The following is a 57671-nucleotide window of genomic DNA, read 5'->3' as shown; positions in this document are numbered from 1 at the left end:
CCTATGGCGATGAATTTGACAAGGCAAGAGCCGAATTGCTGGTCATAGAAGATGACGTGTATTCCCTGCCCTCACGCCTGAAGAAATTACTCAGCAAACGCACGGATGTCATGCTGTTCAGCCATCACGATCCCGACCCGCGCAAGGTCGAGGCCATGCTCAACAAGACCATGCCTGAAATTGCACCAGATACCCCGATGCCACCCGGGGTGACTTTCAAGGTGCTAGACCATTATCTGTTCGTGGATTACATCCACTTTGCGATCCTGGCATCCGAGGACAAGGGCATCATAGAGCAAATCAACAAAGCCATCAGGAAGGGGCAGCAAGATGGCTCACTGCCGGCTGTCAATATACCGAAGAAATAAATCAGCTGCGGTTTAAGCAGCGAGTATGTGCTGCATGGGTTGCCACACCATCTGGCTATCGAGCCTGTTCATGCAGTCATGATGCCCCAAAGGACATTCCCTTTGCTTGCACGGCGCGCACGCCAGGCGCAGTGACAATGAATGGGCGATATCAGAAAATGGTGGTGCATGATCGGGATCAGTCGGACCATAGATGGCGATGACGGGCCGGTTGAATGCCGAGGCAATGTGCAACAAACCAGAGTCATTTGACACCATGACATTGCTGGCGGCGATCAGTGCCAGCGCCTGATCCAGTCTGGTCTTACCGGCAAACTGATGTACTTCGGGACAGGCTGCCTCAATTTGCTGGCAAACTTCGATATCCTTGGGGGAGCCCAGCAAAACAATTTGTGCATCAGGATGCGCTTGCAGGATGGTTTTTGCCAGTTCTGCAAAGTGACCAACAGGCCAGCGCTTGGCATTGCCAAATTCTGCACCCGGAGCAAAGCAGATCAAGAGCTGCTGCGCCGACAAACCCATCTCCTGCAAGACGATGCCTGTCTGTGCAGTCGTCATTTGCAAGCATGGCTTGGGAAAATTCTGTGCAAGATCAGCTACAGGTGCACCTGCCAGTGCGGCATAAAACGCCACCATGGCGCGCGGCACGGGCTTGCTGTCATGGTGCATGACGTTAATCAGGCCGTAACGGCTTTCGCCCTTGTAACCTATCCGCTTTTTGATACCTGCCATCCAGGGCAGCAATGCAAATTTCAGGGTATTCGGTAAAACATAAGCGGCTGCATAGCCACGTTGACGCAAGATTTTTGCATAGCGCCAGCGCTCACGCAATTGCAGTGAACCATGCTTGAAAGGAGTTTCCAGCACCGTATCCACTTCCACCATGGCACGCAAAACCGGCGCTACCCAGGCGGGTGCCAGCACATCGATCGCAGCTTGTGGATGGTCGCGTTTCAGCAACTGCAGCAAAGGCTGGGCCATGACGGCATCGCCTATCCAGTTAGGCGCAATGACGAGGATGCGGTTTGCTGGATTTTGTACAACGACACTCATCTTGGCGTGCGCCCCATGAGGAAGAACTCATCATTCGGGCGCATGGAAATTACATTTGCCATGCGATTCGATAATCCAAAGAATGCGGTAATGGCTGCGATATCCCAGATATCTTCATCATCAAAACCATGGCTATACAACAGGGCATAGTCTGTCTCATTGACGCTTTGCGAATCCAGGCAAACCTTGATGGCAAAATCCAGCATGGCGCTTTGACGTGGTGTGATATCCGCCTTCAAATGATTAACGGCAACCTGGTCAGCCACCAGAGTATTTTTGGCATAGATGCGCAGAATAGCACCATGGGCCACCACACAATACAGGCAATTATTCTTGGCGCTGGTGGCAGTGACGATCATTTCTCGTTCTGCCTTGCTCAGATTGCCTGTGGTTTTCAGCATCAGGGCATCATGATAGGCAAAGAAGGCACGGAATTCATCTGGCCTGTGCGCCAGCGTCAGGAATACATTCGGCACAAAACCGGCTTTTTCCTGTACCGCCAATACCTTCTCGCGCATATCCTCAGGCAAGTCATTTATTTCTGGAACAGGGAAACGGGAAATCGCGGTAGTCATGGCTTCTCCTTTATCAATCAAGCAGCAAACTGCAAACGATGCAGGTTGGCATAAGTGCCGCCATTATCAAGCAATTCTGCATGCGTACCCATCTCTATGATCTTGCCATCAACCAGCACGGCAATACGACTGGCGCGCTCAATGGTGGATAAGCGATGGGCAATAACGAGCGTGGTACGACCCAGCATCAGCTCATCCAAGGCAGCTTGTACGGCGCGTTCAGACTCACTATCCAGGGCCGAAGTCGCTTCATCCAGAATGAGGATAGGCGCATTTTTGTAGATGGCGCGGGCAATCGCCAGGCGTTGTCTTTGGCCACCTGACAGGCGCATGCCATTGTCACCTATTATGGTATTCAAACCATCTGGTAAATCGCGCACGACATCGCTGAGGTGCGCGGCCTGCACTGCTGCTGCCACGCGTGCGGGATCAGGATTGGAATCGCCATAGGCGATATTCGACACCAGGGTGTCATCAAACAAGACCACATTCTGGCTGACCATGGCGATTTGCTTGCGCAGACTGGACAGGGAAATGTCTTGCAAGGAAATGCCATCAAGCAGGATGTCGCCAGAATCTGGCGTGTAAAAACGTGGCACCAGATTCACCAGCGAAGTCTTGCCACCACCAGACATACCGACCAGGGCGATGGTTTCGCCTGGTGCAATGCTGAGGTTGATGTCTTTCAAGGCTTCCTGCTCTTGTCCTGGATAAGAGAAGCTGGTGTGTGCAAATTCCAGCTTGCCTTGCGCACGGGCTGGCAAGGCTGTGCCGCTATCAGTTTCTGGCGCAGTATCTATCAGGGAAAACACAGATTCTGCCGCGGCCATGCCGCGCTGCATGGGTCCATTCAAGTCAGCCAGACGTTTCAAGGGTGTCAGCAATAACATCATGAGGGCGACAAATTCTATAAAAGTCCCTGCCGTAGTGGCGTCCTGTGCTGCCTGTGACACTGCAAACATGATGACGACAGCCACTGCAATAGCTGCCGCCAGTTGTGTCAGTGGCGTGGTGGATGCCACGGCAATCGTCGTGCGCATGGCATAGCCACGCAATTTTTCGTTCTTGGCTTCAAACCTGTCCTGCTCATATTTCTGACCACCGAAAATGCGTATTACCTGGCTGGCGCGGGTTGCTTCTTCTATGACCTGAGTCAGTTCATTACTGACATCAAGCTGGCTTTGGTTAAGCTTGCGCAAGCGCTTGCTGACGCCACGTACCAGATAAGCCATGACGGGCATCATGACCAGGGCAATGATGGTCAGCTTCCAGTTACTCCACAATAAGGCGGCCAGCAAAACGACGACGGTCAATGAATCACGAAACAGCGTCGTCATAGACACCTTGAGCATCTCAACGATTTGCTGGGCTTCAAACATAATGGTGTTGATGATGCGACCACTGGATTCACTCTGGTAAAAACTGATAGGCACATTCAGGATGCGGTCAAATACCCTGGCACGCAGCTGGTTTAGCAGCCTGGTGGAGATCCAGGTCATGAGGTAACTGGTGGTAAAGGTACAGATACCCCGCAACAAAAAAATCCCGATGATGGCGGTTGGCACCATCCATAAGGCCAGGTTTTTTGCATTGCCATGAAAACCATGATCGAGGATATAGCGCAACACTTTGGGGAACATGACTTCGGTCGAAGCAGTACCCAGCATAGTCAGCAAGGCCCACCATACCCTTGACCGGTAAGGTGTGATGGCCAGCCACAAGCGGCGGAACACATCAATGGTTTCTTTATTGATCAAACTCATAGTATGAAATTCATATCCTGTCTTGGCACAAGCCTGTCAAACTGGCTTGCACATAAATAATCTATCTGCGGCGTGATTAATTTTTTTTGCGTACGCCCGCCAGCGGTATTGCCAGCAAAATCATGAAAGCCATGCCAAACACGCCGTCACGCAATATCGCATTGAACATGCCACCCAGCATCATGGCGATAGTCAGCATCAACAGGGGCATGGCCATTTCCCTGGTATTGAGGTTTTCATGTACAGACATGCGAAAAGCAGTCCAGAACTGTGCAACCCAGATTGCCAGCAAAGCCAGCAAACCTACTACACCCAACTCAGTCAGATATAAAAGATAGTCATTGTGCGGCGTTGTCATGGTGGCACTGCTGAGGCCTTTGGCTTCTTGCTGGTAGAGATGCATCCAGGTAGCGATACCATGCCCGGTCCACGGTTCTTCAGCAATGATGTCACTGGTAATCTTGTAGATTTCCAGACGCATGCCATCTTCATTGACTTTGCGGCCCTGGGAAAAATCGCGCAATTGATGGACGGTACACAGGCCACGCAATTTGAAAATCTCCCATGGACTGGCTTGCACCAGGCGCACTTCACAAGTCGCCGGGGGTGGCAGACTCAAGGCATATTTCCAGGTGCCACCCAGTGCTGCCAGCAAGATCAGCGGCAAAGCCACTGTACGCCATGACCAACCCAGCTTGCGCAAGATCAACACTGCACACAAGATAAAAAACAGCAAGCTGGCCGTCCTGGTCTTAGCCAGCAAGATCAGGGCCGCCGCCACATACACCAGGGCCAGCACACGCCATAAAAGATGATCTTTGTGTCTGCGCAATTCATGCAACATCCAGGCTGCTGCCACCGCCATCAGTATACCCAGCAAGATGGATTTATTGCCTTCATAAATCACATAGCTGCGAAACAGGGTATTGGCAGGCAAAATATGCAGAAAATTCGCCACAAACAAGGTCGATGCCAGGATGGCGCCAGCAAAAAAAACCTGCATGGCACGTCTTTGCCATGGCCCAGCCGTGACGCTCAGGAAGGGCAAGAGAAATAAATAAGTCTGGTAATGCCAAAAGCCTGGCCAGAATTCTTTATGTATTTCATCAGGCACATCCTGCATGGCAGCCAATACGATACTCACCAGGCTAAGTCCCAATATCGGCAATAGCATGGGACTATGCCTGACCCTGTGTATGCGCTTCAGGTAACTGCCAGATACCAGCAAGCTGATATAAAACAGCAATACCCCGCCGTACATGAGGCCTACCGGAAAAAACAGGGTCAGCGGCAAGACTGTCAATATTTGCTGTGGAAGGTTTTGGCGCCAGCCAGTGAGTACCTCGGTTTGTATGGGGGCGCTCACTGCTGGCGGTGCACTTGCTGTATCCATGGAATCAGGCGTATTCAATTTTGACGTTTTTCATGGATAGCCATTCGCCCAGATTCTGCCGCAAGACATCATCCGGGTTCACCCGCCACTGGTCAGACAGATACAGCTCAGCACTGGCATTGGCGTTTTGATAGCGTATCAATACCGGGCAACCATCAGCATTCAAATGTGGCTTCAACATCTCCTGCAGCTTTTTGGTGTCTGCCGTTGATGTCAGGGTCAGACGCAAACCTTGCGAGAACTGTACGCGGGCACGTCCTATGTCCATGACTTTTTCAGCCGAGATACGCAAGCCGCCAGAGAACCTGTCTTCCGACACTTTACCAAGCACGGCCAGAAACTCATCTTCCTTGAACAGGGATTTGAATTCTTCCATCAGTTCGCTATACACCGTCACCTCGACCACGGCAGTGCCGTCATCCAGGCTGACGATGAGCAGCTTGCCGCGCTGTGTCATCTGGGTACGCACACCGGTGATGATGCCGCAGATCAGGCGCAAGTCGCGGGAAGGTTCCAGCTTGGCCAGGGTAGTCTTGATGAACTGGCGTACTTCTGGCGCATAAGAATCAAACAAATGGCCGGACAGATAAAAGCCCAGTGCCAGTTTTTCTTCGGTCAGACGTTTCTTGTCTGTCCAGACGGCTACATCCAGATAATCTGGTGGCGCGATCAAATCGTCGTCGTCGCCAAACAGGCTGACCTGGTTTGCCGCGGCTTCTGCCTGCACCGCTGCTTCCAGTGCAAAATCAACGGTGGCCAGCAAGATGCCACGGTCTTTGCCAAGGCAATCCATGGCACCGGCACGTATCAGTGACTCTACAGTACGGCGATTTACCTGGCGTTTATCGACGCGTTTGCAAAAATCGAATAAATCCTTAAATGGTCCGCCTTCTTTTCTGGCCGTGATGATGCTTTCTATCGCATTCTGACCAGAACCTTTGACAGCACCCATGCCATAGCGTATCTGGCTGGATTTTTTGCCGGCTTCGGCAACTGGCATGAAACGGTATTCAGACTGGTTGATATCTGGCGGCAGCATTTTAAGCTTGCAGATATCGATCGCATCTTCGACCAGAATCTTGACCTTATCAGTATCATCCATGGCCAGCGACATATTGGCAGCCATGAAGGCAGCAGCGTGATGCGCCTTCAGATAAGCGGTGTGATAAGACAGCAAGGCATATGCAGCAGCATGGGATTTATTAAAACCATAGCCCGCGAATTTTTCCATCAAATCGAAAATCTCGTCGGCTTTTTCTTGCGGCAAACCATCCTTGGCAGCACCATCGCGGAAAATCTGGCGATGCTCGGCCATCTCTTCTGCTTTCTTTTTACCCATGGCACGGCGCAGCAAATCCGCACCGCCGAGTGAGTAACCACCGACTACCTGCGCCATCTGCATAACCTGTTCCTGATACACCATGATGCCGTAGGTTTCAGACAAAATACCTTCGGTACGTGGATCAGGATAATCGAAACGTTCACCGTGTTTACGTTTGCAGAAGTCCGGGATCAGATCCATAGGACCCGGGCGGTACAAAGCCACCAGCGCAATAATGTCTTCAAAACGGTCAGGACGCGCATCTTTCAACATGCCTTGCATGCCGCGGCTTTCCAGCTGGAACACAGCCACGGTTTTGGCCTTGGTCAGCAATTCATAAGATGGCCTGTCATCCAGCGGCAATTTGGCCAGATCAAAATCAGCCATGGCCGGGTCCATCATCTTGATATAGCGCACTGCCCTGTCAAGAATGGTCAACGTGGTCAAACCCAAAAAGTCGAACTTGACCAGGCCCACAGCCTCAACGTCGTCCTTGTCGTATTGCGACACCACACCAGAATCACCACCCTGGGTGTAGAGCGGGCAGAAATCTGTGAGCTTGCCTGGTGCAATCAATACACCACCGGCATGCATACCGATATTACGGGTGATACCTTCTACCTGTTGCGCGAGGTCGAGCAGGGTTTTGACTTCTTCTTCGTTTTCCTGACGCTCAGCCAGCAGGGGTTCTTCAACAATCGCCTCGGCAATCGTGACTTGCTTGCCCGGTTTGAAGGGGATCAGTTTGGAGACACCATCGCAAAACATATAGCCAAAATCCAGCACCCGGCCGACGTCGCGTATCGCGCCCTTGGCAGCCATGGTACCAAAAGTAGCAATCTGTGACACCGCTTCTTTACCGTAACGGTCTTTCACGTATTGAATGACCTTGTCGCGACCTTCCTGGCAAAAATCAATATCAAAGTCGGGCATGGATACCCGCTCTGGGTTCAGGAAACGTTCGAACAGCAGGTTGTACTGCAAAGGGTCAAGATCAGTAATCAGCAGTGAATATGCGACGAGCGAACCGGCGCCAGAACCACGGCCCGGCCCTACTGGCACGCCATTATTTTTTGCCCACTGAATAAAGTCAGCAACGATAAGGAAGTAACCCGGAAAACCCATCTTGATGATGGTGTCGGTTTCAAACTTCAAACGTGCCTCGTAACGAGCGCGCTCTTTCTCGCGTTTTTCTTCATTCGGGAAAATTTGATTAAGACGAAACTCAAGACCGCGCCGGGATTCATGCTCCAAAAAGTCATTAATCGTCATGCCCTCAGGCGTAGGGAAATCTGGCAGCTTCGGTTTACCCAGTTCCAGCATCAGGTTACAGCGTTTGGCAATTTCAACTGAATTGCGCAGTGCTGATGGCAAGTCGGCAAACAGCTCTGCCATCTCAGCCTGGGTCTTGAAGCATTGTTGCTCATTGAACCTGCGCACGCGACGGCCATTGGCCAGCATATCGCCTTCAGCAATACAGACGCGCGCTTCGTGGGCAGTGTAATCGTCCTTGCTGATGAATTGCACAGGATGGGTTGCCACCACAGGCAATTTGAGCCTGCCAGCCAGGGCCACGGCAGCGCGCACATGGTTATCCATATTTGCCTGGCCAGCCCTTTGTATTTCTATATAAAAATGATTGGGGAAAATGCTGGCCCAGCGCCTGGCGTTTTGCTCTGCCAGCTCAAGATTGCCATTATCGATAGCAACACCGACATCACCAAAATGCGCGCCAGAGATGGCGATCAGGCCACCGCCCTTGCCTGCTTCAAAAATACTCTGCAACCATTCATAGCGGATTTCTGCACGGCCTTTATGCTGGTTCGTCAGCCAGGCCTGTGCCAGCAATTCGCATAACTGCAGATAGCCAAGCTTGTTCTTGACCAGCAACAGCAACCTGGATGGTTTGTCACGGTCAACATCATTGCTGACCCAGACATCGCAACCAGCGATGGGCTTCATGCCTTTGCCGCGTGCGGCTTTATAAAATTTCACCATGGCGAACAAATTCGCCAGGTCAGTAATCGCCATTGCTGGCTGTTTGTCTTTTACTGCTGCCTTAATGACATCATCAATACGCACCAGGCCATCCACAATCGAATATTCGGAATGGATACGCAGGTGGACGAAACTTGGCTCATAAGCCTGGCTGGGCTGGCTGGCGACAACTTCTGTTGCCACGTCTGGGGAAGTAATTAATTCTGTAGTCATCCCGCTATTCTACCTGCTGAGCAAGATGTGCAGAAGCTTTGCCTTAAGAAGTTTTCAAATAGGCAATTTATATTAAATTAACATTAACTTTCTGATGACGAATTCATCGTCCAGTCAATTAAATCTGTTTTAATTCATCTTAATTCATCTATTACACATGGCTATAAATAAATTTTACTCAACTGAAATTGAATCAGAAAAACAACAAAGCGCAAGACATAAACTGCTCTCCAGGCTGAAGTCTTTGTATTTAAACTATGTTTGAATATCCCTGCTGTGTTACTCTAAATCAATGCATTTTCTGGTTCTGGGGCACATCTTGTTAGCAGAAAAAAAACGCATTATCCGCACAAACTACTGCGGCATTCGTCATAGCAAACGCTTACCCAAGCTTCTCTCCAGACGCTCAGGCTGCGCAGCCCTGCTTTTTTTTCTTTTGCACCAGATGGCAACAGCCAGGCCTGGCGACGAATCCATTTTCCTGGATGACATACCTGTCATCTTGTCTGCATCACGGCTATCACAACCTATTAATGAAACCCCGGTTGCAGTGACTATCATCGACAGACAAATGATCAAGGATAGCGGTGCCTGGGATTTGTCAGAAGTCTTTCGCCTGGTGCCGGGCATGTATGTGGCCTATCATGCCGACCCTTATTTTTCTGCGGACAGCACGGTGGCTTATCATGGCATGGTCACAACGACCACGTCTGACCGCATGCAGGTACTGATAGATGGCAGGTCGGTGTATGCCAGCCTGTTTGGCGGCGTCAACTGGAGTGACCTGCCCATTGTCCTGGATGACATAGAACGCATAGAGGTCATACGCGGGCCAGACTCGGCCAGCTATGGGGCCAACTCCTATTCAGGCGTCATTAATATCATCACCCGCCACCCTGCCGAGACCCAGGGCAAAACACTCTCCATGGCATTTGGCAATGGCCGCAAGGAAGCGATTTTTCGCTATGGTGGCAAGACAGGGGCACTCAGCTACCGGTTGACCGCCAGTCTCAGGGAAGACCAGGGCGAAGATGACCGCATCAAGCGGCCCACGTCGGTCTTCACTTTTTGGAATTTGAATAAATACGATAACAAGACCATACAAAATCTGAACCTGCGCGCAGACTACCAGGTCAATTCTGCCGACACCATGGAATTCCAGTTCGGCTATAACGGCGGGCCACGAGAAGTGGGTGAATACAATAATGTATCCGCCATCAGTCGGCAGGCCGAAAACCATTTTGAAATGCTGCACTGGCGACGGGCACTTGAAGGCGGTGGTGAATTGTCAGTACAAGCATTTCATACGGTAGAAAGAGTGTATGCGCGCCTGAAGGATTCAGATGGTGTCAGCGACGGGGATGCCATATTGCGACGCTACGACCTGGAAGTGCAGCATACTTTTTCACCGTTCCAGAACGCCCGCCTGGTTTGGGGTGGCAGCGTGCGTTATGACCAGACTTATGCACCATATTATCTCGGCGTGGGTGACAACCAGTATTTGTATGGTGACTTCCCTTATCATCTGCGACGTTTTTTTGGCAATCTGGAATGGCGCGCCCGCCCTGACCTGATCTTCAATGTCGGCGGCATGATAGAAAACAATACCTATACCGGCACTGACACCACGCCCAGGTTTGCCGTCAACTGGCATGTCCAGCCTGGCCACACCTTGCGTCTCAGCCATTCACGCGCCACGCGCTCGCCTTCTGTCTACGAAAAAGTGTATGACAGTTACTGGCGTAGTGCAAACCTTTACCCCGGCTTGCCGGAGATGCAAACCGAGAGAGTCAAATCCACGGAACTGGGTTACCTAGGAAAATATGGCAAACTCGATATGGATTTTCGCCTGTTTTATGATGACTATAGCCAGTTGATTGATGTACGCAATAAACGCTCGGCCGCCAATGGCAACTTGAATGCAGGCACAGCCGTCATGCGTGGTTATGAACTGCAATTGAAGGCGCAACTGACGGACAAGACCAGGCTCATCTACGGTCTGTCTGGTGGTGGCGTCAAGAGCAATAATGTAAATGGCGTGGTCTACAGCGACTCCCTGCCCAAATACAGCCATAGCCTGATGCTCAGCCACAAAGCTAACGATCAGTGGAGTGGCAGCCTGGTTGCTTACCAGGTGGCGCAAACCAAATTCAATGCCACAGATTATAATCCTATTGAAAACCGTGGCTATTATATAGATGGCAACCGGCGCGTAGACGGCAGGATCAATTACCAATTCAAAGTTGGCGGCAGATCGGCAGAATGCTCCCTGATAGCGCAAAATCTGGCGGATGCCAGGTATTTTGAATACCGCCACGATAATGAGTTGCCGGGTCGCGCGCTGAGGCTGAATTTCAAATTGGACCTGTAAATCATGTCCTGGCATTCAGTATCGCAACGGCGGTATGCAGTAAAGCTGCTGGGCTTACTGCTGAGCTTGTCAGGTTTGCTGTATGTGCAGACAGCGGTGGCACTGGATAATATTTATATTTTATTGAGTGAAGAAGGCAGCGCCTATACCGAGTTTGCTGTTCAGTTAAATAATTTACTGACACAGGCTGGGACAACAAAAAATGCCGTCAAGGTATTCAATCTGGCCAACTATAAAAGTGAAGACTTACCGCGCACCGCCAATAATCATTTACTGATTGCTGTTGGCACTCCCGCCATGACGGCCATGGCACAAAAGCCGCCAGCCATGGCTGTCCTGAACGTGCTGGTATCGCGGGATAGTTTTCAAAAAATTGCCCGGCAATACAACCGCCATCAAGATCCGCATCATTTTTCTGCCATTTATTTTGACCAGCCCTGGCAAAGGCAATTGAACCTGGTACGCACGGTGCTACCCGGGCGCAACCGTATCGGCATCTTGTTGAGCAAGGATGCCAGTGACATGATGGCAGGCTTACAGACTGCCAGCAAAGATTTGGACTTGCAAATCAATGTGGAAACCGTCAATGATGATTCCGAATTATTGCCAGCACTGCGCCGCTTGCTGAATAACAGCGACAGCTTGCTGGCCCTGCCTGATGCAAGTATTTACAACCGCAATAATATTCCCAGCATATTGCTGACCAGTTATCGGCAAAAAGTCCCCTTGTTCGGCTTTTCAGCCGCTTATGTCAAGGCGGGCGCATTGGCGGCTGTCTTTAGTTCACCCGCCCAAATTGCCCAGCAAGTCGCCGATATCATCCCCAACCTGCCCAACCACGCCTATCTGCCCTCGCCGCAATATCCACGCCACTTCAGCGTCAATATCAATAGCCAGGTCAGCCGCTCGCTCAGCATAGATGTCGAGGATGAAGCCACGCTGACCCGTAAGTTAAGATCAACACTGGAGCGTGTCCAATGAAAAACTGGCCACTGGCTCATCGCATCCTGTTCCTGGCATTAGCGCCGGTATGGGTTATCTCGGCCTTGCTGGTCTTGCTGGTGGTGATCGTTGGCATTACTGAAATTGATGGAGCCATCAAGGCACGCGGCACCGTCATTACCAGGCAACTGGCACCAGCCAGTGAATATGGCGCATTCTCGGGTAATCGCGAAGTGCTGCAAGCGCTGACACAGTCGGTCATGAAAGAAGATGATGCCAAGGCCGTCGTCATCACCGATGCTGACAACAAAGTGCTCGCCGTCAGTGGCAAGCCCAGCAAACTGGGACCCGAGCATGCACTGGCAGCTGACAATAACAAGGTGTTGCATGGCGACTATGAATCCCTGATTTTTGCAGCACCGATTTACCAGGGTAAAGCCGAGGCCGATGCCTTTGACTTGTTTGACCGCAGCCCCATAGACAAGGCTGGCAAGGCCAAACTGCTGGGACGTGTTTACCTGGAACTAAGCACCCACACCAGCCGTCAATCCAAGAATGTCTTTGTCGCTCTCAGCATACTGATAGGTCTGGTCGGTACGGTATGTGCATCCATACTCGCCATGCGCATGAGCCGTGACCTGACACGCCCACTCTCACGCTTGCTCGATGGTGTACACCGCATGGAAAAAGGAGCACTGGATACCCGCATCACTGCCAACTCCGGTGGTGAATTGCAAGAACTGGAAGCGGGTTTCAACCAGATGGCAGAAGAACTGGAAAGCAGCCATAAATCCATGATGGAAGTAAATGCCAATCTGGAAAACCTGGTCATCGCCCGTACCCGCGAACTGGAGTTGCGTAATCATGACCTGGAATTGCTCTCCAGCACAGACAGGCTCACAGGCTTGTTTAACCGTCTGAAGCTGGAAAAAATACTGGAAGAAGAACATCAGCGCAGCCAGCGTTATGGCACGGCATTTTCCCTGGCCATAGTCGATATCGACTTGTTCAAACAAGTCAATGACACCCACGGCCACCAAACCGGTGACCTGGTATTGATCACTATCGCCCGCATTTTGCAAGACCACGTGCGCAGCATGGATGCCGTGGGGCGCTGGGGTGGAGAAGAGTTTTTGGTGATTTTCCGTGAAACCACTATTCACGCAGCCATTGCCACCTCAGAAAAACTGCGTTGCGCCATCGCCAACCATGAATTTGAAATCGTTGGCAAGAAAACTGCCAGCTTTGGCGTGACTGCCTATTACCATCCCGACAATGTCAATGAAATGATGAAACGGGCAGACAATGCCCTGTATCACGCGAAAAAATGTGGCCGCAACCGCGTCGAATCCAGTGAAATGTGAGTAAAGAATCTTGCCAGATCACCCATTCCCCCTGCATTTTCCTCGATAAACCACCTCCCGCCCCCTGGTCAAACCGACATTCCAGCGTCAGTATGAGCAAACTTCACGCCATCCATGCTGCGCTACGGTAAAATACTTGTCATCTCCATCTTATCGACCTTGGCAAAAGGTTAACATAGCGATCATTACCCATGAGCAAAGATATCAAAAATAACGATAATGCAACACCTGCACCAGTTTCCAACTTCCTGCGCGCCATCATCGATAATGACCAGGCTGCTGGTAAATATGCCCGTGATGGCTTGCCCACGGTCATCACCCGCTTCCCGCCTGAACCAAATGGCTATCTGCACATAGGCCATGCCAAATCCATTTGCCTGAACTTTGGCCTGGCACGCGATTACGCTGGCCGTTGCCACCTGCGCTTTGATGACACCAATCCTGAGAAAGAAGATCAGGAATATGTCGATACCATCATGGACAGCGTCAAATGGCTGGGCTTTGACTGGAATAACAAGGGCGAAGAACACCTGCACTATGCCAGTGATTATTTTGAGCGCCTGTATGAAATCGCCGAATACCTGATCGGTGCAGGCCTGGCCTATGTCGACAGCCAAAGCGCTGCCGACATGGCCGCCAACCGTGGTGATTTTTCCAGGCCAGGTGTGAACTCGCCTTTCCGCGACCGTGCACCTGCAGAGTCACTGGACTTGCTGCGCCGTATGAAAGCAGGTGAATTCAAGGATGGCGAACACATCCTGCGCACCAAAATAGACATGGCCTCGCCCAATATGAATTTGCGCGACCCGGCCATCTACCGCATACGCCATGCCCACCATCACCGTACTGGTGACAACTGGTGTATTTACCCTATGTATGACTACACGCATCCGCTGTCTGATGCGATAGAAAACATTACCCATTCGATTTGCACGCTGGAATTTCAGGATCACCGCCCTTTCTATGACTGGATCATAGAACGCGCCGCTGAAGGTGGCTTCTTCAAAAAACCAGTACCGCAACAATATGAATTCGCCCGTCTGAACCTGACCTATGTCGTCACCAGCAAACGCAAGCTGCGCCAACTGGTAGAACAAAACATCGTCACCGGCTGGGACGACCCGCGCATGCCTACCATCGTCGGCATACGCCGCCGTGGCTACACGCCAGAAGCCCTGCAACTGTTCTGCGAACGTATAGGTGTGACCCGCTCTGACGGCTGGATAGACTACAGCACACTGGAAGGCTGCCTGCGCGAAGACCTGGACCCCAAAGCACCACGCGCCACCGCCGTATTGCGTCCGTTGAAGCTCATCATCGACAACTTCCCGGAAGGCGAAAACATCGCCTGCACCGCACCTATCCACCCGCACCACCCTGAGTTGGGCAACCGCGAATTCACGATAGGTAAAGAACTGTGGATAGAACAGGAAGACTTCATGGAAGAGCCCGTCAAAGGCTACTTCCGCCTCTTCCCAGGCAACAAGGTGCGTCTGCGTTATGGCTATGTGGTTGAATGCACAGGCTGCGACAAAGATGAAAACGGCAATGTCATCGCCGTCCATTGCAACTACTTTGCCGACAGCAAATCCGGCACAGAAGGCAGCGCAAACTACAAAGTCAAAGGCAATCTGCACTGGGTCAACGCCGCCGACGCACTGGAAGCTGAAGTCCGCCTGTACGACCGTTTATTCACTGATGCCAACCCGGATGCTGGCGGCAAAGACTTCATGGCCTTGCTGAACCCGAATGCGCTGGAAGTGGTACGCGCCTACGTAGAACCTGGCCTCGCAACGATCACGCCAGATACGCGTCTGCAGTTTGAGCGCCACGGTTACTTCGTCGCTGATCGTGTGGATTCTGTCGTTGGCAAACCGGTGTTTAACCGGGTGACGACTTTGAAGGATAGTTGGGCGAAATAATCGTCTTGTGAGGATTTTATCAAATGGTATTAGCTGCGTCAGCTTGCCCAAGGCGAGATAACGCAGCGTTCAAAATCGCCGTCATTGTTTTTGTTCGCCAAAATCCCTAGCAGCGAAAAACACATATTTTGCCATTCACCAAAGTCAAATTCGCCCTGCGCCAGATATTTCTGGGCCATGACCACAAGGCTGGCAAAGTCGCCAGCATAGAATCAGCCCAGCTTTCCTGTCCAGAAGGCTTGCGTCCTTACCTGATCGCCAGGCCGAGTCAGGCGTCTGCGAGCAAGCGGCCTTTGATCATTATCCTGCACGGCTCAGGTGCTTCTGCAGCCCAGGTGCTGGGCCTGGCATTTCCGCCCTCGCCCTTGTCGGCCTGGCTGGAAATTGCTGAACGTGAGCAATTATTGGTGATCGCACCAGATGGCTGCAAGCGCTTTTCGGAAAGAAGCTGGAATGATGGCTTTGCCGAGATTAAAAGCAATCCCAAAACTGATGACTGTGCATTCATCAGCGCTCTTATCGATAAGGCGGTAGAGCAAGACCATGCCGATCCGGCACGAGTATATGTCATCGGTGTATCCAAGGGCGGCATGATGGCGTTTCGCCTGGCTACAGAGATCGCCCCCAGGCTGGCGGCATTTGCGACCGTACTGGCATCAATGCCAGTAAAGAGCAACTGTGGCTTACCTCAAACGCCACTGTCAGCGCTCGTCATTGCCAGCACGGCTGATCCGCTGATACCTTATGTAGGTGGCAAGTTTTTTTATACGCCATCTTTCGCCCCGCCCATGCTCAGCATGGAAACCTCGGTTGATATCTGGCGCGAACTTGCCGGATTGGCTGGGCAGCCAGTGACGACCGAATTTCTTCATACAGACAAGAACGATCCTACCCTCAGCACTATGTACATGTGGGGATCTGACCCTGCCAAACTGCAGGTAGGTTTGCTGACAATTGCTGGCGGCGGGCATTCAGAACCCAGCCCCAGCAAGCGCTATCCACGCCTGATTACCAGCCTGGTTGGGGCACAAAGCGGTGATTTTGAGACAGCAGAAGTAGCCTGGCAGTTCTTCAAGGATAAGCGTTCAGGCTTGTCGCCCTGAATACGGGAAAATTGTCACATAGCTGTAAAAACCTGACTATACGCCACCATGCATCACCAGATTTTGCGATAATCAGCCAAATACCATATCTATTATCAAGATAAAAATGTTTGGAAAAATTCTAAGCTTGTTTCGCGCCAGGGAAGTACCTGCTTCTGCTAGCACCATCGCGCCAAAGGATGGCCCCGCAACAGAGCCAGCCGCCAGGGCTGCGACTCTAAAAGCGCAGGCAGACAATTTCTTGATGTCGGACGCAACTGCCCTGGCAGAACAATGCTACAAGGAAGCCATCGCTCTATACCCAGAATTTACCGATGCCTATATCAATCTCAGCATCGCCTTGCGTGCGCAAAAAAAGTTTGCCGATGCTGCAAGCACTCTGGACAAGGCCCTCGCCATCAATCCTGGTGATGTCTACATTTATTACAATAAAGGAGTGCTGGCGAAGGAGCAGGCAAATTATCCGGCAGCCATTGCTGAATTCTGCAAAGCCATAGAGCTTGATGGCAAGATGCTTGATGCCTATTATGACCTGGCTGACATCTACCTCAACACAGGTGACAAACTCAAAGCACATGCTCTGATGCGCACGGCAGTTGAGCAATTCCCGCAAGAAGCAGGTGTGCTGATGTTAGCCGCCAATCTGGACAGCGATAATCAGCTCTATGATAATGCGCTGGCTTTGTATAACAGAGTGCTGGCATTGCAGCCGGATAAAGTGGAAGCAATGTGGCATGTATCCTGGATATTGCAAAAACTGGGCAGGCTAAGCGAAGCTGAAGCCAGCTACAGGAAATTGCTGACCATAGCCCCGGACCTGTATGAACCCAACTACAATCTTGGGGTCATGCTTGATGCGCAATCCAGAAAAGATGAAGCAATCCCTTTTTATCTGCGCACCCTGGCAATCAAACCAGATAATGGAACGATTCATTTCAATTTAGGTAAAGCCTACGCAGATACAGGCAGACTCGAAGAAGCAGAAGCGAGTTATCGCCAAGCCATCGCCCTCCCCTCTGTCAACCAGGTTCAGGCACAGGCAAGCCTGGGTAATCTTTTGCATGAGGCAGGTCGGCCAACTGAAGCCATAGAATGCTATCGTGCTGCCACGCTAATGGATCCCAACTACTTTGACGCCTACAGCAGTGTGCTCTTCAATTTGTGTTTTGGCGATCAGTCAACACCAGAGCAATACCAGGCGGAAGTCCATCGATATCGCGATAAACTGCGCAGCTATGCACCAGCGTATGACGACTGGAAATGCCGTCCCGCAAATCAAGAAAACAGACGTTTGCGTGTAGGCCTGGTCTCTGGCGATTTTGGTTTGCATGCGGTAGGTTTTTTTCTTGAGAACATCATCAGTCAGCTCGACCTTCAGAAGCTGGAGTTGTATGCCTATTCCAATGTGGCGCGCAATGATGCGCTGACAGCACGTATCCAGCCTTTTTTCAGCAAATGGAACTCAATAGAAAATCTTGATGACCAAAGCTCAGCCAGGATGATTCATGAAGATAGGGTGGACATACTGATCGATCTCGCTGGTCACACTGCACATAACCGTTTACCTGTCTTTGCCTTCAAGCCCGCGCCATTGCAAGTGAGCTGGCTGGGTTATTTTGCGACCACAGGTGTGCCTGGCATGGATTATCTGCTGGCAGACAAGATTGCCGTTCCAGAGACACACAAGGAATATTTCACCGAGCAGATCTGGTATCTGCCATCGACCAGATTATGCCTGACACCGCCACCATCAGCAGGCTTGCAGTCCACCTATCCTTTGCCAGCACTACGCAATGGCTATGTGACTTTTGGCTGTTTTCAAAACGTCAGAAAACTGAATGATTTTACCTTGCAGTTATGGGCGAAAATATTTGCCAGTCTGCCCAATGCCAGGCTACGTTTTCAATGCTGGCAAATGGGTTCCGAACCTGCACGCAAGAAAATGCTGGACAGGTTTGCACGACATGGCATAAGCGCAGATCGCATCTGCATCCTGGGACCAGGCAGCAGGGAAGCCTACCTGGCAGCCCATGCCGAAGTGGATATGATACTCGACACCTATCCCTATGGCGGCGGCACCACCACATGCGAAGCTTTCTGGATGGGTGTACCCACCGTGACGCTTGCTGGCAACACCATGGCTTCACTGCAGGGTGTCAGTCTACTGAGCTATGCTGGCCTGGAAGACTGGATAGCAAAATCCGCGGATGACTATGTCAGACTAGCCACCAGCTATGCAAGTGATGTTGACAAGTTAGCGCAGCTGCGCACAAGTTTGCGTCAGCGCATGCTGACGAGTCCGCTGTATGATGGACAGCAATTTGCCAGAAATTTCGAGCATGCCTTGCTCGCCATGTGGGAACAATATTCGCAAACTAAGAAAACGCTATTAGCGACGTGAGCTACATGAACAACATGAATTTCATCAACGACGACCCTGTACAGATAAACTGCTGAAGAACTAAGGTACAGCGTCGAACTTGTATTTTGTTTTTGCCCTATTTAGAAATCATGTTTAAAAAAATCCTATCCCTGTTTGATAACAAGAAGACGCCAAATCCGCCAGCAGAGATTGAAAATAAAAGCGCTGCTGATCAACTTCCTGAAGAAACCGCTGAATTGCTCAAGGACAAAGGCGACAAGCTGCTGACCTCAGGCCAGTCAAGCGAGGCCATCCTATGCTATGAGGCTGCGATTAGCAAAAAGCCGGAATATGCAGATGCCTATATCAACCTGAGCATAGCCCTGCGTACCCAAAAACAATTTGCTGCAGCGCTGGCTCGTTTGGAGCAAGCAAGGAAAATCTCACCAGATGATGCCTATATTTTTTTCAATATGGGCATGCTTGCCAATGAAAATGGTGACAGACAAGCAGCTATCAAACATTTTGAAAAAACGCTGGAGCTCGCCCCTGATCTGAGCGATGCCTACCTTGATCTCGCGGTCACTCATCTGGGCAATGCTGATCTTGAGGCTGCGCGCAAGGTATTGATCAAGGCGGCAATGCGATTCCCGCAGTATGTAGATTTTCATCTCATGCTGGGTAATATCTACAAACAGCAACACCAATGGGACCTGGCTATTGCCAGTTACAAGCGAACCACGCTACTCAAGCCAGATTGTGCCGAGGCACATGGTAATCTGGCCTGGATACTGCAAGAGCAAGATCAAAGCGTCGCTGCCGAAATCAGTTATCGAGAATTGCTTAAACTGGAACCCGGACGCCATGAAGCACACTATAACCTGGGGAATGTACTTTCCCGCTTAGGCAAGTTTGAGGATGCACTGGCCAGTTATCAAAAAACCCTGGCTATCGATGCCGAATATATGCCTGCCCACCATAATATGGGCAATGTCTTGCGTGACGTCGGACGCCAGCAAGAAGCAGAACTCAGCTTTCGCAAAGTCATTGCCAGCAATTCCCCCCATGTCACAGGTGCCTATATAGGGCTGGGTGATGTATTGCGCAATACAGGCAAGATGAGCGAAGCCCTGGGTGCCTATAGGTCAGCAATACAATCCGACCCGGCTTATTTCGACGCTCATGACTGCGTGCTGTTTAACCTGAGCTTTGGTAATCATTGTTCGGCAGATGAATACAAGTCAGAGCTCATGCAATTCCATGAAAAGCTGCGGGCAAGTGCCAGCCCTTACAGCAGCTGGAATACGCGCAATAAAGCTGATGCAAAAAGGAAGTTACGGGTAGGTCTGGTTTCTGGTGACCTGGGCATCCATCCTGTCGGTTATTTTCTGGAAAATGTCATACGCCATATCAATCCAGATTTAGTGGACTTTGTTGCCTACTCAAACAAAACTCACAATGATGCGCTGGCAGCACACCTGAAACAACATTGCAGTGCCTGGCATAATATTGAAGCTGTTGGCAATGAAGCAGCAGCAAAAATGATCTATGAGGATGAAATCGACATCCTGATCGACCTGGCCGGACATACTGCATTAAACCGCTTGCCAGTATTCGCCTGGAAACCAGCCCCTGTACAAGTAAGCTGGCTAGGGTATTTTGGCAGCACTGGTGTGCCGGGGATGGATTATTTGTTAACGGACAGAATATCCGTACCTGAACAGCACGAAGAATACTTCTCGGAAAAGATCTGGTATTTGCCAGAAACCAGGCTATGTTTTTCCCCGCCTACCAGCAATACTGCAGATGTAGACTTGGCCAGCTTGATGCCAGTGCAAAAAAATGGCCACATCACTTTTGGCTGCTTTCAAAGCGTCTATAAAATCAATGACTACACGCTGCAACTATGGGGCAGGATATTTCAGCAAATTCCTGGTGCGAAATTGCGCTTCCAGTGCAAGCAATTTGCCTCTGCAGATGCCTGCACACAAATGCTGGAAAGAATCGCCCAGCATGGCATCACGGCAGAGCGTGTGAGTTTATCGGGCCCTTCGTCGCGACTGGCTTATCTGGCAGCCCATGCAGAAGTTGACATCATTCTGGATACCTACCCCTACGCTGGCGGCACGACCACTTGCGAAGCCTTATGGATGGGCGTACCCACTGTCACGCTGGCTGGTCACACCATGTCGTCCCGCCAGGGTGCCAGCCTGCTCAGTTATGCTGGCCTGGATGACTGGATAGCCAGCGATGAAGATGGATATGTAGCACTCGCCGTCAAGCATGCAGAAGATGTTCAATATCTGCAGCAACTGCGCTCAGAACTGAGAGAAAAGCTTTTGCGCAGCTCACTGTTTGATGGAAAAAGATTTGCCAGGAATCTGGAAATTGAATTGCAAAAAATGTGGACAGTATTTATTGCAAACCATATGCAGCAATAGTAAATATTTACCCCAGCCCGCACCTTGCTCGCCAACCGGAAGCCACCGCTGTTTATGGAAAGACTGCATGCTGATAAACCAGAACAAGCAAGACCCCTGTCTTGATTGTGGCGCTTGCTGCGCCAGTTACAGAGTATCGTTTTATTGGGCAGAGGCAGATAGTCTGGACATACCAGACGCCATGGTAGAAAAACTGACACCACTGCATGCTTGCCTGAAAGGCACTAATCAGGCGCTTCCCCATTGTCAGGCATTGAGTGGTGAAGTTGGCAAAGCGGTCAAATGTAATATGTATGTCAACAGGCCCTCTCCTTGCAGGGAATTACAAGTGGGTGATGACAAGTGTCTGCGAGCCAGGGCCAGGTATGGATTACCTGAATTACCTGGCTTGTCGGATGAATCGCCAGTTCTCGCATGCGAAGACACCTAGCTCACTTAGGTGTAGGATGCAGCCTGAAGAAATAAACAGGGAATAACTTTGAGCAACGATACTGATTTTACTAACGAAGACAATAGCCCTCAAAATGAGGATACCACCGTCCGAGAGCCCCGTTTATGGCGCGACAAAGGCTGGACAGCGCAAGTCATCAAGAATGAAGATGATGAAGGCTGGGCCGTCGCCATGATCAAGGATGGCGAACCTGAGCCTGCCCTGGTTGGCCCATGGACCATGGGGCGCGATAAAAAAAATCCCAAGCCACTCGATGCCAATGCCTTTGGTACTCTGGTCAAAACAGCTTCGGAAGTGATACGCCGCCACGAACAGCAATTGCATGCAACGCTGCATAAGAGCCTGATGGTGGCCACCGATGAAGCGGATTACAAAATCCTGCTCGACATCGTCCCGGATGAAGATGATCCCTATGCATGGCTGAGTGCGCAAGATGCTGGCAATAATGAGCTGGCCAAGGTCAGAGTTGCTCCAAATTACAAATTAAACCAGCAAAATGCCAGAGCCTGGATAGCTGATGAGTTTCGTCGCCCGGAATAAGACAAGATGGCATCTCAAGCAAGTTTGTCGCATTTATACTTGACCAGTTAAGCACCTGCGAAGGACTGGTCCCCAAGAAAATGTTTGGTGAATATGCGCTCTATCTGCACGAGAAAATGTTTGCCTTAATTTGCGATGACCAATTGTTTATCAAGCCCACTACTGCCAGCCGCGCTTTTCTTGAACAAATAGGCCCACTCTGTGAAGCGCCGCCTTATCCCCAAGCCAAAGTCTGGTTTTTAATTGAATCAGACTTGTTGGAAGACCGTGAGCAATTGGCAGCACTGGCGCAATGCACCGCAGCTTCTTTGCCGATACCCGTGAAAAAGATAAAAAAAGCAAAAGCCTGAACTTGAAATATTGTTCAGACTTGGGGATACTTGCGTCTTTAGCATTTTTTGCCAAAGTTAACATCTCTATGAAAAAGCGCTTTCTTGCCTTGCTCTTGTCTGCCCTCTGCACATTGTCGCTGGCGGCTGAAACAACATCAACACCATTGACACCATTGACCATCGGTTCCAGCCTGAGCTTGCATTCTCAAGCCCTGGGTGAAGAGCGCACTATCAATATCATTTTGCCCGAGGGCTATACAACAGAGACCGCCAGTAAATATCCCGTCATTTACTTGCTCGATGGTGCGGTCGATGAGGATTTGATACACATGGCAGGTGCGGTGCAATTTTCCAGTTTTTCCTGGGTCAATCGCCTGCCAGCGTCCATCCTCGTTGGCATTGCGAACACAGACCGGCGTCGTGATATGACTTTCAAGGCGGCAGACAATTTTAGTTTGCCAGCTTCCATGAAAACCTATAGCGCCGCCTTCAAGAATGCTGGTGGATCAGCAAAGTTCATGGAATTCCTGGAAAAGGAATTGCAACCCTATATAGAAAAAAATTACAGGAGCAATGGCGATAAAACCCTGGTCGGGCAATCACTGGCGGGCTTGCTGGCGACTGAAGTTTTGCTGAAAAAACCGGCGCTCTTCAATAACTACATCATCATGAGTCCCAGCCTGTGGTGGGACAATGAGTCATTACTGAAGCAGGCACCAGCACTCTTGAAAAATCTCCCATCCCAGCCTATGAAGGTGTATCTGGCAGTCGGTAAAGAGGGGTCGCAAATGGAGGGCGATGCGCGCGCTCTGTCACGAGCCATCACACAGAGTAAAGCTAAAAACCTGAGCTACCATTTTGAATTTCTTCCAGGGGAAGACCATGGCAGCATCTTGCATGGCGCAGCCATGCATGCCTTCCAGCTCTTTTATGAAAAAAAGAAATGATCAAAGCATACAAATCATACAAATCATAATTAGCGTGCCATGACATCCTTGACATCACTGATGGAAGTACCGTGCACCCTGGTATACCCGTACCAGGTAGCTGGATAGCCAGGTATCTCCATGACTCTGGTCATTTGATTGAATTCACCACTTTTTTCTACGTCGATATCAACGAAAGCGATCTGGTTATCTTTAAAGTCGGCGCGCAACTGCGCGCAGTGTGGGCACCAGTCTGTGCCGTACAAAGCAACCTGAGGTTTGCCACTTGCATCAAAATGTTTGCTGAAGTAAGTGCGTTCTGCCTGGTTAAGATATTGCTGACCAAAATTCTGGCCCAGTGCAGCAATCATTTCCCACTTGGAGTTACTCAGGACTTTGTTATTGCCGATGAGGGTGACAGGTAATTGCCCATTGCTATATTTTTTCCATAGCCGGGTATTGCTATCATTTTCATCGTCCAGTACCACCTGGTTTTCCTGGAAAGGCACAGCACGTTCACGCAAAAATCTTGCGGCTGACTGGCAGGGCTCTCCACACTGCGGGGCAGTGAATAACACAACTAACGGTTTCCCTGACTTATCAAAAGATATTTCGTTTTGTGCATGGGATTTCTTCCAATACCAGCCAGCACCAACGATCAACAATAAAATGAGCAAATTTCGCATGCGATACTTTCCAAAAAATCATAGAGCCAGACATTATTGACGACACCATACCGCACCCATCCATGTTTGTCGTCTATACCTAAGTATGTTGTTTACCGTCTGGCGAGAGCGCTATCATCTTGCGTCCCAAGCATGCACTAGTCTTGAAATTATACAAACCGGCATCAGATATGAGCTCAATTAGCTATGTCACCGGAGAAAAGATGGCGTTTGACCCACTCAATCTGAAACAGGCGTCGGCTGAATTTGAAGGGGGCTTGAACCGTGTCATTGATGAACGGGTCGGCCCTTTGATAGATCGGTCCATCCACCATATCAGCAGTGAATTGACCGAGGTCATACGCCAGGCTGGTGCACAAATGGACAGGAATATCGCCCTGTTGTCGGATGAAATCCATAGTCAGCGCAGCATGACCAAGGATGATATCAAAGAGCTCATCGATTATTCTACGACTCAGATAGGCGCGGCCATCGACCAGCGCATACTCGCCATCAAGCATGAGACTTCTACCCTGATCAATGAAAAAGTGGACTTGCTGAAGTGTGAGCTGGAAGATGCCGCCATCACCAGTCGCAAGAGCATGTATGCCAACGTCGCTATTTCCATCGTTGCCGCAGTGATGATGGCCATCATAGGACTGGTCTACAAAAAAATATCCCTGGGTGAAGTGGATATGTTGAATGTGTTCAGGGTCTCTCTTCTATCCTGCGCAACCTTTACTTTTGTCTTGTCCATACTCAAGTTTACCCAACGCTGGCGCAGTATGAAACGGGTAAAAAAAGGCGTAGCAACAGTCGCCATCGGTTATATGGGCATATTACGGCCGAATGGTGCTACTGGCTTGTTCTTGCTCAGCCTATGCTTGCTGGCAGCATGGGCATGGCTGTACCTGGGGAAAGTCTGGCCATTTTAAGACCCTGCCGTCCATCATATTTCGGCCCGGCAACAGACTTGGTCAATTAGGCGTACAATTTAAAACATATGCGCTGCGCACATATGGATCAGCTTTTTATGGTGAACTTTTCTTGTGAGCGAACATCACAACATAAAAGCTTCACCTGGCCTCATGGCTACTTCCTGCAGCGAAGCTTTGTTTTCCAGCGCCCTGGCTGCGCTTACGCCCTGACCTATGCAAACCAAGAAATTCAATCCTGTCTACAATTCTTATCTGATTTACATAGGTGTCGCCATCGCATCTGGTGGCGTTGCCTTATATACACCGATTATTGTCTCTGAAACGGGCCAGGCCTTCTCCGGTTTTTGGGCAGCATCGATCTTGTTCGGCTTGAATCTGGGGCGAGTACTGGGCTCCTATATGGGAACCAAACTACCCCGCCTGGCAAATCATCCTTTGGCAGTGACTGGCAATATCCTGCTGGAAGGCATAGCCCTGTATTTCATGGCTTATCTGCAACAAGCCTGGGCTCTGGCCTTGTTTGCCCTGTTGGCAGGTTTGGGGAGTGGCCTGTCTTTCCCCGGCTTGAAAAACTATTTGTTGAAATTGAAGGAATTGGACCAGACCTCTTTATTCAGCAAGCTGGCATTTGCCATTCGTATGGGCCTGGTAGGTGGTTACCTGACAGCCAGTTTTGTGCCGCATGACCAGTTAAAGCTGGTGTTTTTGATCGTCTTTATTACCTTCATTGTGTATGGTTTATTCATGCTGATCGCCATGCGTGCCATTACTGAGCATGAGCAACAAGGATGGGAGCAAGAGCAAGCAGCCCTGGCAGATCAAGGGTCACCAGCAATCTCAACCGTGAGCACAGAAACCGACAAGGCTATACAACTGCCGCTGATGTTTTATTTGTCCAACTCGGTGTTCTGGTGTTTTGCCGTGCAACCCATGATAGGCTTCAGCTTGCATATCCCCAAGTTTACGCCTGAAATTCCAGTGTCCACCCCATTCTGGCTGGCGGCCCTGGTCATCATTTTCTTCCAGATCCCCATTTCCAAGCGCGCCGTGCGTACCCTGGATCATTTCCGCTTCCTGAAGATAGGCTATGCCTGCCTGTTTCTGAGCTTCGCTATCATGGTGGTGTTTACCCATAGTGCTGCCGCAGTCATCATATCTGCCATCCTGCTCTCATTCGGCCAGGTGTTTTATGGTCCTTCGCTGGACGTACTGGTCGCCCGTTTTGCCAATAAGTCGGCGGCCGATACCGGCAGGCTGATGTCGCAACAAATGTTTTATCAAAGCATGGGCACCATGGTAGGCAGTCTGGCGGGCGGTGTCTTGTTCGACCTGGCGCAAAGCATGAAAATGCCAGGACTCAACTGGTTCATGCTGGCCCTGGCAAGTCTGGCCATGATGGTGCTCAGCAAGAAAAAAATCCCTGCACTTTACTATAACGCCGGTCAAAGAATACCCGGCAACAACTAAACCAGGCTGCTTCCGGAAGCTGCTCAGGCTTCTGGATTATTCCCCCGCTAAACGCTCCCCGCACCAGGAAATGCTCGCATGCCTTTCCCATCCTGAATTTCATCTGCGCAACTTTCATCTGCACAACGACAGCAGACACGCCACAATTTTTAACAAAAGCACAATTAAATTAATAGAAAATTAGCTTTAAAATTGCTTTTTTTAATATATTATTGGTTAACTATTTTATTCTTTAGGCATTAACAATCGCCCGGACAAAACTGCTTTCATGGACGGGTTTAACTGCTTCTGCATTTGCTTCGTACCTTCAGATTTATTCCCTCAGCACAACTCATGTTGCACAAACTTTGAAGGATTTTGAAAATGACACTCTATGCACCCAGGCGCGCTGCGGCCCCAGGCAATTTAGATTCATCCCCTCTAGGTCATCTGGCTGAACTTGAAGGAAGCTGGTCGGGGCGTGGTTTTAATTTGATAGCTGTCCCCAATAAACAGCACAATGCAGCGTTTCGCCTGATGCTGAATACGACTGTTGAACGAATACAGTTCTCAGCCATCGGTGGGGTAGTGCCTAACCGGGGCTCAGTGCAAAACGACATTGGTATTTTCGGCCTGACTTACCTGCAACAAGTCAATGATGCACCTACCATGGAAGGCTTGCATATAGAGCCAGGTCTATGGTTGAACGTGCCAGCCACCACAAATCCCCCAGGCGGCCCCAGTATCGTCAGGCAATCAACGATTCCGCATGGTGACTCCTTATTGGCGCAGGGAACGGGCTTTAAAGTTCCTGGTGGACCACAAATTGCCCCCGTCAGCGCCAAACCTACTGGCCCTGGCATGGCACATGCACCCTTAGGATACCTGGACCCTTATCTGCATTCCAATCTGCCACCAGGCATGAAGCAGAGCTATGTCGCCAATATGAATGAGGCTTTGACGGATGCCATACAGGGACAAAAGATTGTCAATACCACGGTACTGACTGTGACATCGATACCTATAGGTGGCATAGTCAATATTCCCTTCCTGACTGCCAACGCCAATCCGACCAGGCTGGATGCCATCTTTTGGATAGAAACTGTAGAACGTCCTGACGGCACCCAGTTCATGCAGTTGCAATACACCCAGACTGTGATCCTGAATTTTCTGGACATAGACTGGCCACATATTTCTGTCGGCACCATGATCCGTACCTGAATATCCTCGCTGACATTTTCATGCCCGGCCATCTGGCTGGGCAGCTTCTCTCTCCACCACAACTGCAACACTTAAAGGCAATCAAATGGACAATGAAAATCATTTTGATGTTGTCGTCATCGGTGGAGGCCCCATGGGCTTGTCCACGGCTTATCACTTGAGTAAAAGAAAAGCCAGGACCCTGGTACTCGAGCAATTTACTTTCATCAATCAACTGGGCAGTTCTGCAGGCGTTTCGCGCCAGTTCCGTATTCCTTATCCAGACGAATACATGGTGAAACTGGTCAAGCAATCGATACCCTACTGGGACGAGTTGCAGAGCCTGACCCCTGTGCCCTTGATGGATAAAGTCGGCACTCTGTGGTTTGGTGACCCCGATGTGCATTCAACCGAAGGCAATATCAGGCAAGCTGAACTTGCCCTACAGGCTCAGGATGTCGCTTACAGCAAAGTCAGCGCTGCTGAACTTGAGAGCAAGTATCATTTCAAAGACTTGCCTTCCACTTATACCGGTTTGTTCCAGCCCCAGGGAACCAGCATAGATTTAAAAGCGACCCAGCAAACCCTGTATAACTGGAACCGCAAATCCAGCTTTGTGAGCTTGAAAGAAGAAGCACCGGTTACAAAAATTGAGTATCGCCAGCAGCAATTTGAAATCACCACACCTATAGGCAATTTCACAGCAAGAAAACTGGTGCTGGTACCTGGCCCCTATGCAGATGCAGTATTCAAATTACTCAAGTTCCAGGTCGCCGCAACTTACTGGAATATGGCCTCCGCCTTTTATAAAAAAACAGATCCGCGCATACAGTATCCAACCTGGTTTGTATTTCAGAATCCCGTTGGCAATAATGGCAACCAGTTTTATGGTTTTCCTGAAGTCAGCTGGAATTATCCTGGCTATATCCGTGTAGCATCCGACTTTGTCATCTCGCCACTGAACTCGCCAGAACAACGCACGCTGGTCCCCAATCCAGAAGAACTGGGCTATACCGCTGCCTGGGTCAAAAACCATATGCGTGGACTGGACCCGGTGCCGCACTACACCTCAACCTGCCTGGTCGCTTTGAGCAAGATCGCCAATAAAGAATTGATCGTTGACTTTGCGCCACCCTATGTGCCAGGGCATAAGGACATCGTCATCTATGCCACGGGCTGGGCAGGTAAGTTTGTCCCTTTGCTGGGAAAAATCCTGGCAGACCTGAGCCTGGACGGACACACCCCTTATGATATTTCGCACTTCGCAACCGGTATTAAATATTTCACGCAGCTGAAGTAACTCAGTCGTAGCTCAGTCCTGAACACGTCGCAATACCTTCATGCAATTCAAACCCAACCTTGAGTGAGAAAGATCATGACAAGCAAAACTTATTCTATCTTCGGAGCAGGGGCAGCCGGGCTATACACCGCCTGGCGTTTGCTCAGTGGTAAAAGTAAGGACAAAAACAAATTGCTGGAAAAGGGCGATACCCTGGAACTGTATGACTGGGGGCAATATGATTTCAGCAAAGATGACAATGGCTCACGTGCGCCTGGCGCCCGTGTCTGCACCTGGCATTACCAGAATGACCCCGGCAAATCCTATGTAGAACTGGGTGGCATGCGTTATTCAGAATGGGATACCAAGGCAAAACATCATAATGATGGCAAGGCGCCTGGCCATAGATTGGTGACCACGGTCATACATCAATTGGGGCTGGACAAATACGTTGTCCCTTTCAATGAATCAGATAATCCACTGTACTATTTACGCGGCAAGAATTTTTACCTGAATGATGTTACTTCATTTAATCCTGCTCCCTATAATGTCAATAATTTTGGTGCTAGCACTTCACCGAATCAGGGCTTTACTACGGTAGAAAACCTGGCAGTGACTGCCACCACAGGACCGCAAACCCGCAAGGAATGGGATCATTTTTACCAGCATGGAAAAATCACGGCAGAATTACCCTCCTCTTCCATCTTCCAGAAAGGCGACAAACTCAAAGACATAGGTTACTGGAACCTGATGTTTGATCAACTGGGATCTGAAGGCTATAACTATGCAGCTGATGGCAATGGTTACACCTCGAACGTCATTAACTGGAATGCCGCGGTGGCTTTCCAGGCCAATAATGAATTCACTCCCGGCAATGAATACATGACCCTGACCACAGGTTATTCAGGCATGTTCAAAGCCCTGTTTGCCGCCATCACCGATCTGGCCCGTGACAAGGGAGTGCACTTCAATTACCAGCCTAACCGTCGCCTGCATTCGATACTGGAAATCGACAATGTCATTCATTACGGCATTGCCAATCGAGATGATCCCAATAAAAAATCCAGTAGCGGCAAGACAGATGCGGCCTGGCTGGCCATGCCGCGCTATGCACTGGAACTGGTTGCTCAGGCGACTCGCTACGAAAACCATCCTGGCCTGGATGTGCTGAATTACCAGAAAGTACAGTTATATATGGAAGCCAGCATCATGCAGCCTTCCTACAAGATAGGCATGTTCTTCAAAGAACCCTGGTGGCTGAATCAAGCGAGCTATGCGCCGCAACTCAGCAGCTATGAAGTCACTAAAAAAGTCATTGCCCAACTGGCAGAACAGGGATTCCCTGCCAGTTACCTGGACAAACTCAGCCAGCCTGCAAGCACAGGCCAGCAAGAGATCATGAATACACCGTATTCCAGTGCCACCAGCTTGCTACAGGCCGTTGAGCAACGCCTGCAGGAAAGGCTGACCGTGCCACAGGAAGGCCAACTCCTGACGACTTCCAGCCGTAATACCATAGGCCCCAGCGTAACCGACAATCCCGTTCGCATGGTCGTCTATTTTGGTAATAACGCACTCGATCAAAGCACAGAACCTGTCTACGGCTTGCTGGCTGCCTATGATGACGAAGCCTTTACGACTTTCTGGCAAGAACTGGAACTAGGCCCTGAACAGCAAAGACATGTACCTTTGTCTGAAAATACCGAGCCCCTGAAAGGCCCACGCAAAGTGCCAGACCGCATGCTGAAGATGCTGCGCAAGCAACTGGCCAATATCCATTTCGGCCCGAATGCAGATTTCAGTGCCGTACCTGAACCGCTGGACGCCGCTTATATAGACTGGTCACTGCCGCCCTTCAATGCCGGTTACCATGCCTGGGCAGCGCACTATGACATCGGCGATGTGCAGCAAAAAATCCGTAAACCTTCGCAATTGATACCTGGGGCTGACGTGAATATCTTCATCGTCGGTGAAGCCTATTCCAATGACCAGGCCTGGGTAGAAGGTGCCTACTGCACGGCAGAGTCAGTATTGAATGACTTCTTTGGTGTCGAACCCTTGATAGATAATCGCGAATACCCCTTCATTTGCGCAGCTAAATAAGCCCGTATCGTCCTGCCTGCCCATGAGTGACATCCGCCAGATGTCGCTCATGGGCCCAATTTAACTTCCTCGTTAAAAACACTGCTGACAGAAACTGACACTCGCCAACTATAAGATTGCCTGGCCTTGAGCAAATATCTCAATGTCCCTAACAACTTATAGAGGAAGACCATCATGTTTGATCCAAATTTTGTACTCTTGTATGTCAGCAGCCCGGAAGCCAGCGCAAAGTTCTACGCGGAGTTACTGGGCCATGCCCCCATAGAAGCATCCCCTACTTTTGCCATGTTCAAACTTGAGTCCGGCGTCATGCTGGGTCTGTGGGCCAAACACACAGTAGAACCCACTGCCACACCTGTGGGTGGCGGCGAACTGGCCTTTGCCGTTGGCGACAATGCCACGGTAGACAATACCTATGACAAATGGTCTACCCGTGGTTTGACCATAGCGCAAACCCCATGCAAGCTGGATTTTGGTTACACCTTTGTCGCCCAGGATCCCGATGGCCATCGCCTGCGCGTTTTTGCACCTGCCTGATCATGGCTGCCCAACAGTCCCATAACTGGATCGCTGTTGCCTCTGCCGACCACGTACAGCGTGGTCAGGCAGATGGCTACATGCAAGTCTGCCATGGCAAAGCTGCCCCCTTACGCCGCCTGCAGGCGGGCGACCGGGTGGTGTATTACTCGCCCAGCCAGATATTTGGCAGCAAGATCAAATTACAGGCATTCACCGCCATCGGCCTTGTTAAACCGCGTGATGCCTACCAGGCCGACATGGGTGATGGCTTTCATCCTTACCGGCGTGATGTAGTGTGGACGCCAGCCAGGCAAGCCTGCATACTGCCGCTATTGCAAACCCTGGAGTTTTCTGCCAATGTGAAAAATTGGGGTTATCAATTCCGCTACGGCCTGTTTGCCATCAGTGAGCATGATATGCGCTGCATCGCCGCAGCCATGGGGGCAGAGGCCAGTTTATTCGATGCTGGTGAAAGCTTCGCCTTGCCACATCCTGAAACAAATTTACAACTCAGTCTGGATATAAACTGAGACTGTCGATGAGCTGGGACGGATCAGGCGCTACAATGTCGCCTGACATCACCCTGACATTGAGAGCCAGCTTGCAAGGACCATTTCAACCCCACTCCCCCCATCGTCTCGTTCGCCAGTTGCTAAGCTGCGCGGCGACAGCAATGCTAGTTTTGCTGCTGGCAGGCTGCTCCCTTAAGGGCGAAGAAAAGTCCCTGAGCCTGACTGACTGGCTCAGAGTACGTCACGTCACAGCCACTGGCGACCAATCTGCACCTGTTACTGCAAGAGATCCGGGGCGGCTCCAGTACGCTCTGCGCAAGCCTCAAAAATGGGGCTTCATTGCCTATGATGACTGGGTGGATCTGGATTACGATAAGCTCAACGTGCTGGACGACAAAAAAATCCTGGTAGCCAGAAGCCTGAAGTATGCAAAAGCCCGATATGGCAAAAATCTCAAGCCAGCGGACCTGCAAGTCAGGTTAATGACGCCGGACGGAGAACAGGAAATCAATATCTGCGCCTCTGCCGATTTGATCAATGGCCCAGCCAATACCAATTTGATAGATTGCGTAGACAGTAGCGACGCCAGGAAATTGACCATCAAACGCATGGACTTTCAAGGCAAACTGCTGCAAACCCTCAGCATGGCAGCCAATGAATGGGAAGACTTGAGCACGCAAAAGAACATTGCCTACTATGATGAACAACAGCAAGCCTATATCCTGGAAATTGGCAAAGGCAATACCTACTGTCGCCTGGTCATGCCCGCTAAGGAAAAAAGCCTGAGCTTCGTTTTGGAGCTCAAGGACGGCAACAAGAAATGCGATGATCTGGCAGCCTGGGTAAGCCTTACCCAGAAAAAATTAAGCCCGGCACATGCATTTGAAGATTTGGGGAAAAACAGTCCGATCTGGAAAAAACTTGAGAGCGACTATCCAGGATGGACAGAAATCAGAGCCAGTATCACCAACAATATGAAGGAAGCCTTGCCTGCCAAATAAGCGCTTGAAGGAGACAGCATTTAGTCACCAGCATTGATCGATGACCACACTTGTTATAATTAAACAGCCCTGGGATAGAAACGACGGGGCCAGATTTTACTGATCAGTTTGAAAACCAGCGGCCAGCACAGAATATGCAAGCAGCAAACCACGATTGCAACACATGATAGTCAGAAGCTTAATGGTCATTTGTGCCATCATCTCGATTTATTTTGGCATAGAGAATGTGCAAAAACTCCAGGCAATGCGGGTACCTGTCAGCGAATTTGAACAGCTCGACGGCAACCTCGTCCTGATGGTCCATGATGTAGACAATAATCCCGGCTATGTCGTCAATGGTAGTTTCAACAAGCAGTTGTTGCAGCTGACCTATAGCTACAATCTGAATGGCGTTGAAAGAACCACTGACACCATCTCCCCCATCTGTACCCGCTGCGAAGCCAAGCATGTGCTGAGGATGACGGGTTTAAAACCGGACGAACTGGTGCCAGGTGTGGCGCTCAAGGTGTATGTATCTTCAACTGATCCAAACAAAGCCTACCTCGCCCTACCCACCCCAGGCGAACAACAGGCACAAATGTGGACTGTGTTCTTATGGCTGATCTTTGCGCCTGGCATGTGTATGCTGTTTTACAAACTCGAAGGCAGCGGCAAGAAACCGGATGATGGCAGCGAGCAATCAAAGGGATAATTTAACAACAGTTTTTACAACAAATTTGGCAGCGACTATTTTGCTGCCTCGAAAATAGTCTGCTGTAGATTTAATCCTTCTTGTCGTCTGCTGCATACGCACTGTATTTCCTGGCATCGCCCTTGACTTGCAGGGCTGGATATTTGAGTCCATTCAAGACTATCTTTTCCATGCTGGCGGCAAACAAATCCACATCCAGGGCATCTGCCAGCATGACCAGGTAATTCAACACATCGGCCATTTCATGACGGATGGCTGTTCTGGCCTGCTCATCCAACTCTTCTGCCTTGCCAGTTGGCAGCCACTGAAATATCTCCAACAACTCTGCAGCCTCGACCGTGAGTGCGCTCGCCAGGTTTTTAGGGGTATGAAATTGCGCCCAATCGCGCTCGGCAACAAATTCACGTAAGCGACGACGGATTTCAGTATATTGATCGACGGCGGGAGTAGCTTGCTGCATGATGGCTCTGCAAAGAAATAAAGAAAGCGCAGATTGTAAGCGAGCGCGCAGCGATGATAGAAAAACTTTGTAAGCTAAATTTACAAGCGCATTTACAAACGTATTTGCAAACGCATTTGCAAACGTATTTACAAACATATATTGCAATGCAAAAATAATGCTTACAAATTAAGCAGTGAAGCGATAGAATGCAGAATAGTAAAATAATGCTGCATTGCGCCAAATTTAAGACTTACCACTTCATTTCATCCACTCTGGAGAGTTTCATGTCTTTGCTTACTGAACAATTATCATCTGCTGCCCAGAATCAATTAGCGACACAAATTTCGGTGTTCCAGGCCTGGTCACAAACCGCCTTTGGTGGATTGGAAAAACTGATCGCCCTGAACTTCAATACGGCCAAACAATCCCTGGAAAATGCCAATAGCGTGACCCGTGAATTGTTCGCCGTCAAACAAGCGCAAGAGTTGCTGGATGTAAGCCGCGCCCAAGGCCAGCCACAACTGGAGAAACTCTTGTCCTACGGTCGTGAATTGGTCAGCATCAGCAGAGATACCAGAGCAGAATTGTGGCACATCGTCAGCACACCAGGACTGTCAGCCACGACAGCAACAACTCCTACAGTCACGGCCAAGACCATTGCCCCTGAAGTTCCAGCCCCTTCTGCGCCCGTGAGCAAACCAGCTACAAAAAAACCAGCAAGTGCCAAACCTATTGCAGCAACCAAGCAATTGACGCTGCTGGCAGAACCAGAAGCTAAACCAGTAAAAACAGTAAGCAAACCCAAACCGGCAGCGAAACTTGCAGACAAGGCCCCAGTCAAAACGGCAACCCAGCCAGCAGCCAAGGCTCAGGTCGCCAAGCAAGTGGAAGTGAAGCCAGCACCAGCCAAATCAGCAAATCAAAAAATCCAGTCCAGCAGCAATATTGCGGCAGATGAAGTAAAACCAGTTTCCCCGATTGCAACGGCTAACGTAGCAGCCGTAACAACGCCAGCGTCAACTGTTATAGCTACAGAAAAAAATCCAGAAAAGAAAACCGTGTCTACCAAAAAAACCGCCGCAAAAACCGTCAGCAAAGCCAGCCCGGCCAGCAGTGAACCATCAGCAACTGAAGAGAAAAAGTCAGCTGTAAAATTCCCTTTCCCGGCTGTATCCAGTCTCAAGAAAGCCCCGGCTTTCCCAGCCAATGGTGGCAAGCCAGCTTACAAGGCAAAATCCAGCGCCGCCACAGGTGCCAAGAAGCCAGTACGCCAATAATTGAGCAGGCCACAAAAAAGCCGCAGCATGCTAGCCATGCTGCGGCTTTTTGACGTCTGAACCCGGTTCTAAGGCTTGCATCCATCCTACCCCGATCAAACCAGAGAATGTATCTATAAAGCAAATATTTCCTCGATTTCCTGAGGAATTTGGCATCTATCTCATTGCATCGCTTAGAATGAATTAAACATCTGGCGACAAATCAATGACTATTTACCAATTGGCATGCGCCACAAGCTTGTGGATACTCAGCCAGGCAGCTCTTGCTGAAGAGACCATCACCGTGGCATGGCGCATCAAGCCTCCTCACCAATATCTGGAAAACGGTGTGGAAAAAGGCATTTTGCTGGAGCGAGCCAAACAGGTTTTCAGCAATACCCAAATCCCCCATCGTTTTGTGGAAGAGCCTGCAAAACGCATCTGGAGTAATTTTTCCAACAACACCAGGAATTATTGCTCATTCGGCTGGTACAGAATCGCCGAGCGAGAAGCGCTAGTACAGTTTTCCGAGATCTTTCATACTGATCCGCCCCATACCTTGCTGGTCAGTCCTGCGGCGGCCCAACAAGTTGCGGCTCACCGCTCACTCAAATCCTTAATGGCAGATAGCAGCCTGACCGTCGGCGTGGTTGGCGCAGTGTCGTACGGGCCAGAGCTCGATGCCATGATCACTGCCACAAAAAATAAAGTGGAACGCAGCACTACCCTGCCCATGATCATGGCACGCATGGTCGCTGCCAATCGTGCCTCGTATATGTTGATAGACAGAGAGGATTGGGAGTACCTGAAGGACAAGGAGGAAAGCATCAGCCAGACTACGCAAATGGATTTACAAGGCATGCCAGCGGGTCTGAACCGGTATATCGTTTGCAGCAAAGATGTCACAGCCGAACAAATGCGTAAGATCAATACCGCTTTACTCAAAATCTATCCATCAAAAAAATGACAAGCTCCCTTCAAGCGACGACCAACTGCAGCTCATGTATATTTACATCACAAAAAAATCAGAAAATTCGGAAATATTTTAATTTCAAAGATGAAAATTCCAAATAAATAAGAATTTAATAATTATTATTTCGTCTTATATTTATTTCTCATTTACTTGTAAGTTTTCTCTATTAAGCCCGACTTAGCTGCTGTAGCATCAAAATCTCAGCGTGGTGGCAGCAAATCAAGTGAGCCTATGAAGTACAGGCACACTGAGGTGCAGCAACTACAATTTAACAGCCTTGCTACGGGCTTAATTTATCCTGACGGAGTAATAAATGAAATCGACATCCTTGACCAAAGCATTGAAACAAGTTGTTAGTGCATCCGTAGTTGCCGCTGCAGCCATTGCAGCCGCCCCAGTAGCAGCTGTCGCAGCATGCGCCCCCAAAGCTGCATGTGCTGCCAAAAAAGGCTGTTGTGCTGCTAAAAAAGGTTGCTGTGCTGCTAAAAAAGGTTGCTGTGCAGCGAAGAAAGGCTGTTGCGCTGCCAAGAAAGGATGCTGCGGAGCGAAGAAACATGCCAAGAAAGGCTGTTGCGCGGCGAAAAAAGGCTGCTGCGCAGCAAAGAAATAAGCATTTAAGTAAATCAGGGCGCGGCGACACTGCTTACAGATTGTCGCCGTTTTTGTATTTATCCCCAGGCTCGTTAGTCTTTTCCACATGCAGTTAAGCAAACTCCCTCAGCAATTGAAATCCATCCCTGACTGGACGCAAGTCGATACAGCAGAACTGGATTCAGCATGGCGCGCCGCCATTGACCTGGTTGGCAGCATGCAATCCCTGAACCAGCAGGGGCGGCAAGTAGTGGGGCAGATAATAGGTGATGCTGTTTTCACAGAATGGCAGCACTATCCTGAAAATGATGTACGTGACGATAAAAACGCGTCTCAATATTTTTATCATGCCCATCCAGGCCTGCAAAGACCATTTACTGAACACGGCCATTTCCATTTATTCGTGCACGCAGAAAAATTGGGCATGCGGCCAAGCACTAGTCGCTATGCGCCTGCGCCGGCACATGTCGTCGCCGTGTCCATGGATGCACAAGGTTTGCCATCCGGTTTTTTTGTCGTCAACCGCTGGGTGACCAAAGGCCCCTGGCTTAGTCTGGCGCATTGCAAGCGTGCTTTACAGCATTTCAAACTGGGTTCTGGCAGAGGGAATAAGGCAAGCAAGGACATCAATACCTTCTTGCGTGCCTTACTGCAGTTATATTACCCACGCATCATTGCCTTGCTCGAACAGCGTGACAAGATCATGGCCAGTCTCTGCAAGAATCGTGATCGCCGTAGTGTATTTGCTGATACCGATATAGAAGTGCTGTGCTATTGCCACATCGACTTGATGACAGACATTGCTGAGCTGGAAGAACTACATGCCAGTTTTGCCTGAATTCTGCATAGTAAAAATTTTTGAAAAATGAAAAATAAGCTGTAAGGAAATCATAGGCAGCGCGACCTATGTGCATGCTTGTCTTCTCAAGTGCTTATACTAAATTTGGAGTATTGCCATGACATTTTCAATTCTACGCCGCACCAGCCTGCACTATTTGTTCGCCACAGCAGCTCTCGTGCTCAGCAGTGGCTTTGCCACAGCCGCGCCCATCGCCCCGATATTTGCTACCGAAGCAGGTGCCATACGCGGATATGACCCGGTTGCTTATTTCAAGCAAAACAAACCTGTCAAAGGCAAGAAAGAACTTAGCTATCAATGGCAAGGTGCGGACTGGCACTTCGCCAGCAAGGATAACCTGGAAGCCTTTAAAGCTGACCCGGAAAAATATGCCCCGCAATATGGTGGTTATTGCGCCTATGGTGTAGCGCAAGGCTATACCCCGGAAATTGACCCTGCCGCCTATAAGGTAGTGGACGGCAAGCTTTACCTCAATCTCAGCAAAGATGTATTGAAGCGCTGGGTCAAGGATATCCCTGGTTATGTGAAAGATGCCAATGAAAACTGGCCACAGTTAAAAGCTGGCACTTACGTGGAAAAATAAGTTTCCAGTCATCCCAGCCTTTTTGCAGGCTGGGATGTATTGCCTGCCGTCAGAGGTCAGAGAGTTTCCCACTCATCCCTTAACAAGGCATACATGGCGATATCCCTGTGCTTGCCACGCGTGAAAATAGCACCCCGTGCAATGCCTTCTTTTTGAAAACCACAATTAATCGCCACTTTTTCTGAGGCAATATTGTCAGTGTTCATATGAATTTCCAGCCGGTTGATCAACATGGTACTGAACAGATAGTCCCTGAGCAATTTGACAGCCTCGGTCATGATGCCTTTGCCGTGCAGGCTCTTGACGAACATGCCATAGCCAATTTCACGTGAATTGAAATAAGGCACGGTCTTGAAATGAAAAACACGACCTATGATTTTCTCATTTTCATCGATAATCAAAAAAGTCTCGAACTGCTCTTTGGAACGTGATTCATCTTCAAATTTTTTCTCTGCCACACCTGGCAACATCAATTCCTGGGATAAAAAATCACCCTTGCCATCAGGGTGATTCATCAAGTCCATGAGGGTCATGACATCTTCTTTCCTGACGTGGCGCAGGTGAAAGCAACTTCCTTTGATCATGCATACACTCCTGTATTAAACAATTGTATTGGTCTACGAATAATCAGAATGGACAAAGAAGAATGACAAGAGTTCCCGAAGGCCTAGGTTTCCAGCAAACGCCTTTGCCTTTCTTTTTCTTCAAAGATGGCGGATTCAATTTCTTCCATGACGGCACCCAGATCAACCGGGCGGGTGTCTTGTGCAACAACGCCTGTCAATACGGTTTCTGGTGTCAACAAGCCTGCGGTAAATAGTTTCCAGATTTCCTTGCCAAACTTTGTACCGTTAAGCTCTGGTGCAAACTGGCCGAAGTAAGTCGCCAAATTGTTGACATCGCGCTCCAGCATGACGCCTGCCTCGGTATTGCTGGCCGCATCTATCGCCTGCGGCAGATCAATGATGACCGGACCTTCTTCATCAACGAGGATATTGAACTCAGACAAATCACCATGGATGACACCGGCGCATAACATCAGCACAACCTGATGCAACAACTGGGCGTGGTATTTTCTTGCCAGCTCTGGCGTCAATTCCACATCGTTGAGACGGGGCGCAGCATTACCATCAGCATCTGTCACCAGGTCCATCAGCAATACGCCTTCATGACAGATATACGGCCTGGGGACTTTGACGCCAGCAGCGGCCAGTCGATACAGAGCATCGACTTCGGCGTTTTGCCAGACTTCTTCCTGCATCTTGCGGCCATAGCGCGTGCCTTTTTCCATGGCGCGGGCCTGTCGGCTATTCTTGACCTTGCGGCCTTCCTGGTAAGAAGCAGCGTTTTTAAAACTGCGCTGGCTGGCTTCTTTATAGACCTTGGCACAACGAATTTCTTCGCCACAGCGCACGACATATACGGTAGCTTCCTTGCCACTCATGAGCTGACGCATGACTTCGTCGATCAAACCTTCTTCCTGCAGGGGCAGCAGTCGTTTTGGTGTTTTCATTCGGTCAAGGTACTCAGGCTTTACGTGGCTTGCCGCCAGTTTTTACCAGTTTGACTGGTGCATGCCCACGCGACTTGTTACGCATGTCGTAGATCGTCTTGGCGTCCTGCTCGGCACGCTCTTGCGTACGCATTTCAGGAACATCGTCATGCTTGCTAAAAAACTCGGCGGCCTGGGCGCGCATCACGTGCTTGATGGCTTCATCGTCGCTGAGGTCAAATCTCTCTGTCATTAAAGTCGTGACTTCATCCAGATATTCTTCATAGGTCATCATGCTGGTTTTTCCTGTCTGTCATGAAGTGCGTTTGGAAACTGCGGCTGTGGATGTATTGCATCCATGGCAATTTTATAACGAGTATGGTCAATAAAATAAGCGTACTTAGCAGGCGCACTCTATAGGGCAGTTTGCGCCTGAAAAGTTTACGCCGAAAGACCAGTATTGTACACGTGCTACCCGCTGACAACGGTGTTGCGCCTGTTCTCGGCTACAATGCCGCCTTCCCCGAAAAATTCCTGCCTGGATTAATTGTATGAGTATTATCATCCATGAGGCCTTGCGCGCCTATATAGACCCCCTGACCGAGCATGAATTTGCTGCTCTGGAACGCAGTATCCTGACTGAAGGCTGCCGTGACGCTCTGGTATGCTGGGGTGAAATCCTGATAGACGGACATAACCGCTATGCGATTTGCCAGCGCCATAATCTGCCCTACAATATTGTTCAAAACGACAACTTCAGCAATATCGAAGACGTGCAATTGTGGATGATAGACAATCACCTGGGTCGCCGCAGTGTCACTGACTTCCAGCGCGGTATGCTGGCCTTGCGTAAAAAGGAAATTGTCCTGGCGCGCATGAAAGCGCAGGAAGAACAGGCACCCTCAGACAATGCAGAGAGCGAAGTCGCCGTTCCGGTTGTCAAACCTACGCAAAGCCGCCAGGAAATCGCCCGCCTGGCAGGTATCAGCAGCAATGCCGTGGTACAGATAGAAAAAATCCAGAAAGCGGCTGCACCTGAACTGGTGCAGGCGGTGCGCGACGGCACTATCTCCATCAGTGCTGCGGCAGCAATTGCCTCACTGCCCAATGAAGATCAGGTCGCTGCCGTAGCGGGTGGCCGCAAGGAATTACAACAGGCCGCCCGCCAGGTCAGGGAAAAAGTGCGCGAGCAAAAAGCCCCGGCCAAGGCTGTTGCCACTGAAGCGGCTGCGCCTGCAGTGATGGAAGGCAGACAAGACAGCGCCAGCAGCAGCGGAGTTGATGAACTCAGCAACCTGCGCCAGCAAATCTTGCATCTGCAGACTGAGAACAGTGAATTGCTGAGCCAGATTGCAGCATTGAAAGCCCAGCTGGCAGGCTGAACGCACTAAAGGGAGCAGATATGAAAAAAACCCGGCAAAGCCTGTCCAGCCTGTTCCTGCAGCAGGTGCCGGCGGCTGAGCGCGAGCATATCCGCCGTCTCGAAGAAATACAAAAAACGCATGAAGGCCGCCCTTTTCATTTCGATGACGGCAATCTGCGCATCATGTATCTGAATCCGAAATGCATGCAAAGCGCGATGAAGCTGGATGCGCCGGATGAACTGGTGTGTGCCTACTCACGCACAGTCATGGGCTTGCTCATGTTCCAACCGCAGCCACGGCACATCTTGTTGATAGGCCTGGGTGGTGGTTCGCTGGTCAAATACTGCTATCGCCATTTGCCAGACTGCCGCATCACTGTGCTGGAAATCAATGCCGACGTGATCGCCATGCGTGAGCTGTTCATGCTGCCGACAGATGATGAACGTCTGCAAGTCATCCATTGCGATGCAGTGACCCACTTGCAGGACAATACTTATGATGCCGATGTCTTGCTGCTGGACGCCTATGATGAAAACGGCCTGGTTGCAGCTTTGAATACAGCAGAGTTTTATGCGATCTGCCATGCCAATCTGGTGGAAAATGGCATCATGGTTGCCAATGTCTGGGGCAAGCCCAGCGCCCTGGCTGGCATGTTGAGCCGCTTGCGCCAGCAGTTTGCGCGCCAGGTCAGTTGGACGCGTTCACCTGATAGCTACAATCTCATTGTGTATGCCGTTAAGGGCGCATTGAATCAGGCCAATGAACATACGGTAAAGACTTTGTCAGACAAGCATCCATCCTTGCAATTTTCTGCATTGCAGAACAAGCTGCTCAGCCTGCCCCTGTCTGCCGACTACGGTGATGCAGAGGAAGAACTGGCTGCACTCAAACTAAGCCTCGCGACTATCATGGTGCCTGATGCCAATGTCCCGCAAAACTATGCGGACTGGAAAAAGCAGATAGACCAATAAAGAGTAGCGCGATGTAAGGTAAACACACAAGCGACGACCAATGAACATCCACCCACTGAGGATAGTTCATGAAAGCCCTGATCTTATTTGGCGTTTTTGCCTGTGCCGTTAGCAACATACAAGCTGCCGAAATCTGCAGTAAATCCAGCCCGGCACACACCGTCGCTCTGCTGGAGCTATACACCTCCGAAGGTTGCGACAGTTGTCCACCTGCCGATAAGACCATCAGCCGCCTGTATCAAAGCACTGGCCTCAGCAGCGAGCAGGTCATTCCCGTTTCACTGCATGTCGATTACTGGGATTATCTGGGCTGGAAAGATGTGTTTGCCAAAAAGACGTATACGGACAGGCAAAGGAACCTGGCTGATCTGGCGAATAGCCGCACTGTCTATACGCCAGAAATCTTCATCGCTGGCAAAGAGCAGCGCAACTGGCGCAATGGCATGGCAGATGACATCCGCCGTATCAATCAAAAAGCTGCCACGGCATCATTGCGTCTGGGCATAGAAAAACTGGCTGATAACAAGCTGTATCTCAATCTGCAAGGCAATAGCAAGCAAGATGCGAAGCTGCATTTCGCCCTGCTAGAACAAGGCCTGATCAGCAAGATACAGGCAGGTGAAAATCGCGGAGCCACCTTACAGCATGATTTTGTTGCCAGAGAATGGGGCGAACCTTTTCAGCTCACTGCCGGGAAGCCAGCAGATTTTACTACTCAGTTAAGCTTGCCTACCAATGCTACCAATGCCAGGCGTAAGCAGTTATCAGTGCTGGCATTTGCCCAGGATAAGCAAGGCAATATCCTGCAGGCCTTGAGCTTGCCACTATGTGAGGCGCTGCAACAGTAATGCCATTCGCGCCAGATATTGGCTGGCTGGCGACAAAATTCACGGCCCCTATCTTATTTTTTCAGCAAGCAAGACGTAAATGGCTTAGACTTTCCGCACTCCCTGCCAGCCACGAAAGAGCCATCACAGTGAACATACTCGTCGCCTTGCTGCACCATATCGCCGCATTTACCCTGGTCAGCACACTGCTGGCAGAACTGGTACTGATACGCCAGCCGCTGACGCTGTCATCAGCCAGAAGCCTGCGCTTCATAGACAATATCTATGGCATGAGCGCCATGCTCATCATCGTGCTGGGTGTGTTGCGCGTCATCTACTTTGAAAAGGGCCAGGATTATTATCTGCATAATCATGCCTTCATGCTCAAGATAACAGCCTTTATCGTGGTGGGGTTGCTGTCTGTCTACCCAACCGTGGTATTCCTGCGCTGGGGCAAGTCCCTCAAACTAAACCAGTTACCGATTCTGCCTGAGGGGCAAGCCAGGAGCATACAAACGATTTTGAAACTGGAATTAACCGGTATTGTTTTCATTTTGGCAGGTGCAGTTCTCATGGCCAAGGGTTACAGTATGTAAAACAGCATAGTTTTCACTGAAGTTTCACACAAGAAAAGTTGTATAAATGCCTGACTTCTGGCAATCTTTCGATATCATCCAGTGCCGCCAGCCTACTTGGCCGCACGTTTTTTCGGGACATTGCCATGTACGATGAAAACGACTTCACTGCCGTATCCAAGTTCTTGAAACTGGGTATCAAGATCACGTTCAGAAATCCCATGGGGCAAACCCCCTCCTTCCAGTCGACTTTTCCTACGCCCAAGGGTGCCATCGTCACGCTGGATGAAAAAAGCCTGTATGACGTAGAGCGTAAATTGCGCAGCTTGATAGGCAGTGATGTGCCCGTCAAGACCAAGCTGGCACCATTTACCTACCTGGGCACGAATTTCCGCGGTTTGCTGTATTGCACCAAGGGTTCCAACGAATATATCGTCCAGGAGACGCATGACCTCTTTGGCACAGAATCCAAGCGCATAGTGCGCACAGCAGAGCATTTCATACAATTGCTCAGTTAAATCCTGCCAGTACAGGAACACCTCGCCGGATACCCTGTCTCTTCGTCAATTACCGACGATATGCTGCCATTCGCCGAATTTGGGGCGACAAGCGTCTGCACTTTCAGTATCTTGACTTCACGGAACACCAACACTGAAGTCTTTGATGAATGAAAGGATAGCTATGTCTTCCCATTTAGAAAATCAGCGTCACAGCAAGGGAAATTTGTTTTTTGGCCTGGCCCTGATCGTTGCAGGTAGTGTCTTTCTCATGGACCACATGGAGTTGATCCATGCGCTGGATTACTGGTTTTTGCTGCCCGCCATGATCGCCATTGGTGGCCTGGTTGATATTATCAGCCCCGACAAACCCGAGCACATCGCCAAAGGCTGTTTCAGCCTGGTGCTTGCCCTGTGGCTGTATATATCGATAGAACAACTGTGGGGCTGGACCTTCCATAACAGCTGGCCCTTGTTGCTGATTGCCTTTGGTATCCGACATTTAATTGGCGGTTTGCTGGCCAGCAGAAACACCCAGGAATAATTTTTCACTCTCCATAATTTTCGGATAAACATCATGAAAAACGATAACCCACAGAGCCGCATCCTGGTCGGTGCCCTGCTCCTGATTTTTGGTGCATTGGCATTATTAGATAATCTCAATTTGTTCAATGCCCGCGAAATCTTCCATTTCTGGCCCATGGTCTTTATTTTTATCGGTGCCTTGAAGATATCGAAAAGCGACACCACTGCTGGCTACGTCATAGGCTGTGGTTTCATAGGCCTGGGCGGTCTGTTGTTACTGCATCATATGGGTATTATTTATTTCCGTGTGCGTGACTGGTGGCCGGTTTTCCTTATTTTTGCTGGCTTGATGGTGATATTCAAGGGCAAGATCGGTGAGCATGAAAAAATGATCAACAATGGCACGAATCAGGATGCTGTCTGCAATATCGTTGCCGTCATGAGCGGCAACAAGCTGCAAAACAGTTCTCAGGAATTTCGTGGCGGTGAAATCAATTGCATCATGGGTGGTGTCGAGCTGGACTTGCGCAATGCCTCCATGCAGTCAGAAGCGACCTTGAATGTATTTGCCATGTGGGGTGGTATCGTCCTGAAAGTACCGAACGACTGGACCGTGGTATCGCATGGCTCCCCCATACTCGGTGGTTTTGATGACAAAACCGTGCCCCCCATGATGAATGCAAAAAAACTGTATATCAAGGGCTATGCCGTCATGGGTGGTGTAGAGATTCTTAATTAACGCTGGATAAAACCGACCTGTATGCATCCAATTTTGTCAGATCGTCGCCGCTTCCTGGTCTATATCGGTACCTGGATGTTAATTGCAGTATTAATCGCCAGATTACTGGTGGCGAACGATTTGACAAACTGGACGTATGCCTTATGGTTTTCAGTGCCTATCGCCTTGTTTGCCGGTTTTTTGACTTCTTCTGCCTATTTTGTTTGCCGGTCACTGCCCTTCAACCAGCGCAGCTTTAGCATCGCCGCCCTGGTATTTTGCAGCGCCGCCTTGATTTCCGGCATGAGCTGGCTGGGGCTTTGCCATGGCTGGAGCAAGGTGCTGGTGGCGGTTACTGACGAGACTAGCGCAGTACGCATCAGCACCCATTTATCAGTACTGTTTTTTATCACTGGCTTTGCGATTTACTTGCTGGCCTTACTGGCTTTTGATGTGTACATCGCTTTTGACAATATACGCGAGGCAGAAAGACGTGAAGCAGCATCGCGCCTGCTGGCCAGGGATGCTGAACTGCAAGTCTTGCGTTCGCAAATCGATCCTCACTTCTTGTTCAACAGCCTCAATTCCATCAGTGCCCTGACAGCCATCGATGCCGCGGCTGCACGCACCATGACCATTGCTCTCGCCGATTTTTTCAGGCAAACCCTGGCGATCGCAGAGAAAGAAAAGATTAGTCTCAAAGAAGAATTGCTCCTCTGCGAAAATTTTCTGGCAGTCGAAAAAATTCGCTTTGGTAAAAAACTGGGCATAGAATTTTCGGTTGCAACAGAGGCTGAAAATGCCTTGATCCCGCCTATGATATTGCAGCCTTTGCTGGAAAATGCCATCAAGCATGGCATACGCAATCTGGCCAAGGGAGGCGTGATCATGGTGACGATATTCCAGCGCGATCGCTGGTTGCATATAGCGGTAGAAAATCCGCTCAGCCCTGTCCCGGCAAGCAGCACTGGCAATGGCCTGGGCTTGAGTAATTTGCGCCAGCGTTTTTTTGCGCTGTATGGCGAACAGGCACGCGTGACCTGGCAGCAGACAGACGAAAAATTCATACTGGAAATGGCAATGCCTTTTGAACAGGACAACAATGAATCAGTCTATAAATAAGCGCCTGCAAGTCTTGATCGTCGATGATGAAGAACTGGCCCGCAGGCTCTCCATGGAATATCTGCGCTCACATACTGACCTGGAAGTCATAGGAGAATGTGAAACTGGACTGGAAGCAGTGGATGCCATCAGCAAACTCAATCCCGACCTGGTCTTGCTGGATATACAGATGCCACAATTGACGGGGCTGGAAGTGCTGGAAATGACAGGTCGGCGCAGCGGTGTCATCTTCACGACGGCCTATGATCAATTTGCCCTGAAAGCCTTTGACTTGCACGCGGTGGATTATTTATTGAAACCTTTTTCCCAGCAACGCTTTGATGAAGCCATCAGCAAAGCCCGCAAATTATTGGCGCAGGAAACCTCATCGTCCACGCAAGCTCTGGAAACACTATTGACACAGCAAAGTGAAAAACTGCAACGCCTGTTGATACGTGACCGTGGCCAGGTCCATGTGGTGCCGCTGGAAAGCATAGACTATGTCGAAGCACAGGATGACTACATCCTCATCCATGCTGCTGGGAAATCGTATATGAAGACCCAAAGCCTGTCTGAGCTGGAAGCGCAACTGGATGCCAGCAAGTTCGTGCGTGTGCACCGCTCTTTCCTGGTTCAGATTACTGCGGTGCAGGCCATGGAAAAAACCAGCAAGGATAGCCAGGTTGCCATCCTGAAGAATGGCATGCAAGTACCAGTCAGTCGTGCAGGAAATGAGCGGATACGTGCTTTGCTGAATTAGAATTTGGTAGGAGCGGCTCCCGCCAATGATGGGCTTGAACTCCCATCTCAGGAATACATTCCTAATTGATCGCTTTCAGCACCAAAGCCAGTTCAGTCCGGGTTTCTTGCATCAACTCATCGATATTATCCTGATCGATATTCAATAGCTTGAAACTGGCTGGTACCGTACTCCAGTCCAGTTCTGCGATGGTTTCATTGACGAAATGCGCATCCAGAAAATCTGCCACGGTCACCACATCAATCAAGCCAACCTTATGGGTAGGACCAGGCTGGTGGTCACGGTGATCCAGTACGGCGACACGGATATCTTCTGAGATCTCCCAGTCTTCCAGGATGGCGCTACCTATGCTGGCATGCCAGTGATCGATCAAGTCCCATAATACCTGTTGCGTGCTGAACAACTCTTGATAATGATTGGCCCGGTTTAAAATATAAAACTTGCCGATATCGTGCAGCAAACCCGCCAGCATGGCCTTGTCGGCACTCAGGCGCGTGTATTTCCTCGCAATCACCATGGCCAGCGCTGCCACCCGCAGACTACGTCGCCATAAGCCATCCATCTGTGCCGACAGACTGCCATTGTATTTATTCTCTGCCAGTTGCTTCATGCCCACTGAAATGGCGATATTACGTATCGCCGAAAATCCCAGCAAGCTGGTCGCGGCCCGCAAATCACCTATTTTTCGCCCCTGGGGATTAAAGCTGACAGAATTACTCATATGCAGCACTTTGGCAGACAAGACTGGTTCAGTCCCTATGATGCGTGCCACCATATCGGTAGAAATATCCGGCTGGCTCAACGCCTTCCTGATCTTCATGGTCGCCCCTAAAGAAGTAGGGAAAACCAGCTTTTTGGCAGACAATTCCGCGGTAAAAGCTTCCAGGAAAGCAAATTCGGTCGTTTTTTGGTCTGTCATGATAGCAATGAGAATGCTGACGATTTTTTATTGTACCTTGGCAAATTCTTTTTTGCAGGATTGAGAATACTTACTTACATGATTTATCAATTGCGCCAGTAGCAAACTTCAGCTTGCCATACTTTTGGGCAAGCCAAAGCCACCTTTTAATCCCGCATTTATGCAGTTCGTCGCAAGGCCACAGCAAGTGGGACGGCAAAAGCGTATTCTGACTCCATCGCAACACACAATAAAGAAAACCAGGGGAAACCAAAATGAAATCTGCTCAAACCGACCAAATCCTGATCTTGCTGCGCCAGAGTGCACATGAATTTTTTTACTTCTGTCGCAAAGCGTTTATCGCCATGATGGAATTGCCATTGCCACACTTGCTGGCGATATGCCTGGCCATTGCAATTGCCTTGATGATATTGCCCCTGGCACTGAGTATTTTCATTACTTTCATGATTTTCAAGCTTATCGTCATCTTGCTGGCGATTAATCTGAAAAAGAACCAGAAGCAGGCAAGACAATTGCACGAAGAATCATAATTAAGTGAGGTCCAAAGCCTCACTTATGCGGCAAAACAATATCTGGCCAGAAACTACAGCGATGTAGCCGCCCTGGCCGCCTGCTCATACAATCCAGACAAGACACGTAAAAAGCGTGCCAGCTCGCTTAATTCAAAGCTCTCGGTTCCATCACCTGTCAGTGCCGATACCAGTACCTGCTCACGGATTTCCGAATAACGCTGACAAACGTCCCTGCCTGCTTCATTGGTCGAATACAGGATTTCCTTGCCGCGTTTTTCTGTCTGTACCAGTTTCAAGGCCTGCAATTTTTTCAATGAATAATTGACGATATGGGTATCTTCTATATTCAAGATGAAGGCTATGTCGGCCAGTTTCTTTTCCCTGGCGCGATGATTGATATGGTGCAGCACCAGCACATCTGTAATGGTCATGTCCTTCATGCCCACCGCCGCCATGCATCTGACTGCCCAACGGTTAAAAGCATTGCTGGCAATAATCATCCCAAACTCAAATTCACTCAATTCTGAACTCCTGCCCTCAGCCAGATGGGAAGAGGAGACGATGGGTACTCTGTGGGTAGCGCTGGATGCAGCTGGACTAAGCCCGGTTTTTTTTTGAGGTTTTGTCGTGGACATATTGACTCTTTATAATTTAAATTGATTGAAAGACCAACAAAGTGCTTTGTTTAATTTTATCTTCTTTGTTAAAAAATCGGTCTTCTTTGTAATAATTTATCAATAAAAAATCGATATTTTGATCAATCAACCACAATATCAGCTACCAACGTCAGTGACGCATATCATCAGTCAACAAGTCTGTCACGAACATCTTGCCAGGTGCATGCGAGATACAGAAAGGCAGTTTGCTGAGCTCAGCCACATATTGCGGCGTAACGCCGCAAGCCCAAAAGACCGGTAATTCGTCCTCCGCAATATCCACCGCATCGCCATAGTCCGGCAAAGCCAGATCCTGTATGCCTAGCGCCGCCGGGTTACCTATATGTACAGGCGCACCATGCACCTGCGGATATTGTGCTGACACCTCTACTGCCCTGGCAATATCCCGGCTTTTGACAGGACGCATGCTGACTACCATATTGCCGCTGAAACGTCCGGCAGGGATACAAGGCAGGGAGCTGCGGTACATCGCCACATTTTTCTCTTGCTGGATATGGCGCAAGGGTATGCCTGCGTCCAGCAAAGCTGCTTCAAAAGAAAAACTGCAACCCAGCAAAAAACTGACCAGACCATCCGGCCCACAGGCATTCCAGATATCCCTGATATCGCCTGCCTCTTTTTGCAATTGCCCATGTTCGTAGATGCGGTAAGCGCCAAGATCGGTGCGGACATCCGAGCCTGCCGCACAGCGCGCTTCAAACAAGCCTGCTTCCAGCACTTCCACCAAAGGGCAAGGCTTGGGGTTGCGCTGGCAAAACAGTAAAAAATCAAACGCATATTCCCTGGGTACTATCATCAGATTGGCTTGCACATGGCCATGGGCCAGTCCAGATGTCGGGCCTGTGAATTCTCCTGTGCGGCACAGGTGTCTTAATTCTCTGGCGCTGATTGTTGAATAGTCTTTTAGCTTATTGTCACCAGCTTGCATATCAAACTCCCAGATAGGCTTTTTTGACATCTTCATTATTGAGCAACTCTTGCCCTGTTCCCTGCATGACGATGCGACCCGTCTGTATCACATAGCCATGATGGGCAATTGCCAAAGCCTTGTGCAGGTTTTGCTCGACCAGCAATATCGACATACCCTGTTGATTGATGAGTTGTATGGTATCAAGCACCTTGGTGACGAACTTGGGGGCGATACCCCAGGATGGCTCATCGAGCAAGAGCATCTTGGGCTTCGCCATCAGGCCACGTCCTATCGCCAACATCTGCTGTTCACCGCCACTCATGGTGCCTGCGAGTTGATAGCGCCTTTCCTTGAGGATGGGGAATAGGCCGTACATGGTATCTATGGACTCAGCCACTTCGTCATCATCGCGGCGCGTGTAAGCCCCTAGCTGCAAATTTCTTTCCACTGTCAGGCGGGCAAAAATGCGCCTCCCTTCCGGCACCAGCGACAAACCCAGGCCCACGCGTTTACAGGCTCGTATTTTTTCCAGTGGCTTGCCATCGAATACGATCTGGCCTGCATCCGCCGCATTCAAACCGGCTATCGCCCGCAAGGTGGTGGATTTGCCATTGCCATTACCACCGACCAGGGCAACGATCTTGCCTTTTTCTACATCGATATCGACCTTGGACAAGGCCAGCACGCCGTCATAACTGACTCTCAGATTTCTTACTTGCAGCATCATTCATCTCCCAGATAAGCAGCGATCACTTTAGGATCCCTGGATACTTGTTCAGGACTACCTTCAGCAATCTTCTTGCCGTAATCAAGCACGACGATGGCATCGGCAATCGGCATGATGCCTTCCAGCACGTGTTCAACGATCAGGCAGGAAATACCTTCTTCACGGATTTTCAAGACCACGTCCACAGTCTCCCTGACTTCGGTCGGATTCAGGCCCGCCATGACTTCATCCATCAACAACAGGCGCGGTTTGACTGCCAGAGCGCGAGCCACGGCAAGGCGGCGCTGCTCACTGATGGTCATGCTGCCAGCAGGCTTATCCTTGAATTGCCCCAGGTTGACAAAACTCAGCAATTTCGCCGCACTTTGCCTGGCATCGGCGACATTCTTGTTGATCAAAAAAGCACCTACCATGATGTTTTCCAGTGCTGTCATACTGGTAAAAGTACGTGCCACCTGGAAGGTGCGGCCTATACCGGCACGCGCGCATTGCTCGGGACTCATGCCGGATACCTTGATATCATTCATCCAGATTTCACCGGTCGTTGGCGGCGCATAACCGGCGATGCAATTGAACATCGTGGTCTTGCCAGCGCCATTTGGGCCTATCAGGCCAACGATCTTGCCCGCCCCCACTTCAAATGAGACATCCTGGTTGGCGGTGATGCCGCCGAAGCGTTTGCTGACGCTCTCTACTCGCAACAAGCTCATGCTGCCTCCCTTTTTGCCTCTTGTACGTCTTGTTCTTTTTGTGCCTTGACTGCTTTTCTGCGCGCAAAAAATTGCTTGATCCAGCCCAATACCCCTGTCGGGTAATACACGGCAATCACCACGATCAAGGCCGCATAAATAACCAGGTCAGTACCACGACCAGAGCCACCAAACAGCGCACGCGTGCCTTCTTCGATAAAGGTCAACACACCCGCACCGATGACTGGCCCCAGCAAAGTACCTACCCCACCAAGGATGGATACCAGTGCCATCTTGATGGACAACCCGGTATGCAGGACTGAGCTGGGGTCTATATACAATTCCTTTTGTGCATACAGGCTGCCACCGATGGCGGTAAAGAAACTGCTGACTGCAAAAGCAATTTGCTTGTAGCGACTCAGATTGATACCCAGGCTGCGTGCTGCATCCGGCTCATCCTTGATCGCGCGGAAGTAGTAACCCAGATAGCTGTGTTCTATCCAGTAATTGACCGCCAGCGTCAGCAGCAAAAGACCGAGGGCAATGTAGTAATACGGTGCCTTGTCAGTAAATATCATGCTGCCCCAGCCTTGCTGATCCATAGGCAGAGTCAGGCCCACGGCGGCACCGGCATACTCCCAATTGGTGAAAATGATCTGGATGATTTCAGCCACCGCAATGGTTGCCATGCCAAAGTAATGCCCATTAAGGCGAAAGCATGACCAGCCTATGATGAGGCTGATAGCTGCTGCCAGTATGCCGCCACAGATCATGGCCACCCACGCGTTCATGCCAAATTGTGTCAGCAACAATGTCGAGGTGTAAGCGCCCAGGCCATAAAATGCAACATGCCCCAGCGAGACCTGGCCGGCATAACCACCGACGATATTCCAGGCCACACCCAGTTGCGCTGCCATCAAAATCAAGATCGCCAGATTCTGGTGTGAAGGGTCTTTGACCACCACTGGTACCAGCAATGCAACAAGCACGCACAGGACCAGCAGGATGTATTTGACCGAAGAATTGCCATGTGAATCTGGCGCCAGCAACTCCTGCGCCGAGATCACGGTTTTGTCTTGTATGTTCATTTTCTACCTTCTCTTCTACGCTATTGCTTACCCATCAGTCCTTGCGGACGGAACATCAACACAGCCAGGAACAAGCCAAGCACCAGGGCCAATTTATATTGCGGCCCTATCAGGAAACCACCCATGACCTCAATGACACCGACGATGATCCCGGCAAACAAGGCACCAATCACGCTACCAAACCCACCCAGGTTGACCACCACGAAAGCAATCAGAATGAAGTTCGCCCCCACTTCCGGGAAGATGGGAAAGAAAGTAGACAGCAATGCCCCCGCGACACCGGCACAGGCCGCGCCTATGCCCCAGGCCATGGCAAACATTTTTTGTGAGTCTATGCCCATCAGTTGTGCCGCCTCTTTGTCAGCTGCAGTCGCTTCCAGTGCTGCACCGGCACGTGTCTTAGTCAGAAACAGGTAAATCCCCATGGTTACCAGAATGGCCCCAACACCAGCCGTTACCTGTGGCATACCCACCTGTATGCCGAATATTTGTACTGCACCGGATACGATGGAATGATCCACCGTCCTGAAATCTGGTTTCCAGAAAAACTGGGCCAGACCACGGAACAACATCATCAAACCGAAGGTGGTAAAAATCTGCGACAACATAGGCGCATTGGTGATCTTTTTGATGATGAGCTTGTACAACATCGTGCCCAGCGCAAACAAAAACAGTGCCGTTAATGGCAGGGTAAATATGGGGTCCAATGCAAACAGCGAGTACATCCAGAAACTGGAATACATGCCGAACATCAGAAACTCACCATGGGAAAAGTTGACGACATCCATGACACCAAAGATCAGCGTCAAACCTATCGCCACCAGCGCATAGATCAAACCGATCAAGATCCCTGACGCCAGGGTTTGAATAATAATTTCAAGAGACATTTTCTCCTCGCACTTCCTATATGTATATCCGACCTCAGGTATCGCCAGATATTTTTATACTTTCTATTTCCCTTATCCGACCAGCCGACCAGCCGACCGGGTAAGCGTGCATCAAGTTTGATCGAGCTTATTACTTGCGTTGTTCCCATTTAGGCATAGGCCAAACCACATCTTTAGTCGCCAGATCAAAAGGCCATACTGTGTTGTACTTGCCATCGATGATCTGTACCAGGATGCCTGAACCCAAAACGTTCTGACCATGTTCATCAAACTTCACACCCTTCCATGGCATGATGAGTTTATTGGCGGGGATATTGGTTTCTGTCAGGGCTTTGCGAATCGCTTCTGGCTCAGTAGAACCAGCGCGATTGATCGCATCAACCAGGGTCATCAAGCCAGTAAAAGTGCGGGAAGAATTGCCGGTAAAGTCAGCCTTGTATTTGCTGTTATACAAATCATTGACTTGCTTGATCAGCGGATTATTTTTTGCCAGATCAGGCGACCAGACTTCGCGGGTGATGACGTAGTCAGCATCCTTGCCCAGGGTGCGACGGAATTCTGTATCCGTAAAACCTGCATTGTTCGCCAAAATCATCTCAGGTGAAAAGCCCAGTTCCTTATAGGTTTTCATGGACATGATGGCGTCCCCCAGATAAGAGGATTGCATGACGACTTGCGGGCTGGCTGATTTCAATTGCTGCACTTCAGAAGTCAATTGTGTGCTCTTGGCTGGATAGACGATGGTCTTGACCAGGTTATAGCCTTTTTCTGCCGCCAGCTTGGTTTCCAGCTTGGTAGTTTCATTGCCCCACAGGGTGTTTTCATTAAAGGTGGCCAGTTGCTTGACCTTGATGCCTTTCCTGGCTTCCAGCTCTTTGAAAAAATCAAAGAAATTATGGACGAACAAATCATCATGGGCCGTCGTGCGGAAGAACCATTTAAAGCCACGCTGCGTCAAGGTAGAAGACGATGATTCAGGATTCACATAGGGGATCTTGTATTTTTCTGCGACCTGGCTGGAAGTGGCTGTCACGTTACTGAAATAGGCACCAACGATGGCAACTACTTTTTCCTGGGTAATCAGTCTTTCAGTTTCAGTCGCGCCGATTTGCGGATTACCTTGATGGTCAGCAAAAACCAGTTTGATTTTTGCGCCCTTCAGATTAGGCAAGCCGCCGCCAGCAGAAAACGGCAGATTAGGTACACTCTTGGCACCATTGTTGACGATGTCGGCAGCCAACTCCAGCGCGTTTTTCATTTCACCGCCAGATGATGCGGCAGCACCAGACAAAGGATAAATCACCCCTATCTTGATTTCTTGCTGCGCATAGGCAGAGTAGCAAAAACTCAATCCCAGGCTGACGAGTAAGCCAGCACGGGCAATTTTTTTGATGGTATTTGTAAACATTATTAAACGCTCCAATTTAATTAAATGTCAGCCCTCTTTTATTACTTTGAGGAGAGCCTGTTCCTGATTTCCTGATTTCCTGTTTTGCTACCTCTGCCCTTGCCTGATTTTTGCTCGCACTTAGCAGCCAAGGATTTACTTCATCGACCTTTCAGTCGTGTATTTCAATAAAATCGCAACCTCTTCATTGCTGGCGCTTCTTAACCACTCCCTGACAAACTGTTCGCCCAGCCTGTCGAGGTTATTTCTTAACAGTGCATCTACCCGGTCTATCTTGATTTTGTTATTGCGTAACTGGGTCTCAAAGCCTGCATCACTGTCTCGACTCATGAGCCAACCGCGTTTTTCTGCCGTTTGCGCGGCATCCATCAATTTTTTTTGCGTTCCGGCATCCAATCTGGAAAACACTTTCTGGCTGATGAAAACGATATTTTTTGGTATCCATACATACGCCTGATAGTAGTACGCCAACTTGCTCCAGGCCTTGGTTTCTACCCCGGTCCAACTTGAAGTAATCATCACATCCAGCTTATCGCCGGCAATTGCCTTTTCCAGGTCTATCACTTGCACCGGCACAGCTGTCGCCATCGTCAATTCAGCAATGCGTTCACTGGCCGGGTTATAACTGCGCATGCGCATACCTTTGAAATCTGTCAGTGAGCTCAAGGGCTTTTTCGAATACAAATTCTGCGGCGGCCAGGGTACTGAATACAGCAACTTCAAACCACGTTTGGCCAAGGCTTTTTCTACCTCTGGCCTGGATGTCTGCCAAAGATGACGTGCATCTTCATAACCCCTGACGATGAAAGGCAAAGAATCCAGGCCAAACACCGGTATCTCTTTCGCCAGGCTGGACATGATGATTTCACCCGCCTCAGCTTTCTCATTGATCACACCAGGAAAAATCTCTGCTGGCTTTAATAAGCTGCCCGCAGCGAACACCGTCATTTTCACCTTGCCATTAGTAGCACCTGCGACTTCCTTGGCAAACTGCTGCAAATTCATGGTCTGGAAATTATCTGCAGCATAAGCAGTAGCGATACGTATATCCACGGTTTCTGCATATACATTCACTGTTAATGCTGCTACTGACATGCTTACCAGCATGCAAAAACCAGAAAATCGCCTATGAGAACGAGTAGATAAGTAGAAGAAACTCAGCCTGTCTTGAATTGAATCCAACATTATTTACCCTTTCAATACATCACATCGTAAACGTTTTATCGATAAAACGTCAATAAAATATCTTACATTTAATCTGATTAACTACTACAATATCATCAAAGGAAAAATCCACAAGATGTTTATAAAAATTTTTTCTTTATGATAGATTTAGTCAATAAAAAGCACCGCGCTATGGCGGCGATGCACAAAAACAGTGAATTTTTTTGCTTTTTAAATATTGGATATCCATTGCACCTGAACATTCCGGGCATAAGCTGCAAACAAATTGCTGTCTGATTTTCGACACAAAATTTGCAGCCCGGAATAAAAATGGCTCCAGACCGGGATAAGACTTTGCCGTGTGACGGCAACATCTCTTTATGAAAGGTGGTTGCAAAATGAACGAACAGAAACAGGCGCACAATGATGTCGTTGAAGATCAACGCTGGCAATTCTGGATAGATAGAGGTGGTACGTTTACCGATATCGTGGCGCGCCGCCCGGATGGCAAATTACTGACCCATAAACTGCTGTCAGAAAATCCTGAGCAATATAAAGATGCAGCCGTTGCAGGCATACAAGGCTTGCTGGGTTTGACAGCAGAACAGAATATTTCGCCTGAGCTGGTGTCTGCGGTCAAGATGGGCACCACCGTTGCCACCAATGCCCTGCTGGAACGCAAGGGTGACCCGACGGCGCTCATGATCACCAAAGGTTTTCGTGATGCCTTGCGCATCGCTTATCAAAACCGCCCTCGCCTGTTTGACCGCCACATCGCCTTGCCAGAACTTCTGTATGAAAAAGTCGTGGAAGTCGATGAGCGCATTGATGCGCATGGCAATGTCTTGCAAGCCCTGGATGAAGCTGCGGTCAAAAATGAATTGGCTGGTCTCTATAAAGATGGCTACCGCGCATTAGCCATCGTGCTCATGCATGGCTACCGACATACCCGGCATGAAGAAATCATAGGCAAGCTGGCAGCTGAAGCGGGCTTCACGCAAATCTCGATTTCCAACCAGGTCAGCCCGATGATGAAGCTGATCTCGCGTGGCGACACCACGGTAGTGGATGCGTATCTGTCGCCTATCCTGCGCCGTTATGTCGACCAGGTTGCCAGCAAAATGGATGGCGTTCGCCTGTTCTTCATGCAAAGCAATGGCGGCTTGACGGATGCACACCGCTTCCAGGGCAAGGACTCTATCTTGTCAGGTCCGGCAGGCGGCATAGTTGGCATGGTGCGCACTGCCCAGACTGCAGGCTTTGACAAGATCATAGGCTTTGACATGGGTGGTACATCGACTGATGTATCCCATTACGCCGGTGAGTTCGAGCGCGAATTTGAAACCCAGGTGGCCGGTGTCAGG

Annotated in this window: 56 protein-coding genes (2 of these 56 running past the window's edge); 36 read left to right on the top strand and 20 right to left on the bottom strand. The window is 49.8% G+C overall.

Annotated features, from left to right (window positions below; all coding sequences use genetic code 11):
• Positions 1–368, top strand: the 3' portion of a protein-coding gene (locus ACO0LF_RS00700; protein ID WP_423010993.1) for a substrate-binding periplasmic protein. 430 nt of this gene lie to the left of the window's left edge; the window shows 368 of its 798 coding nt (coding positions 431–798); its start codon lies off the left edge, out of view; the stop codon is at positions 366–368.
• A gap of 12 nt (positions 369–380) precedes the next feature.
• Here ACO0LF_RS00700 and waaF read toward each other — a convergent pair whose 3' ends face one another.
• The 5 genes from waaF to dnaE all read right to left on the bottom strand — a co-directional run bounded on the left by waaF (position 381) and on the right by dnaE (position 8684).
• Positions 381–1421: a lipopolysaccharide heptosyltransferase II gene (gene waaF, locus ACO0LF_RS00695; RefSeq protein WP_423010991.1), complete on the bottom strand. Its 1041-nt coding sequence runs from the start codon at positions 1419–1421 to the stop codon at positions 381–383.
• A complete protein-coding gene (locus ACO0LF_RS00690) occupies positions 1418–1996 on the bottom strand; it encodes a peroxidase-related enzyme (RefSeq protein ID WP_423010989.1) in 579 nt (192 codons plus the stop codon). The genes waaF and ACO0LF_RS00690 overlap by 4 nt, the downstream gene beginning before the upstream one ends.
• Before the next feature lie 17 nt (positions 1997–2013).
• Positions 2014–3759 carry a lipid A export permease/ATP-binding protein MsbA gene (msbA, locus tag ACO0LF_RS00685; RefSeq protein WP_423010987.1) on the bottom strand — a complete coding sequence of 582 codons (1746 nt, stop codon included), beginning with the start codon at positions 3757–3759 and terminating at the stop codon, positions 2014–2016.
• A 76-nt stretch (positions 3760–3835) separates the two neighbouring features.
• Positions 3836–5152 carry an O-antigen ligase family protein gene (locus ACO0LF_RS00680; protein ID WP_423010985.1) on the bottom strand — a complete coding sequence of 439 codons (1317 nt, stop codon included), beginning with the start codon at positions 5150–5152 and terminating at the stop codon, positions 3836–3838.
• A 4-nt stretch (positions 5153–5156) separates the two neighbouring features.
• Complete coding sequence (gene dnaE, locus ACO0LF_RS00675) at positions 5157–8684, bottom strand: DNA polymerase III subunit alpha (RefSeq protein ID WP_423010983.1); 3528 nt, start codon at positions 8682–8684, stop codon at positions 5157–5159.
• Positions 8685–9003: 319 nt separating this feature from the next.
• Here dnaE and ACO0LF_RS00670 point away from each other — a divergent pair, with 319 nt between their 5' ends.
• From ACO0LF_RS00670 to ACO0LF_RS00620, 11 genes are all read left to right on the top strand, one after another.
• Positions 9004–11055, top strand: a complete 2052-nt coding sequence (locus ACO0LF_RS00670) for a TonB-dependent receptor plug domain-containing protein (RefSeq protein ID WP_423010981.1) — start codon at positions 9004–9006, stop codon at positions 11053–11055.
• Positions 11056–11058: 3 nt separating this feature from the next.
• Positions 11059–12036 (top strand): ABC transporter substrate-binding protein, encoded by a 978-nt coding sequence (locus ACO0LF_RS00665; protein ID WP_423010979.1) that lies wholly within the window; start codon positions 11059–11061, stop codon positions 12034–12036.
• Positions 12033–13361: a diguanylate cyclase gene (locus ACO0LF_RS00660; protein ID WP_423010977.1), complete on the top strand. Its 1329-nt coding sequence runs from the start codon at positions 12033–12035 to the stop codon at positions 13359–13361. Before ACO0LF_RS00665 ends, ACO0LF_RS00660 begins: the two co-directional genes overlap by 4 nt.
• A gap of 191 nt (positions 13362–13552) precedes the next feature.
• Positions 13553–15283 (top strand): glutamine--tRNA ligase/YqeY domain fusion protein, encoded by a 1731-nt coding sequence (locus ACO0LF_RS00655; RefSeq protein ID WP_423010975.1) that lies wholly within the window; start codon positions 13553–13555, stop codon positions 15281–15283.
• A 128-nt stretch (positions 15284–15411) separates the two neighbouring features.
• The gene (locus ACO0LF_RS00650; RefSeq protein WP_423010973.1) at positions 15412–16386 is read left to right on the top strand and encodes an alpha/beta hydrolase family esterase; all 975 of its coding nucleotides are present in this window, start codon (positions 15412–15414) and stop codon (positions 16384–16386) included.
• A gap of 106 nt (positions 16387–16492) precedes the next feature.
• Positions 16493–18787, top strand: a complete 2295-nt coding sequence (locus ACO0LF_RS00645; RefSeq protein ID WP_423010971.1) for a tetratricopeptide repeat protein — start codon at positions 16493–16495, stop codon at positions 18785–18787.
• A gap of 110 nt (positions 18788–18897) precedes the next feature.
• Entirely contained in the window at positions 18898–21189 is a 2292-nt protein-coding gene (locus ACO0LF_RS00640) for a tetratricopeptide repeat protein (RefSeq protein WP_423010969.1), read from the top strand.
• A gap of 67 nt (positions 21190–21256) precedes the next feature.
• On the top strand, positions 21257–21619 hold the full coding sequence (locus ACO0LF_RS00635) for a YkgJ family cysteine cluster protein (RefSeq protein ID WP_423010967.1): 363 nt from the start codon (positions 21257–21259) through the stop codon (positions 21617–21619).
• A 48-nt stretch (positions 21620–21667) separates the two neighbouring features.
• A complete protein-coding gene (locus ACO0LF_RS00630; protein WP_423010965.1) occupies positions 21668–22180 on the top strand; it encodes a hypothetical protein in 513 nt (170 codons plus the stop codon).
• On the top strand, positions 22177–22530 hold the full coding sequence (locus ACO0LF_RS00625) for a TfoX/Sxy family protein (protein WP_423012401.1): 354 nt from the start codon (positions 22177–22179) through the stop codon (positions 22528–22530). Before ACO0LF_RS00630 ends, ACO0LF_RS00625 begins: the two co-directional genes overlap by 4 nt.
• A 68-nt stretch (positions 22531–22598) precedes the next feature.
• On the top strand, positions 22599–23459 hold the full coding sequence (locus tag ACO0LF_RS00620) for an alpha/beta hydrolase (RefSeq protein WP_423010963.1): 861 nt from the start codon (positions 22599–22601) through the stop codon (positions 23457–23459).
• A 29-nt stretch (positions 23460–23488) separates the two neighbouring features.
• On the opposite strand, the gene ACO0LF_RS00615 is transcribed toward ACO0LF_RS00620, so the two are convergent.
• A complete protein-coding gene (locus ACO0LF_RS00615) occupies positions 23489–24124 on the bottom strand; it encodes a glutaredoxin family protein (RefSeq protein WP_423010961.1) in 636 nt (211 codons plus the stop codon).
• A gap of 170 nt (positions 24125–24294) precedes the next feature.
• Between ACO0LF_RS00615 and ACO0LF_RS00610 the strand changes: the two genes are divergently transcribed.
• The 9 genes from ACO0LF_RS00610 to ACO0LF_RS00570 all read left to right on the top strand — a co-directional run bounded on the left by ACO0LF_RS00610 (position 24295) and on the right by ACO0LF_RS00570 (position 33792).
• Positions 24295–25038 carry a hypothetical protein gene (locus ACO0LF_RS00610; protein ID WP_423010959.1) on the top strand — a complete coding sequence of 248 codons (744 nt, stop codon included), beginning with the start codon at positions 24295–24297 and terminating at the stop codon, positions 25036–25038.
• Positions 25039–25254: 216 nt separating this feature from the next.
• The gene (locus ACO0LF_RS00605; RefSeq protein ID WP_423010957.1) at positions 25255–26508 is read left to right on the top strand and encodes an MFS transporter; all 1254 of its coding nucleotides are present in this window, start codon (positions 25255–25257) and stop codon (positions 26506–26508) included.
• A gap of 363 nt (positions 26509–26871) precedes the next feature.
• Positions 26872–27708 carry a heme-binding protein gene (locus ACO0LF_RS00600; protein ID WP_423010955.1) on the top strand — a complete coding sequence of 279 codons (837 nt, stop codon included), beginning with the start codon at positions 26872–26874 and terminating at the stop codon, positions 27706–27708.
• Positions 27709–27793: 85 nt separating this feature from the next.
• A complete protein-coding gene (locus ACO0LF_RS00595) occupies positions 27794–28987 on the top strand; it encodes an FAD-dependent oxidoreductase (protein ID WP_423010953.1) in 1194 nt (397 codons plus the stop codon).
• Positions 28988–29062: 75 nt separating this feature from the next.
• The gene (locus ACO0LF_RS00590) at positions 29063–31069 is read left to right on the top strand and encodes a hypothetical protein (RefSeq protein WP_423010951.1); all 2007 of its coding nucleotides are present in this window, start codon (positions 29063–29065) and stop codon (positions 31067–31069) included.
• Between the two features lie 174 nt (positions 31070–31243).
• Entirely contained in the window at positions 31244–31606 is a 363-nt protein-coding gene (locus ACO0LF_RS00585; protein ID WP_423010949.1) for a VOC family protein, read from the top strand.
• A gap of 2 nt (positions 31607–31608) precedes the next feature.
• Complete coding sequence (locus tag ACO0LF_RS00580) at positions 31609–32118, top strand: EVE domain-containing protein (RefSeq protein WP_423010947.1); 510 nt, start codon at positions 31609–31611, stop codon at positions 32116–32118.
• A 143-nt stretch (positions 32119–32261) separates the two neighbouring features.
• Positions 32262–33101: a hypothetical protein gene (locus ACO0LF_RS00575; RefSeq protein ID WP_423010945.1), complete on the top strand. Its 840-nt coding sequence runs from the start codon at positions 32262–32264 to the stop codon at positions 33099–33101.
• Positions 33102–33264: 163 nt separating this feature from the next.
• Entirely contained in the window at positions 33265–33792 is a 528-nt protein-coding gene (locus tag ACO0LF_RS00570) for a hypothetical protein (RefSeq protein WP_423010943.1), read from the top strand.
• A 70-nt stretch (positions 33793–33862) separates the two neighbouring features.
• Here the strand turns inward: ACO0LF_RS00570 and ACO0LF_RS00565 are convergent, their stop codons facing one another.
• A complete protein-coding gene (locus ACO0LF_RS00565) occupies positions 33863–34252 on the bottom strand; it encodes a nucleotide pyrophosphohydrolase (RefSeq protein ID WP_423010941.1) in 390 nt (129 codons plus the stop codon).
• Positions 34253–34518: 266 nt separating this feature from the next.
• On the opposite strand from ACO0LF_RS00565, the gene phaP reads away from it, so the two are divergent.
• Together phaP and ACO0LF_RS00555 are read left to right on the top strand one after the other, a co-directional pair.
• Positions 34519–35511 (top strand): TIGR01841 family phasin, encoded by a 993-nt coding sequence (phaP, locus tag ACO0LF_RS00560; RefSeq protein ID WP_423010939.1) that lies wholly within the window; start codon positions 34519–34521, stop codon positions 35509–35511.
• Positions 35512–35716: 205 nt separating this feature from the next.
• A complete protein-coding gene (locus ACO0LF_RS00555; RefSeq protein WP_423010937.1) occupies positions 35717–36457 on the top strand; it encodes a hypothetical protein in 741 nt (246 codons plus the stop codon).
• A 294-nt stretch (positions 36458–36751) separates the two neighbouring features.
• Here ACO0LF_RS00555 and ACO0LF_RS00550 read toward each other — a convergent pair whose 3' ends face one another.
• Complete coding sequence (locus ACO0LF_RS00550) at positions 36752–37162, bottom strand: hypothetical protein (protein WP_423010935.1); 411 nt, start codon at positions 37160–37162, stop codon at positions 36752–36754.
• Between ACO0LF_RS00550 and ACO0LF_RS00545 the strand changes: the two genes are divergently transcribed.
• Both ACO0LF_RS00545 and ACO0LF_RS00540 read left to right on the top strand, forming a co-directional pair.
• A complete protein-coding gene (locus ACO0LF_RS00545) occupies positions 37161–37892 on the top strand; it encodes a DUF6969 family protein (RefSeq protein ID WP_423010933.1) in 732 nt (243 codons plus the stop codon). The two genes, ACO0LF_RS00550 and ACO0LF_RS00545, sit on opposite strands and share 2 nt — an antisense overlap.
• Before the next feature lie 118 nt (positions 37893–38010).
• On the top strand, positions 38011–38496 hold the full coding sequence (locus ACO0LF_RS00540) for a YHS domain-containing (seleno)protein (protein WP_423010931.1): 486 nt from the start codon (positions 38011–38013) through the stop codon (positions 38494–38496).
• 56 nt (positions 38497–38552) lie between these two features.
• Here ACO0LF_RS00540 and ACO0LF_RS00535 read toward each other — a convergent pair whose 3' ends face one another.
• From ACO0LF_RS00535 to ACO0LF_RS00525, 3 genes are all read right to left on the bottom strand, one after another.
• Positions 38553–39080, bottom strand: coding sequence for a GNAT family N-acetyltransferase (locus ACO0LF_RS00535; RefSeq protein ID WP_423010929.1), 528 nt, complete (start codon positions 39078–39080; stop codon positions 38553–38555).
• Between the two features lie 83 nt (positions 39081–39163).
• Positions 39164–40009 carry a PA4780 family RIO1-like protein kinase gene (locus ACO0LF_RS00530; protein WP_423010927.1) on the bottom strand — a complete coding sequence of 282 codons (846 nt, stop codon included), beginning with the start codon at positions 40007–40009 and terminating at the stop codon, positions 39164–39166.
• A gap of 13 nt (positions 40010–40022) precedes the next feature.
• A complete protein-coding gene (locus ACO0LF_RS00525; RefSeq protein ID WP_422953521.1) occupies positions 40023–40280 on the bottom strand; it encodes a hypothetical protein in 258 nt (85 codons plus the stop codon).
• 259 nt (positions 40281–40539) lie between these two features.
• Here ACO0LF_RS00525 and ACO0LF_RS00520 point away from each other — a divergent pair, with 259 nt between their 5' ends.
• The 9 genes from ACO0LF_RS00520 to ACO0LF_RS00480 all read left to right on the top strand — a co-directional run bounded on the left by ACO0LF_RS00520 (position 40540) and on the right by ACO0LF_RS00480 (position 47326).
• Positions 40540–41370 (top strand): hypothetical protein, encoded by an 831-nt coding sequence (locus ACO0LF_RS00520; RefSeq protein ID WP_423010925.1) that lies wholly within the window; start codon positions 40540–40542, stop codon positions 41368–41370.
• A gap of 20 nt (positions 41371–41390) precedes the next feature.
• Complete coding sequence (locus tag ACO0LF_RS00515; protein WP_423010923.1) at positions 41391–42323, top strand: fused MFS/spermidine synthase; 933 nt, start codon at positions 41391–41393, stop codon at positions 42321–42323.
• Between the two features lie 68 nt (positions 42324–42391).
• Positions 42392–43171, top strand: a complete 780-nt coding sequence (locus ACO0LF_RS00510; protein ID WP_423010921.1) for a DUF1223 domain-containing protein — start codon at positions 42392–42394, stop codon at positions 43169–43171.
• 128 nt (positions 43172–43299) lie between these two features.
• The gene (locus ACO0LF_RS00505; RefSeq protein WP_423010919.1) at positions 43300–43746 is read left to right on the top strand and encodes a DUF2214 family protein; all 447 of its coding nucleotides are present in this window, start codon (positions 43300–43302) and stop codon (positions 43744–43746) included.
• A gap of 125 nt (positions 43747–43871) precedes the next feature.
• Positions 43872–44243, top strand: a complete 372-nt coding sequence (locus ACO0LF_RS00500) for a hypothetical protein (RefSeq protein WP_423010917.1) — start codon at positions 43872–43874, stop codon at positions 44241–44243.
• Between the two features lie 163 nt (positions 44244–44406).
• On the top strand, positions 44407–44766 hold the full coding sequence (locus ACO0LF_RS00495) for a LiaF transmembrane domain-containing protein (RefSeq protein WP_423010915.1): 360 nt from the start codon (positions 44407–44409) through the stop codon (positions 44764–44766).
• Between the two features lie 33 nt (positions 44767–44799).
• Positions 44800–45486: a LiaI-LiaF-like domain-containing protein gene (locus ACO0LF_RS00490; RefSeq protein WP_423010913.1), complete on the top strand. Its 687-nt coding sequence runs from the start codon at positions 44800–44802 to the stop codon at positions 45484–45486.
• A gap of 21 nt (positions 45487–45507) precedes the next feature.
• On the top strand, positions 45508–46587 hold the full coding sequence (locus ACO0LF_RS00485) for a sensor histidine kinase (RefSeq protein WP_423010911.1): 1080 nt from the start codon (positions 45508–45510) through the stop codon (positions 46585–46587).
• Positions 46568–47326, top strand: coding sequence for a LytR/AlgR family response regulator transcription factor (locus tag ACO0LF_RS00480; protein ID WP_423010909.1), 759 nt, complete (start codon positions 46568–46570; stop codon positions 47324–47326). The genes ACO0LF_RS00485 and ACO0LF_RS00480 overlap by 20 nt, the downstream gene beginning before the upstream one ends.
• A gap of 61 nt (positions 47327–47387) precedes the next feature.
• Here ACO0LF_RS00480 and ACO0LF_RS00475 read toward each other — a convergent pair whose 3' ends face one another.
• Positions 47388–48245 carry an HDOD domain-containing protein gene (locus ACO0LF_RS00475; RefSeq protein ID WP_423010907.1) on the bottom strand — a complete coding sequence of 286 codons (858 nt, stop codon included), beginning with the start codon at positions 48243–48245 and terminating at the stop codon, positions 47388–47390.
• Between the two features lie 254 nt (positions 48246–48499).
• On the opposite strand from ACO0LF_RS00475, the gene ACO0LF_RS00470 reads away from it, so the two are divergent.
• On the top strand, positions 48500–48775 hold the full coding sequence (locus ACO0LF_RS00470) for a hypothetical protein (RefSeq protein WP_423010905.1): 276 nt from the start codon (positions 48500–48502) through the stop codon (positions 48773–48775).
• Between the two features lie 53 nt (positions 48776–48828).
• Here the strand turns inward: ACO0LF_RS00470 and ACO0LF_RS00465 are convergent, their stop codons facing one another.
• The 8 genes from ACO0LF_RS00465 to ACO0LF_RS00430 all read right to left on the bottom strand — a co-directional run bounded on the left by ACO0LF_RS00465 (position 48829) and on the right by ACO0LF_RS00430 (position 56238).
• The gene (locus ACO0LF_RS00465; protein WP_423010903.1) at positions 48829–49392 is read right to left on the bottom strand and encodes a winged helix DNA-binding protein; all 564 of its coding nucleotides are present in this window, start codon (positions 49390–49392) and stop codon (positions 48829–48831) included.
• 151 nt (positions 49393–49543) lie between these two features.
• The gene (locus ACO0LF_RS00460) at positions 49544–50362 is read right to left on the bottom strand and encodes a putative hydro-lyase (RefSeq protein WP_423012399.1); all 819 of its coding nucleotides are present in this window, start codon (positions 50360–50362) and stop codon (positions 49544–49546) included.
• A gap of 1 nt (position 50363) precedes the next feature.
• Entirely contained in the window at positions 50364–51068 is a 705-nt protein-coding gene (locus ACO0LF_RS00455) for an ABC transporter ATP-binding protein (RefSeq protein WP_423012397.1), read from the bottom strand.
• Complete coding sequence (locus ACO0LF_RS00450; RefSeq protein WP_423010901.1) at positions 51068–51781, bottom strand: ABC transporter ATP-binding protein; 714 nt, start codon at positions 51779–51781, stop codon at positions 51068–51070. The genes ACO0LF_RS00455 and ACO0LF_RS00450 overlap by 1 nt, the downstream gene beginning before the upstream one ends.
• Complete coding sequence (locus ACO0LF_RS00445; protein WP_423010899.1) at positions 51778–52848, bottom strand: branched-chain amino acid ABC transporter permease; 1071 nt, start codon at positions 52846–52848, stop codon at positions 51778–51780. Before ACO0LF_RS00445 ends, ACO0LF_RS00450 begins: the two co-directional genes overlap by 4 nt.
• Positions 52849–52868: 20 nt before the next feature.
• Positions 52869–53735 carry a branched-chain amino acid ABC transporter permease gene (locus tag ACO0LF_RS00440; RefSeq protein ID WP_423010898.1) on the bottom strand — a complete coding sequence of 289 codons (867 nt, stop codon included), beginning with the start codon at positions 53733–53735 and terminating at the stop codon, positions 52869–52871.
• 130 nt (positions 53736–53865) lie between these two features.
• Positions 53866–55143: an ABC transporter substrate-binding protein gene (locus ACO0LF_RS00435; RefSeq protein ID WP_423010896.1), complete on the bottom strand. Its 1278-nt coding sequence runs from the start codon at positions 55141–55143 to the stop codon at positions 53866–53868.
• Between the two features lie 135 nt (positions 55144–55278).
• Positions 55279–56238: a TRAP transporter substrate-binding protein gene (locus ACO0LF_RS00430; protein ID WP_423010894.1), complete on the bottom strand. Its 960-nt coding sequence runs from the start codon at positions 56236–56238 to the stop codon at positions 55279–55281.
• 467 nt (positions 56239–56705) lie between these two features.
• On the opposite strand from ACO0LF_RS00430, the gene ACO0LF_RS00425 reads away from it, so the two are divergent.
• Positions 56706–57671, top strand: partial view of a hydantoinase B/oxoprolinase family protein gene (locus ACO0LF_RS00425; protein ID WP_423010892.1) — the 5' portion only. The gene runs 2676 nt beyond the window's last position; only the first 966 of its 3642 coding nucleotides appear in the window; it begins with the start codon at positions 56706–56708; its stop codon lies beyond the right edge, outside the window.

It is taken from the genome of Undibacterium sp. Di27W, from assembly GCF_049340345.1.
Lineage (GTDB): Bacteria > Pseudomonadota > Gammaproteobacteria > Burkholderiales > Burkholderiaceae_D > Undibacterium.
This window is presented reverse-complemented; position numbering and strand designations above follow the sequence as displayed.

Bases quoted from the DNA above. Each gene is read 5' to 3' on its own strand.
- waaF (WP_423010991.1), bottom strand. From the start codon at position 1,421: ATGAGTGTCGTTGTACAAAATCCAGCAAACCGCATCCTCGTCATTGCG.
- ACO0LF_RS00690 (WP_423010989.1), bottom strand. From the start codon at position 1,996: ATGACTACCGCGATTTCCCGTTTCCCTGTTCCAGAAATAAATGACTTG.
- msbA (WP_423010987.1), bottom strand. From the start codon at position 3,759: ATGAGTTTGATCAATAAAGAAACCATTGATGTGTTCCGCCGCTTGTGG.
- ACO0LF_RS00680 (WP_423010985.1), bottom strand. From the start codon at position 5,152: ATGGATACAGCAAGTGCACCGCCAGCAGTGAGCGCCCCCATACAAACC.
- dnaE (WP_423010983.1), bottom strand. From the start codon at position 8,684: ATGACTACAGAATTAATTACTTCCCCAGACGTGGCAACAGAAGTTGTC.
- ACO0LF_RS00665 (WP_423010979.1), top strand. From the start codon at position 11,059: ATGTCCTGGCATTCAGTATCGCAACGGCGGTATGCAGTAAAGCTGCTG.
- ACO0LF_RS00660 (WP_423010977.1), top strand. From the start codon at position 12,033: ATGAAAAACTGGCCACTGGCTCATCGCATCCTGTTCCTGGCATTAGCG.
- ACO0LF_RS00655 (WP_423010975.1), top strand. From the start codon at position 13,553: ATGAGCAAAGATATCAAAAATAACGATAATGCAACACCTGCACCAGTT.
- ACO0LF_RS00645 (WP_423010971.1), top strand. From the start codon at position 16,493: ATGTTTGGAAAAATTCTAAGCTTGTTTCGCGCCAGGGAAGTACCTGCT.
- ACO0LF_RS00640 (WP_423010969.1), top strand. From the start codon at position 18,898: ATGTTTAAAAAAATCCTATCCCTGTTTGATAACAAGAAGACGCCAAAT.
- ACO0LF_RS00635 (WP_423010967.1), top strand. From the start codon at position 21,257: ATGCTGATAAACCAGAACAAGCAAGACCCCTGTCTTGATTGTGGCGCT.
- ACO0LF_RS00620 (WP_423010963.1), top strand. From the start codon at position 22,599: ATGAAAAAGCGCTTTCTTGCCTTGCTCTTGTCTGCCCTCTGCACATTG.
- ACO0LF_RS00615 (WP_423010961.1), bottom strand. From the start codon at position 24,124: ATGCGAAATTTGCTCATTTTATTGTTGATCGTTGGTGCTGGCTGGTAT.
- ACO0LF_RS00610 (WP_423010959.1), top strand. From the start codon at position 24,295: ATGAGCTCAATTAGCTATGTCACCGGAGAAAAGATGGCGTTTGACCCA.
- ACO0LF_RS00605 (WP_423010957.1), top strand. From the start codon at position 25,255: ATGCAAACCAAGAAATTCAATCCTGTCTACAATTCTTATCTGATTTAC.
- ACO0LF_RS00600 (WP_423010955.1), top strand. From the start codon at position 26,872: ATGACACTCTATGCACCCAGGCGCGCTGCGGCCCCAGGCAATTTAGAT.
- ACO0LF_RS00595 (WP_423010953.1), top strand. From the start codon at position 27,794: ATGGACAATGAAAATCATTTTGATGTTGTCGTCATCGGTGGAGGCCCC.
- ACO0LF_RS00590 (WP_423010951.1), top strand. From the start codon at position 29,063: ATGACAAGCAAAACTTATTCTATCTTCGGAGCAGGGGCAGCCGGGCTA.
- ACO0LF_RS00585 (WP_423010949.1), top strand. From the start codon at position 31,244: ATGTTTGATCCAAATTTTGTACTCTTGTATGTCAGCAGCCCGGAAGCC.
- ACO0LF_RS00580 (WP_423010947.1), top strand. From the start codon at position 31,609: ATGGCTGCCCAACAGTCCCATAACTGGATCGCTGTTGCCTCTGCCGAC.
- ACO0LF_RS00575 (WP_423010945.1), top strand. From the start codon at position 32,262: ATGCTAGTTTTGCTGCTGGCAGGCTGCTCCCTTAAGGGCGAAGAAAAG.
- ACO0LF_RS00570 (WP_423010943.1), top strand. From the start codon at position 33,265: ATGATAGTCAGAAGCTTAATGGTCATTTGTGCCATCATCTCGATTTAT.
- ACO0LF_RS00565 (WP_423010941.1), bottom strand. From the start codon at position 34,252: ATGCAGCAAGCTACTCCCGCCGTCGATCAATATACTGAAATCCGTCGT.
- phaP (WP_423010939.1), top strand. From the start codon at position 34,519: ATGTCTTTGCTTACTGAACAATTATCATCTGCTGCCCAGAATCAATTA.
- ACO0LF_RS00555 (WP_423010937.1), top strand. From the start codon at position 35,717: ATGACTATTTACCAATTGGCATGCGCCACAAGCTTGTGGATACTCAGC.
- ACO0LF_RS00545 (WP_423010933.1), top strand. From the start codon at position 37,161: ATGCAGTTAAGCAAACTCCCTCAGCAATTGAAATCCATCCCTGACTGG.
- ACO0LF_RS00550 (WP_423010935.1), bottom strand. From the start codon at position 37,162: ATGTGGAAAAGACTAACGAGCCTGGGGATAAATACAAAAACGGCGACA.
- ACO0LF_RS00540 (WP_423010931.1), top strand. From the start codon at position 38,011: ATGACATTTTCAATTCTACGCCGCACCAGCCTGCACTATTTGTTCGCC.
- ACO0LF_RS00535 (WP_423010929.1), bottom strand. From the start codon at position 39,080: ATGATCAAAGGAAGTTGCTTTCACCTGCGCCACGTCAGGAAAGAAGAT.
- ACO0LF_RS00530 (WP_423010927.1), bottom strand. From the start codon at position 40,009: ATGAAAACACCAAAACGACTGCTGCCCCTGCAGGAAGAAGGTTTGATC.
- ACO0LF_RS00525 (WP_422953521.1), bottom strand. From the start codon at position 40,280: ATGACCTATGAAGAATATCTGGATGAAGTCACGACTTTAATGACAGAG.
- ACO0LF_RS00520 (WP_423010925.1), top strand. From the start codon at position 40,540: ATGAGTATTATCATCCATGAGGCCTTGCGCGCCTATATAGACCCCCTG.
- ACO0LF_RS00515 (WP_423010923.1), top strand. From the start codon at position 41,391: ATGAAAAAAACCCGGCAAAGCCTGTCCAGCCTGTTCCTGCAGCAGGTG.
- ACO0LF_RS00510 (WP_423010921.1), top strand. From the start codon at position 42,392: ATGAAAGCCCTGATCTTATTTGGCGTTTTTGCCTGTGCCGTTAGCAAC.
- ACO0LF_RS00500 (WP_423010917.1), top strand. From the start codon at position 43,872: ATGTACGATGAAAACGACTTCACTGCCGTATCCAAGTTCTTGAAACTG.
- ACO0LF_RS00495 (WP_423010915.1), top strand. From the start codon at position 44,407: ATGTCTTCCCATTTAGAAAATCAGCGTCACAGCAAGGGAAATTTGTTT.
- ACO0LF_RS00490 (WP_423010913.1), top strand. From the start codon at position 44,800: ATGAAAAACGATAACCCACAGAGCCGCATCCTGGTCGGTGCCCTGCTC.
- ACO0LF_RS00485 (WP_423010911.1), top strand. From the start codon at position 45,508: ATGCATCCAATTTTGTCAGATCGTCGCCGCTTCCTGGTCTATATCGGT.
- ACO0LF_RS00480 (WP_423010909.1), top strand. From the start codon at position 46,568: ATGAATCAGTCTATAAATAAGCGCCTGCAAGTCTTGATCGTCGATGAT.
- ACO0LF_RS00475 (WP_423010907.1), bottom strand. From the start codon at position 48,245: ATGACAGACCAAAAAACGACCGAATTTGCTTTCCTGGAAGCTTTTACC.
- ACO0LF_RS00470 (WP_423010905.1), top strand. From the start codon at position 48,500: ATGAAATCTGCTCAAACCGACCAAATCCTGATCTTGCTGCGCCAGAGT.
- ACO0LF_RS00465 (WP_423010903.1), bottom strand. From the start codon at position 49,392: ATGTCCACGACAAAACCTCAAAAAAAAACCGGGCTTAGTCCAGCTGCA.
- ACO0LF_RS00460 (WP_423012399.1), bottom strand. From the start codon at position 50,362: ATGCAAGCTGGTGACAATAAGCTAAAAGACTATTCAACAATCAGCGCC.
- ACO0LF_RS00455 (WP_423012397.1), bottom strand. From the start codon at position 51,068: ATGCTGCAAGTAAGAAATCTGAGAGTCAGTTATGACGGCGTGCTGGCC.
- ACO0LF_RS00450 (WP_423010901.1), bottom strand. From the start codon at position 51,781: ATGAGCTTGTTGCGAGTAGAGAGCGTCAGCAAACGCTTCGGCGGCATC.
- ACO0LF_RS00445 (WP_423010899.1), bottom strand. From the start codon at position 52,848: ATGAACATACAAGACAAAACCGTGATCTCGGCGCAGGAGTTGCTGGCG.
- ACO0LF_RS00440 (WP_423010898.1), bottom strand. From the start codon at position 53,735: ATGTCTCTTGAAATTATTATTCAAACCCTGGCGTCAGGGATCTTGATC.
- ACO0LF_RS00435 (WP_423010896.1), bottom strand. From the start codon at position 55,143: ATGTTTACAAATACCATCAAAAAAATTGCCCGTGCTGGCTTACTCGTC.
- ACO0LF_RS00430 (WP_423010894.1), bottom strand. From the start codon at position 56,238: ATGTCAGTAGCAGCATTAACAGTGAATGTATATGCAGAAACCGTGGAT.